This is a genomic window from Paenibacillus sp. Mc5Re-14, assembly GCF_001049835.1.
GTDB lineage: Bacteria > Bacillota > Bacilli > Paenibacillales > Paenibacillaceae > Paenibacillus > Paenibacillus polymyxa_C.
On record NZ_CVPD01000001.1, the window covers coordinates 3,920,172 to 3,975,878 of the forward strand.

General features: G+C 41.2%; 73 protein-coding genes (1 of these 73 cut by a window edge). 63 read left to right on the forward strand and 10 right to left on the reverse strand.

The features are described from left to right. From dnaI to BN1546_RS17895, 5 genes are all read left to right on the forward strand, one after another. Nucleotides 1–33 carry the final stretch of a primosomal protein DnaI gene (gene dnaI, locus BN1546_RS17875; RefSeq protein ID WP_090738449.1) on the forward strand. Its footprint begins 924 nt before the window's first position, so 33 of the gene's 957 nt are visible here — the last part of the coding sequence; its start codon lies beyond the left edge, outside the window; its stop codon occupies nucleotides 31–33. Nucleotides 34–161: 128 nt separating this feature from the next. Then, on the forward strand, nucleotides 162–1,280 hold the full coding sequence (dnaN, locus tag BN1546_RS17880; RefSeq protein WP_090738450.1) for a DNA polymerase III subunit beta: 1,119 nt from the start codon (nucleotides 162–164) through the stop codon (nucleotides 1,278–1,280). 1 nt (nucleotide 1,281) lies between these two features. Next, entirely contained in the window at nucleotides 1,282–1,800 is a 519-nt protein-coding gene (locus BN1546_RS17885; protein ID WP_090738451.1) for a DUF1064 domain-containing protein, read from the forward strand. Continuing rightward, nucleotides 1,769–2,065: a hypothetical protein gene (locus tag BN1546_RS17890; protein WP_090738452.1), complete on the forward strand. Its 297-nt coding sequence runs from the start codon at nucleotides 1,769–1,771 to the stop codon at nucleotides 2,063–2,065. The genes BN1546_RS17885 and BN1546_RS17890 overlap by 32 nt, the downstream gene beginning before the upstream one ends. Beyond that, the gene (locus BN1546_RS17895; RefSeq protein WP_090738453.1) at nucleotides 2,062–2,289 is read left to right on the forward strand and encodes a hypothetical protein; all 228 of its coding nucleotides are present in this window, start codon (nucleotides 2,062–2,064) and stop codon (nucleotides 2,287–2,289) included. The genes BN1546_RS17890 and BN1546_RS17895 overlap by 4 nt, the downstream gene beginning before the upstream one ends. Nucleotides 2,290–2,313: 24 nt before the next feature. On the opposite strand, the gene BN1546_RS17900 is transcribed toward BN1546_RS17895, so the two are convergent. Beyond that, nucleotides 2,314–2,532 carry a helix-turn-helix domain-containing protein gene (locus BN1546_RS17900; RefSeq protein WP_014599948.1) on the reverse strand — a complete coding sequence of 73 codons (219 nt, stop codon included), beginning with the start codon at nucleotides 2,530–2,532 and terminating at the stop codon, nucleotides 2,314–2,316. A gap of 114 nt (nucleotides 2,533–2,646) precedes the next feature. On the opposite strand from BN1546_RS17900, the gene BN1546_RS27350 reads away from it, so the two are divergent. From BN1546_RS27350 to BN1546_RS17995, 20 genes are all read left to right on the forward strand, one after another. Further along, entirely contained in the window at nucleotides 2,647–2,808 is a 162-nt protein-coding gene (locus BN1546_RS27350) for a hypothetical protein (protein ID WP_019687510.1), read from the forward strand. A 120-nt stretch (nucleotides 2,809–2,928) separates the two neighbouring features. After that, on the forward strand, nucleotides 2,929–3,117 hold the full coding sequence (locus BN1546_RS17905) for a hypothetical protein (RefSeq protein WP_090738454.1): 189 nt from the start codon (nucleotides 2,929–2,931) through the stop codon (nucleotides 3,115–3,117). Continuing rightward, entirely contained in the window at nucleotides 3,114–3,296 is a 183-nt protein-coding gene (locus BN1546_RS17910) for a hypothetical protein (protein WP_090738455.1), read from the forward strand. Before BN1546_RS17905 ends, BN1546_RS17910 begins: the two co-directional genes overlap by 4 nt. Nucleotides 3,297–3,368: 72 nt before the next feature. Then, nucleotides 3,369–4,040 (forward strand): HNH endonuclease, encoded by a 672-nt coding sequence (locus BN1546_RS17915; RefSeq protein WP_090738456.1) that lies wholly within the window; start codon nucleotides 3,369–3,371, stop codon nucleotides 4,038–4,040. Between the two features lie 61 nt (nucleotides 4,041–4,101). Further along, nucleotides 4,102–5,007: a phosphoadenosine phosphosulfate reductase domain-containing protein gene (locus tag BN1546_RS17920; RefSeq protein ID WP_090738457.1), complete on the forward strand. Its 906-nt coding sequence runs from the start codon at nucleotides 4,102–4,104 to the stop codon at nucleotides 5,005–5,007. A 38-nt stretch (nucleotides 5,008–5,045) separates the two neighbouring features. Further along, the gene (locus BN1546_RS17925) at nucleotides 5,046–5,846 is read left to right on the forward strand and encodes a DNA adenine methylase (protein WP_090738458.1); all 801 of its coding nucleotides are present in this window, start codon (nucleotides 5,046–5,048) and stop codon (nucleotides 5,844–5,846) included. A 40-nt stretch (nucleotides 5,847–5,886) separates the two neighbouring features. After that, nucleotides 5,887–6,210, forward strand: a complete 324-nt coding sequence (locus tag BN1546_RS17930; RefSeq protein ID WP_014599943.1) for a hypothetical protein — start codon at nucleotides 5,887–5,889, stop codon at nucleotides 6,208–6,210. A gap of 42 nt (nucleotides 6,211–6,252) precedes the next feature. After that, the gene (locus BN1546_RS17935) at nucleotides 6,253–6,630 is read left to right on the forward strand and encodes a hypothetical protein (RefSeq protein ID WP_090738459.1); all 378 of its coding nucleotides are present in this window, start codon (nucleotides 6,253–6,255) and stop codon (nucleotides 6,628–6,630) included. Between the two features lie 181 nt (nucleotides 6,631–6,811). Further along, the gene (locus BN1546_RS17940; RefSeq protein WP_090738460.1) at nucleotides 6,812–7,042 is read left to right on the forward strand and encodes a hypothetical protein; all 231 of its coding nucleotides are present in this window, start codon (nucleotides 6,812–6,814) and stop codon (nucleotides 7,040–7,042) included. A 200-nt stretch (nucleotides 7,043–7,242) separates the two neighbouring features. Further along, nucleotides 7,243–7,854, forward strand: coding sequence for a DUF421 domain-containing protein (locus BN1546_RS17945; protein WP_090739168.1), 612 nt, complete (start codon nucleotides 7,243–7,245; stop codon nucleotides 7,852–7,854). Nucleotides 7,855–8,048: 194 nt separating this feature from the next. Continuing rightward, on the forward strand, nucleotides 8,049–8,678 hold the full coding sequence (locus BN1546_RS17950; protein ID WP_090738461.1) for a hypothetical protein: 630 nt from the start codon (nucleotides 8,049–8,051) through the stop codon (nucleotides 8,676–8,678). A 305-nt stretch (nucleotides 8,679–8,983) separates the two neighbouring features. Next, nucleotides 8,984–9,892: an AAA family ATPase gene (locus BN1546_RS17955; RefSeq protein WP_029515791.1), complete on the forward strand. Its 909-nt coding sequence runs from the start codon at nucleotides 8,984–8,986 to the stop codon at nucleotides 9,890–9,892. 285 nt (nucleotides 9,893–10,177) lie between these two features. Next, nucleotides 10,178–10,432: a hypothetical protein gene (locus BN1546_RS17960; protein WP_090738463.1), complete on the forward strand. Its 255-nt coding sequence runs from the start codon at nucleotides 10,178–10,180 to the stop codon at nucleotides 10,430–10,432. A 318-nt stretch (nucleotides 10,433–10,750) separates the two neighbouring features. Continuing rightward, a complete protein-coding gene (locus tag BN1546_RS17965) occupies nucleotides 10,751–11,128 on the forward strand; it encodes an Acb2/Tad1 domain-containing protein (protein WP_090738464.1) in 378 nt (125 codons plus the stop codon). Nucleotides 11,129–11,252: 124 nt separating this feature from the next. Next, the gene (locus BN1546_RS17970) at nucleotides 11,253–11,726 is read left to right on the forward strand and encodes a hypothetical protein (protein ID WP_090738465.1); all 474 of its coding nucleotides are present in this window, start codon (nucleotides 11,253–11,255) and stop codon (nucleotides 11,724–11,726) included. Between the two features lie 91 nt (nucleotides 11,727–11,817). Next, the gene (locus BN1546_RS17975) at nucleotides 11,818–13,101 is read left to right on the forward strand and encodes a terminase small subunit (RefSeq protein WP_090738466.1); all 1,284 of its coding nucleotides are present in this window, start codon (nucleotides 11,818–11,820) and stop codon (nucleotides 13,099–13,101) included. Further along, nucleotides 13,037–14,494 carry a DEAD/DEAH box helicase family protein gene (locus BN1546_RS17980; RefSeq protein WP_090738467.1) on the forward strand — a complete coding sequence of 486 codons (1,458 nt, stop codon included), beginning with the start codon at nucleotides 13,037–13,039 and terminating at the stop codon, nucleotides 14,492–14,494. Before BN1546_RS17975 ends, BN1546_RS17980 begins: the two co-directional genes overlap by 65 nt. 339 nt (nucleotides 14,495–14,833) lie before the next feature. Next, entirely contained in the window at nucleotides 14,834–15,505 is a 672-nt protein-coding gene (locus BN1546_RS17985; RefSeq protein WP_090738468.1) for a hypothetical protein, read from the forward strand. 12 nt (nucleotides 15,506–15,517) lie between these two features. Next, on the forward strand, nucleotides 15,518–15,772 hold the full coding sequence (locus BN1546_RS17990; RefSeq protein WP_090738469.1) for a hypothetical protein: 255 nt from the start codon (nucleotides 15,518–15,520) through the stop codon (nucleotides 15,770–15,772). A gap of 121 nt (nucleotides 15,773–15,893) precedes the next feature. Continuing rightward, a complete protein-coding gene (locus tag BN1546_RS17995) occupies nucleotides 15,894–16,589 on the forward strand; it encodes a hypothetical protein (RefSeq protein WP_090738470.1) in 696 nt (231 codons plus the stop codon). 269 nt (nucleotides 16,590–16,858) lie between these two features. On the opposite strand, the gene BN1546_RS18000 is transcribed toward BN1546_RS17995, so the two are convergent. Further along, entirely contained in the window at nucleotides 16,859–17,698 is an 840-nt protein-coding gene (locus BN1546_RS18000) for a hypothetical protein (RefSeq protein WP_090738471.1), read from the reverse strand. A gap of 479 nt (nucleotides 17,699–18,177) precedes the next feature. Between BN1546_RS18000 and BN1546_RS18005 the strand changes: the two genes are divergently transcribed. The 28 genes from BN1546_RS18005 to BN1546_RS18135 all read left to right on the forward strand — a co-directional run bounded on the left by BN1546_RS18005 (nucleotide 18,178) and on the right by BN1546_RS18135 (nucleotide 45,338). Further along, nucleotides 18,178–18,381, forward strand: a complete 204-nt coding sequence (locus BN1546_RS18005; RefSeq protein ID WP_090738472.1) for a hypothetical protein — start codon at nucleotides 18,178–18,180, stop codon at nucleotides 18,379–18,381. A 305-nt stretch (nucleotides 18,382–18,686) separates the two neighbouring features. Beyond that, nucleotides 18,687–21,113 (forward strand): S-layer homology domain-containing protein, encoded by a 2,427-nt coding sequence (locus BN1546_RS18010; RefSeq protein ID WP_090738473.1) that lies wholly within the window; start codon nucleotides 18,687–18,689, stop codon nucleotides 21,111–21,113. Between the two features lie 209 nt (nucleotides 21,114–21,322). Further along, nucleotides 21,323–22,783, forward strand: coding sequence for a hypothetical protein (locus BN1546_RS18015; protein WP_255305412.1), 1,461 nt, complete (start codon nucleotides 21,323–21,325; stop codon nucleotides 22,781–22,783). A 5-nt stretch (nucleotides 22,784–22,788) separates the two neighbouring features. Next, the gene (locus tag BN1546_RS18020; RefSeq protein ID WP_090738475.1) at nucleotides 22,789–24,093 is read left to right on the forward strand and encodes a hypothetical protein; all 1,305 of its coding nucleotides are present in this window, start codon (nucleotides 22,789–22,791) and stop codon (nucleotides 24,091–24,093) included. A 2-nt stretch (nucleotides 24,094–24,095) separates the two neighbouring features. Next, the gene (locus BN1546_RS18025; RefSeq protein WP_090738476.1) at nucleotides 24,096–24,476 is read left to right on the forward strand and encodes a head decoration protein; all 381 of its coding nucleotides are present in this window, start codon (nucleotides 24,096–24,098) and stop codon (nucleotides 24,474–24,476) included. Between the two features lie 15 nt (nucleotides 24,477–24,491). Continuing rightward, nucleotides 24,492–25,505, forward strand: a complete 1,014-nt coding sequence (locus BN1546_RS18030) for a major capsid protein (RefSeq protein WP_090738477.1) — start codon at nucleotides 24,492–24,494, stop codon at nucleotides 25,503–25,505. 17 nt (nucleotides 25,506–25,522) lie between these two features. Next, nucleotides 25,523–25,912: a hypothetical protein gene (locus BN1546_RS18035; protein WP_090738478.1), complete on the forward strand. Its 390-nt coding sequence runs from the start codon at nucleotides 25,523–25,525 to the stop codon at nucleotides 25,910–25,912. Then, the gene (locus BN1546_RS18040; protein WP_090738479.1) at nucleotides 25,902–26,336 is read left to right on the forward strand and encodes a hypothetical protein; all 435 of its coding nucleotides are present in this window, start codon (nucleotides 25,902–25,904) and stop codon (nucleotides 26,334–26,336) included. Before BN1546_RS18035 ends, BN1546_RS18040 begins: the two co-directional genes overlap by 11 nt. Beyond that, nucleotides 26,336–26,911, forward strand: coding sequence for a hypothetical protein (locus BN1546_RS18045; protein WP_090738480.1), 576 nt, complete (start codon nucleotides 26,336–26,338; stop codon nucleotides 26,909–26,911). The genes BN1546_RS18040 and BN1546_RS18045 overlap by 1 nt, the downstream gene beginning before the upstream one ends. Next, nucleotides 26,908–27,486, forward strand: coding sequence for a hypothetical protein (locus tag BN1546_RS18050; protein WP_069289715.1), 579 nt, complete (start codon nucleotides 26,908–26,910; stop codon nucleotides 27,484–27,486). Before BN1546_RS18045 ends, BN1546_RS18050 begins: the two co-directional genes overlap by 4 nt. Next, nucleotides 27,483–27,917, forward strand: a complete 435-nt coding sequence (locus tag BN1546_RS18055) for a hypothetical protein (protein WP_090738481.1) — start codon at nucleotides 27,483–27,485, stop codon at nucleotides 27,915–27,917. Before BN1546_RS18050 ends, BN1546_RS18055 begins: the two co-directional genes overlap by 4 nt. A gap of 10 nt (nucleotides 27,918–27,927) precedes the next feature. Next, nucleotides 27,928–28,374, forward strand: a complete 447-nt coding sequence (locus tag BN1546_RS18060; protein ID WP_090738482.1) for a hypothetical protein — start codon at nucleotides 27,928–27,930, stop codon at nucleotides 28,372–28,374. A 45-nt stretch (nucleotides 28,375–28,419) separates the two neighbouring features. After that, a complete protein-coding gene (locus BN1546_RS18065; protein ID WP_090738483.1) occupies nucleotides 28,420–29,208 on the forward strand; it encodes a hypothetical protein in 789 nt (262 codons plus the stop codon). A 64-nt stretch (nucleotides 29,209–29,272) separates the two neighbouring features. Continuing rightward, a complete protein-coding gene (locus BN1546_RS18070) occupies nucleotides 29,273–29,614 on the forward strand; it encodes a hypothetical protein (protein ID WP_014599920.1) in 342 nt (113 codons plus the stop codon). Between the two features lie 142 nt (nucleotides 29,615–29,756). Continuing rightward, nucleotides 29,757–29,900, forward strand: coding sequence for a hypothetical protein (locus BN1546_RS27355; protein WP_167518779.1), 144 nt, complete (start codon nucleotides 29,757–29,759; stop codon nucleotides 29,898–29,900). A gap of 90 nt (nucleotides 29,901–29,990) precedes the next feature. Further along, the gene (locus BN1546_RS18075; protein WP_255305416.1) at nucleotides 29,991–35,405 is read left to right on the forward strand and encodes a phage tail tape measure protein; all 5,415 of its coding nucleotides are present in this window, start codon (nucleotides 29,991–29,993) and stop codon (nucleotides 35,403–35,405) included. Then, nucleotides 35,405–35,959 (forward strand): phage tail domain-containing protein, encoded by a 555-nt coding sequence (locus BN1546_RS18080; protein WP_090738485.1) that lies wholly within the window; start codon nucleotides 35,405–35,407, stop codon nucleotides 35,957–35,959. The genes BN1546_RS18075 and BN1546_RS18080 overlap by 1 nt, the downstream gene beginning before the upstream one ends. Nucleotides 35,960–35,971: 12 nt before the next feature. Then, nucleotides 35,972–36,385, forward strand: a complete 414-nt coding sequence (locus BN1546_RS18085; RefSeq protein WP_090738486.1) for a phage tail fiber protein — start codon at nucleotides 35,972–35,974, stop codon at nucleotides 36,383–36,385. Between the two features lie 9 nt (nucleotides 36,386–36,394). Next, complete coding sequence (locus BN1546_RS27910) at nucleotides 36,395–37,894, forward strand: hypothetical protein (protein ID WP_255305417.1); 1,500 nt, start codon at nucleotides 36,395–36,397, stop codon at nucleotides 37,892–37,894. 12 nt (nucleotides 37,895–37,906) lie between these two features. Further along, nucleotides 37,907–38,530, forward strand: a complete 624-nt coding sequence (locus BN1546_RS18095; RefSeq protein ID WP_090738487.1) for a phage distal tail protein — start codon at nucleotides 37,907–37,909, stop codon at nucleotides 38,528–38,530. Nucleotides 38,531–38,542: 12 nt separating this feature from the next. Further along, nucleotides 38,543–40,693: a phage tail protein gene (locus BN1546_RS18100; RefSeq protein WP_090738488.1), complete on the forward strand. Its 2,151-nt coding sequence runs from the start codon at nucleotides 38,543–38,545 to the stop codon at nucleotides 40,691–40,693. 61 nt (nucleotides 40,694–40,754) lie between these two features. Then, nucleotides 40,755–41,339, forward strand: coding sequence for a 2,' 3'-cyclic nucleotide 2'-phosphodiesterase (locus BN1546_RS18105; RefSeq protein ID WP_090738489.1), 585 nt, complete (start codon nucleotides 40,755–40,757; stop codon nucleotides 41,337–41,339). A gap of 3 nt (nucleotides 41,340–41,342) precedes the next feature. Continuing rightward, on the forward strand, nucleotides 41,343–42,041 hold the full coding sequence (locus BN1546_RS18110) for a hypothetical protein (protein ID WP_090738490.1): 699 nt from the start codon (nucleotides 41,343–41,345) through the stop codon (nucleotides 42,039–42,041). Nucleotides 42,042–42,153: 112 nt separating this feature from the next. Next, nucleotides 42,154–42,375: a hypothetical protein gene (locus BN1546_RS18115; protein WP_090738491.1), complete on the forward strand. Its 222-nt coding sequence runs from the start codon at nucleotides 42,154–42,156 to the stop codon at nucleotides 42,373–42,375. Further along, on the forward strand, nucleotides 42,350–42,850 hold the full coding sequence (locus BN1546_RS18120; RefSeq protein ID WP_090738492.1) for a phage holin family protein: 501 nt from the start codon (nucleotides 42,350–42,352) through the stop codon (nucleotides 42,848–42,850). Before BN1546_RS18115 ends, BN1546_RS18120 begins: the two co-directional genes overlap by 26 nt. Then, entirely contained in the window at nucleotides 42,828–43,778 is a 951-nt protein-coding gene (locus BN1546_RS18125) for a GH25 family lysozyme (RefSeq protein WP_090738493.1), read from the forward strand. Before BN1546_RS18120 ends, BN1546_RS18125 begins: the two co-directional genes overlap by 23 nt. 2 nt (nucleotides 43,779–43,780) lie before the next feature. Then, nucleotides 43,781–44,341, forward strand: coding sequence for a phage holin, LLH family (locus BN1546_RS18130; RefSeq protein WP_090738494.1), 561 nt, complete (start codon nucleotides 43,781–43,783; stop codon nucleotides 44,339–44,341). Nucleotides 44,342–44,501: 160 nt separating this feature from the next. Next, nucleotides 44,502–45,338: a hypothetical protein gene (locus tag BN1546_RS18135; RefSeq protein ID WP_090738495.1), complete on the forward strand. Its 837-nt coding sequence runs from the start codon at nucleotides 44,502–44,504 to the stop codon at nucleotides 45,336–45,338. Nucleotides 45,339–45,582: 244 nt separating this feature from the next. Here BN1546_RS18135 and BN1546_RS18140 read toward each other — a convergent pair whose 3' ends face one another. Both BN1546_RS18140 and BN1546_RS18145 read right to left on the reverse strand, forming a co-directional pair. Continuing rightward, the gene (locus BN1546_RS18140; RefSeq protein ID WP_014599905.1) at nucleotides 45,583–45,840 is read right to left on the reverse strand and encodes a hypothetical protein; all 258 of its coding nucleotides are present in this window, start codon (nucleotides 45,838–45,840) and stop codon (nucleotides 45,583–45,585) included. A gap of 30 nt (nucleotides 45,841–45,870) precedes the next feature. After that, nucleotides 45,871–46,377 (reverse strand): hypothetical protein, encoded by a 507-nt coding sequence (locus BN1546_RS18145; RefSeq protein ID WP_019687471.1) that lies wholly within the window; start codon nucleotides 46,375–46,377, stop codon nucleotides 45,871–45,873. Nucleotides 46,378–46,991: 614 nt separating this feature from the next. Here BN1546_RS18145 and BN1546_RS18150 point away from each other — a divergent pair. Further along, on the forward strand, nucleotides 46,992–47,438 hold the full coding sequence (locus BN1546_RS18150; protein WP_090738496.1) for a NucA/NucB deoxyribonuclease domain-containing protein: 447 nt from the start codon (nucleotides 46,992–46,994) through the stop codon (nucleotides 47,436–47,438). Between the two features lie 137 nt (nucleotides 47,439–47,575). Here BN1546_RS18150 and BN1546_RS27360 read toward each other — a convergent pair whose 3' ends face one another. Together BN1546_RS27360 and BN1546_RS27915 are read right to left on the reverse strand one after the other, a co-directional pair. Further along, nucleotides 47,576–47,740 (reverse strand): hypothetical protein, encoded by a 165-nt coding sequence (locus tag BN1546_RS27360; protein ID WP_016822009.1) that lies wholly within the window; start codon nucleotides 47,738–47,740, stop codon nucleotides 47,576–47,578. 257 nt (nucleotides 47,741–47,997) lie between these two features. Continuing rightward, entirely contained in the window at nucleotides 47,998–48,372 is a 375-nt protein-coding gene (locus BN1546_RS27915) for a hypothetical protein (RefSeq protein WP_255305422.1), read from the reverse strand. Nucleotides 48,373–48,645: 273 nt separating this feature from the next. Between BN1546_RS27915 and BN1546_RS18160 the strand changes: the two genes are divergently transcribed. From BN1546_RS18160 to BN1546_RS18170, 3 genes are all read left to right on the forward strand, one after another. After that, complete coding sequence (locus tag BN1546_RS18160; RefSeq protein WP_090738497.1) at nucleotides 48,646–50,061, forward strand: helix-turn-helix domain-containing protein; 1,416 nt, start codon at nucleotides 48,646–48,648, stop codon at nucleotides 50,059–50,061. Nucleotides 50,062–50,239: 178 nt separating this feature from the next. After that, nucleotides 50,240–50,467: a hypothetical protein gene (locus tag BN1546_RS18165; protein WP_058830686.1), complete on the forward strand. Its 228-nt coding sequence runs from the start codon at nucleotides 50,240–50,242 to the stop codon at nucleotides 50,465–50,467. Nucleotides 50,468–50,574: 107 nt separating this feature from the next. Beyond that, entirely contained in the window at nucleotides 50,575–51,018 is a 444-nt protein-coding gene (locus tag BN1546_RS18170) for a hypothetical protein (RefSeq protein ID WP_058830685.1), read from the forward strand. A gap of 88 nt (nucleotides 51,019–51,106) precedes the next feature. Here BN1546_RS18170 and BN1546_RS18175 read toward each other — a convergent pair whose 3' ends face one another. From BN1546_RS18175 to BN1546_RS18185, 3 genes are all read right to left on the reverse strand, one after another. Beyond that, the gene (locus BN1546_RS18175; protein ID WP_090738498.1) at nucleotides 51,107–51,310 is read right to left on the reverse strand and encodes a hypothetical protein; all 204 of its coding nucleotides are present in this window, start codon (nucleotides 51,308–51,310) and stop codon (nucleotides 51,107–51,109) included. A 148-nt stretch (nucleotides 51,311–51,458) separates the two neighbouring features. After that, nucleotides 51,459–51,827, reverse strand: a complete 369-nt coding sequence (locus BN1546_RS18180) for a type II toxin-antitoxin system HicB family antitoxin (RefSeq protein ID WP_176702341.1) — start codon at nucleotides 51,825–51,827, stop codon at nucleotides 51,459–51,461. Nucleotides 51,828–51,874: 47 nt separating this feature from the next. After that, the gene (locus tag BN1546_RS18185) at nucleotides 51,875–52,099 is read right to left on the reverse strand and encodes a type II toxin-antitoxin system HicA family toxin (protein WP_058830682.1); all 225 of its coding nucleotides are present in this window, start codon (nucleotides 52,097–52,099) and stop codon (nucleotides 51,875–51,877) included. A 134-nt stretch (nucleotides 52,100–52,233) separates the two neighbouring features. Here BN1546_RS18185 and BN1546_RS18190 point away from each other — a divergent pair, with 134 nt between their 5' ends. The 6 genes from BN1546_RS18190 (at nucleotide 52,234) to BN1546_RS18215 (ending at nucleotide 54,771) form a co-directional block, all read left to right on the forward strand. Then, a complete protein-coding gene (locus BN1546_RS18190) occupies nucleotides 52,234–52,506 on the forward strand; it encodes a hypothetical protein (RefSeq protein ID WP_090738500.1) in 273 nt (90 codons plus the stop codon). Between the two features lie 109 nt (nucleotides 52,507–52,615). Beyond that, on the forward strand, nucleotides 52,616–52,948 hold the full coding sequence (locus BN1546_RS18195; protein ID WP_090738501.1) for a YolD-like family protein: 333 nt from the start codon (nucleotides 52,616–52,618) through the stop codon (nucleotides 52,946–52,948). Nucleotides 52,949–53,072: 124 nt separating this feature from the next. Then, nucleotides 53,073–53,705 (forward strand): hypothetical protein, encoded by a 633-nt coding sequence (locus BN1546_RS18200; protein ID WP_176702342.1) that lies wholly within the window; start codon nucleotides 53,073–53,075, stop codon nucleotides 53,703–53,705. Continuing rightward, the gene (locus BN1546_RS18205) at nucleotides 53,683–54,237 is read left to right on the forward strand and encodes an accessory gene regulator ArgB-like protein (RefSeq protein ID WP_090738503.1); all 555 of its coding nucleotides are present in this window, start codon (nucleotides 53,683–53,685) and stop codon (nucleotides 54,235–54,237) included. Before BN1546_RS18200 ends, BN1546_RS18205 begins: the two co-directional genes overlap by 23 nt. Further along, nucleotides 54,215–54,361, forward strand: coding sequence for a cyclic lactone autoinducer peptide (locus BN1546_RS18210; protein WP_016821994.1), 147 nt, complete (start codon nucleotides 54,215–54,217; stop codon nucleotides 54,359–54,361). Before BN1546_RS18205 ends, BN1546_RS18210 begins: the two co-directional genes overlap by 23 nt. A gap of 14 nt (nucleotides 54,362–54,375) precedes the next feature. After that, entirely contained in the window at nucleotides 54,376–54,771 is a 396-nt protein-coding gene (locus tag BN1546_RS18215) for a LytTR family transcriptional regulator DNA-binding domain-containing protein (protein ID WP_090738504.1), read from the forward strand. Between the two features lie 240 nt (nucleotides 54,772–55,011). Here the strand turns inward: BN1546_RS18215 and BN1546_RS18220 are convergent, their stop codons facing one another. Next, on the reverse strand, nucleotides 55,012–55,224 hold the full coding sequence (locus tag BN1546_RS18220; protein ID WP_016821992.1) for a helix-turn-helix domain-containing protein: 213 nt from the start codon (nucleotides 55,222–55,224) through the stop codon (nucleotides 55,012–55,014). Nucleotides 55,225–55,707 lie beyond the last annotated feature (483 nt).

Genomic DNA, 55,707 nt, shown 5'->3' on the forward strand with positions numbered 1-55,707 from the left:
CCGGTGGGTGGTAGAAATAGACGGAGGGATTAACGGTATGTGTAGAGCATGCGAAGACACAAAGGTTGCATACAGTTTCATTGGCTCCATGATGATACTAGGTCCATGCCCAGAATGTAACCCAAATGCCAAGAAGGACACGGTAAAGGAGGACGGACCATATGAATATAGTAGTGGACAGCGCTCTATTAGCTGAGGCTTTAGAAGATGCCAGTAAGGCGATTTCAACAAAAGTAATAATCCCTATATTGAGCTGTTTTTTGATCGAAGCCACGAAGGACAGGCTTACTGTTACTGGTACCGATGACCGAGCAACTATTCAATCCTATGTTGAGGAAAACATAGACATCAAAGAGACTGGTTCGGCTGCTCTGCCCAAAGTTCTATTAGATATTCTCCAGAAGATCAATGGGAAAATAGAACTGCAAGTTAAAAATGGGAATCAAGTCACCATAAAGTCACGGAATAAGGAAATTGAGATTACTGGAATGCCTCCAGAAGAATATCCTGCTCCTCCAGAGATAAATGAAAATGAGTTTGTTGAGATTAAGGGAAAAGACTTAAAAAATTTGATCAAAAAAACAGTTTTCGCGGCTGATATAGACGGAAAATCACACCCTATCATTACAGGGGTAAACGTTATCCTTCAGAGCGGGAAAATTCAAATGGTGGCAACGAACCGACACCGATTGGCCCGTGCTGAGAGAGAATTTGATATTGGAAATATCGGCACGGCTGTTATTGAAGCTAGAGGAATAATTGAGTTACAGAAGATCGTAAATGACAACGATGAAGTAGAATTCGGTTTTTCCAAGTCTTCTGGCGGAGAAGTAATATATGCGTTCGCACGAACAGAAAGATTTATATTTTATTCTCGTGTTCTAGAAGGGATTTACCCTGATACAACCCATGCTATGGCTATTAAAGCAGTTACCGAAATACAAGTGAATCGGAAAGAACTGATTGAATCATTGGAGCTTATTTTTACATTAGCGAAAGAAGAAAAAAACAACGCTGTTACACTCTCAGTTACAGAAAAAGAAATTAACATTCGAGGTAAGGGAAAGGAAACGGGTAAGGCAACAGAAAGCATAACACCAATCAGTTTCAACGGAGAAAATTTCAACCTGACGTTGAATGCAAAATATGTGCTGGATGCATTGAAGGTCTTAGAAAACGATGTAATTACACTCGGGTACACTGGTTCTTTAAAGCCTCTCACTCTTCGGAGTGACGAGTCCAGTTTCTACATTGTTCTTCCTTATAGGGTGGCTGGATAAGATGAGTAAATATAATGCCAAAAAGGTCATTGTCACGGAGGACGGAACGTTATTTGAGGAATGGATCGTAAAAAGGTATGAACTAGATGTGATAGGTACTCTCTTTGATAGCAAAGCAGAGGGAGAGTATTACCAAGAACTCCTTCGTCAGCGCAAGTATGGAGAAATCAAAGACTTCAAGTGCCACCCTGTATTTATACTACAGGAGAAACCAAAAGTGACCTACATTGCTGATTTTCTGGTCACTAATCTGGACGATACTCAGCGAGTAATAGATATCAAGGGTGTAGAGACATCGACATTCCGCGTCAAATTGAAATTATTCCAAGCAAAATATCCGACTTTGCCTATAGATATACTCACTAAAAAACGAGGAGAATTCATTCCGATCAAGCAGTTCAAGAAAGAAAAAGCGGATCGGAAACGAGCTATCAATAAACTTTTAAAACAAGCAGAAGGAGAGAGGAAAAATGTCAGGACTATCCGGAATGCAAGTAAAATTCACCGTATTAAAAAATGAGGATATCAATAAATACCTTGATGAACGTGAGAAAAGTGATCTATCTCGTATTTTGTGGAAGGTTCAGGAGCTGCGGCTTCTGGATGGAAAGCCTCCACTTAATACGTATCTGGTAGTTAACACAGACGAACCATATGCCACTGATATAGTTCGTATCATGCAAACTAATAACCATTGGGGGCCAATAAGTGACTCAAATCAAGCGGAGATGAAATTTGAGGGTAATGCGCTTATTCTTTCGGAAGCGGAGGAGGAGATAAAATGAAACACTCCCAAAATGAAATTGAACGTCCAGAAGTAACACGACGGATCATAGAATTGCTGGACAAACAAAATGAGAAAGGCCTCAAGAAGTATGGAACCACAATAGACCAGGTATCAGATATGGCCTATGACTGGAAGCTTATGGCGCTGGAGGAGGCAATTGATCTTATTCAGTACCAGCAGAAAGAAATCATGCGACTCGAAAGGCTGCTTAACCCAATCTGAGGATAAACAAAAGGAGCACAGAGGTCATACTTCCTCTTGCTCCTCAACAAATAAATCTTCAATGGAAATATTAAGTGCTTTTGAGATCGAGAATAAAATATTTGCTTCGTGACGCTCGTTTTTGTCGAAACGACTGATAGAAGCTTGCGGAACTCCACTAAGTTCAGATAGTTGATTTTGGGTCATATCCCTTTCTTTCAAAATGTTTGTCAAATTGGGACGCACCCTAACAACCTTAGCCATGATATCACCTCAATACAATGCATTATACGATGTTGTATATTTTTTATCAATATCTATTGACTGAATATGCAAACTCGTATATTGTATATTGCATATAAAATGGAGGCGCTGATTATGAGAAAAACATACAAGCAATGGGTATTCTGGCAAGACGGGTTTTGGGAATTCGAGTGGAACTTCATCCTACTTACAATTTGGATCAAAGAATTAAAAACTCGTCTGAGCGAGTATAAACAGGTCATTAAGCTCAGAGCGTTCACCGGGATCATTCGGTGAGGTTGGCACAAGCCAAGATCAGTTAAGGAAACTTTTCCTACGCTGAATGATTCGATTACGCAACACTGTATCCGAACGAGCAACCTTGTATTGGAACCGAAAACATATAGGAGGGCGGATATGACGAAACAAGAGGCTGACGAATTTACCACAGCTTTGTCGGAACGATACGCTCAGATTCAGAAATATAACTCTCATAACAATGAATTGCTGAGTTTGTGGGAAGAAGTTATTGAAACCTTACCATCAAAATTAAAGAGTGTGTTTGAAGAAAAATACGATCACCTTGTAAGGGAGAGTAGTTCGTGAAAAAGCTCGACTTGAACAAGCTTGATGAAGAACCTATTGAAGTACAGCAGGCCGTGGCCTTCTACGCATCCCATACGATAAATAAAGTGCGTGTAACAACGAAAGAAAGATATAATCATTATTCCATTTTAGAGGAAGCTGGCTTGCTTGAACCTCTAAAATCCGTAGTGGAGCCGTAGTGGTTTAGGCTCAAAATATAAGCATAAGCAAAGGAAAAACGAATTTAAATTGTCGGAAAGGTGGCGAGGGGAATGTCCCATCAAACATTTTGGAAGCCGGAGAAAAAGCCAAAGCAAAAGAAGGCTTACAGCAGCCTTGGACAACGGAAAAAGGATAAAAAACCTGTTCCTGAATGGAAGAAAGATATTCTCTCTCACCACCAGTCACGGCCTAATACCAAGGAGCGTGGAGAATTCCCGAAGGATGTAATTGCGGAACTGATTGCTGATTCAAACGGAATATGTGAATGTTGCAAAGCCGCCGAAGCCACGACTACTCATCACGTTTATCCGCGCGGGAGAAACGGACGAGGAGTCAAGACAAACGGCCTGCGGCTCTGCTGGCCTTGCCATGATCGAATACAAATAAATGAAGAACTTCTTCAATTTTGGATATCGGCATTCCGTGATAAATACGGCGATTACTTTTGGTTCGATGAACAGGATTGGGAAGAGCACAACCGTAAACTGGCGGCGCGGCAACGTGTGGAATTCGAGAAAAAAGAACGCTTGGAGAGCATAAAGCCAGTCGTTGAACTGATTACTTCAGCGACAGGGCGAACTTTGAAAGTTAAAGAAGTGCGTTTGCTGGAGTCTATGGATGATAAAGAAATGCTTGTTTTTACAAATATGATATCCGATGCCTTTAACAATTTCAGCAAACCAGCTCCATCTTATGGTTACGGAGAGCGCTTTGAGGATTAAATATATAGCCCCCAAGGGCAGAGAGGACAGGCCCAGGGGATAAGAAGGAGGGAACAGCACATTGGAAGATCCAGTTAATATAATTTCTCTGTCAGGAGGCAAAGACAGCACGGCGCTATGGCTGCTTGCTTGCCAAAGACTTGAACCGCATATTGCAGTCTTCGCAGATACGGGCAATGAGCATCAACAAACCTATGAATATATTGATTATCTGGAAAGAGAGATTGGCCCGATCCGCCGCATCAAGGCAAATTTCAGCGCGCAAATAACCCGTAAGCGAGAATGGGTGCAGACGAAATGGCGCGAAGAGGGGATATCCGAAACAATCATTGAGCAGGCTTTGTCTGTACTGCATCCAACAGGCAATCCGTTCTTGGATATGTGCATTTGGAAAGGAAGGTTCCCCAGCACAAAAGCACGTTTCTGCACTGTGGAGTTGAAGGTAAGACCTTTCTTCGACCAAGTATATTTGCCTCTCCTGGAGCAAGGAAAGCGCATTGTGAACTGGCAAGGTATACGAGCACAGGAAAGTCTTGCGCGATCCCAAATGCCAGAACGGGAGGAAACACCGGAAGGATATGAGATATACCGTCCGCTTATTAATTGGACAGTCGAAGACGTATTTACAATGCACGCCAAACACAACATTGAGCCAAACCCGTTGTACAAGCTGGGAATGGGTCGTGTGGGGTGTATGCCATGTATAAACGCAGGCAAAATGGAGCTGTTTGAAATAGCCCGTCGCTTCCCGGAAGAAGTGGAGCGGATCGCCCAGTGGGAGGAAATCGTAAAGCTGGCTTCCAAGCGACATGGTGCATCATTCTTCGCAAGTTCGGACGGGGAACAAATTTGGGATAAGGTCGAATGGTCGAAGACGGTTCACGGGGGGAAGCAAATAGATTTGTTCAAGACTCTGGCATTCGATGATGTACCTGTTTGCTCCAGCCAGTACGGACTATGTGAATAAGGAGGGAACAGCCCTCCATAAGGGGGATAGACAAAAATATGAAAGCACCACGCATATTACATTATCCAGGTAGCAAGTGGAGCATGGCAGATTGGATTATATCTAATATGCCAGCTCATACAACATACCTTGAGCCTTTCTTTGGTAGCGGGGCGGTGCTTTTCAACAAAGAACGCTCTAAATTGGAAACGGTGAATGACCTGGATGGGGAAGTGTCCAATCTATTTCAAATAATTCGGGACCAACCGGATGAGCTGGCCAGACTCATTCACTGGACTCCATATGCCAGGGCTGAGTATTACAAGGGCTACGATTCCGAGGGTTCAGACGTTGAACGTGCAAGGAGGTTCTTGGTGCGTTGCTGGATGGCACGCGGAGGAAAGACAAGTGACCGGACCGGATGGCGGCATATTATTGACCTGAACGCACCTCACCCGGCAAAGGACTGGCAGTTACTGCCTGACAAGATCATGACTGTAACCGACCGACTGCGTGGAGTGCAAATTGAGTGCCAGCCTGCGGAGAAGTTGCTAGAGCGTTACAAGCGTCCGGAAGTCCTGATTTATGCAGATCCGCCTTACTTACTGTCAACCCGAAGCAAGCGGATGTACAAGTGCGAAATGAATGATGCGGACCATGTTGCCTTACTTGAAACGTTGCTAAAACATCCCGGTCCGGTCCTACTTAGTGGGTATGATCACCCTATGTATGAGGAAGCTTTGAGAGATTGGCGACGGGAGACGAAAACGGTTAAAGCAGAAGCGGGACGGATCCGGACCGAATCACTTTGGATCAATCCTATTGCTGCGGGTCAGGTTGGTCAGATGTCACTATTTTAAGGGGGATACACCCCCTACTACCTATAAAGGAGAGATATACATGTCCAGACAAGTGAACCCGGATTTATATGATCTTTTGAGAGAGCGTGAAACTGGACTGTACACGCAAAACTTTGAAAAAAACCAAACAGTATTCGCATATGTTCATTTAGACTACAGTGACGTTGCTGGTTTTGTAGACTTGATGGGATATGATTTTTTATGTGAAGGCGGCTATGATGCAAAGATTTGCCCGACTTCCGTCTGCATTGAAATTAACGATGTTATAGGGTATTTCGGCAATGAATTGTCGGATTACAAGAATTGTTTCGATGAAGATGACTGGGAACGCTATGAAAGAGAAATTGCAATTATGGAGGCATAACAGCCTCTTACCCTATACCCCTATATAAGGAGCGAACAAGGAATGAAAAATATTAACGAGGTGCTTCATAAGCTGGCAGAGACCAGATTGTCATGTCCAACTTTTATCATAGATGAGCTTGAAAGATTATATTACGAGTCGGACGAAAACGGCATGGCTACCGCTCTATTGGAGGCAGACCTATTAGCTACAAAAAAAGAGCTAGCAGAGAAGGACCGGACAATAGCCAAACTGACCAAAGATAACGATGTTGTGTTAGAGCAGTCCATGCGGGAGTTAGCAGCAGCGGAAAAGAACTGGCGCGAGAAGGGCGATGAAAATCGCAGGCTTCGTAAGGCGTTGGAGGATATAGCTGACACTAAAAGAGACTGGTCGGGAGTATATTGCCGAGTTGCAGCCCGTCAGGCATTAGGAGAGTAACCACCAATACAATACGCTCCTGGGGATTGACAAAAGCTTATTGCAACTATCTCACTAAAAAAACGTGTATTTTGCAACCGTGACATGCAATTGCAACCAATCTGCAATTTAGTATTGATTTTTGCAACCAAAAGATATTCAGGGTGTAGGACCTACACCCACTAAGGGAGGATATATAGATATGGCAAGAGTTTGCTACAACTGCAAAACAGACCTGCCGCCAGAAACGGCACATTATGAAATTAATGATGAAGTATACTGCACGGATTGCGTCACTGCACATCCATACACATCGTACAGCTATTACATTAACGACGAGTATGTAGGCGGTTCGGAAGATGATCATACACGGTATGTAGAGTCTTTGGATGATGAATATGAAGGTGATGAGGATGGGGAAGAACAACAATGACAGATAAACTACCACAGAAGTATCCGAAAATGACTTATGAGCAACTTGAGAACTCTCATAAATGAGTGGAAGAAAACAGCTATGGACAATTACGATTGGGCTAAATTGTGTATGTTTAAAGCCAAACTGAGGATATTTTTTCTCCATTTCGGTAAAGATAAATCTGGAAACATGATTTTATGAAAAAGGAGTCTTCAGGTTTGGAATACGAATGGATATGGCAGACAATTTTAATCTTTATTGTAGGCGTTCTTCTCTTACGTATAACTGGACGCAGGTCCATTTCACAAATGTCAATACCAGTAACTGTAATGATGATTGCAATTGGAACATTACTCATTCAGCCTGTAACTGGGAAAGGTCTCTGGGTAACGTTTGGAGCAGCTGCATTATTAACTTTGCTATTAATCGTGACAGAGTATATGCAAATTAAATTTGATGCTTTTGAAACACTAGTTACTGGTAAAGCGGTAGCAGTAATTCAAGACGGACAGTTAATACTGGAAAATATGAAGAAAGTTAAATTATCAGTTGATAAATTGGAGCAAAGACTTAGACAAGCTGGTATAGCCAATATCACAGATGTAGAGTGGGCGACACTAGAAGTTAGTGGACAGCTTGGGTATCAACTGAATGCAGAAAAACAGCCAGCGACTAAAGCAGATATTCAGAAACTTATCAATCTTATCGAAACAAAGTGGGAGCACGGTGATGGTGTTATAGAGAAAGGTCAGAAGGAAAACACTAATAATCTGTTTACCGAAGTAATTAAAGGAGGGCATGATTCTCGCCCACCTGAGGAATTACAGTAAAACTTTACAGCCTCCTCCAAACAAGAAGAAAATCATAACGGTTTACGTCTGTGCCGCGTCCGCACGGTGCCTGTCCAGTCTTACAGTAGAGAACATAGAGAATAATGTCCCGGGTGTCCCTGCTGAATGAAGCAATAAATTATATTGGTTAAAATTTTTTTATTGTTTTTATATCCTATTGGAGTGATTTTGTGATGATACGTAATGAAATACTACAAACAAAAGGTGAAATTGAGGACAATCTTAAAATTATTCAGGTGAATTTTTTTGACGATATCGAACAGGATGATATTAGAAAAACAAAGTGGTTGCTAAACAAATATACTGACTTAATTGATGTAATAAAAAACTACGAATATTCCCTCCAACAGATGGAAAATGGTATGGCTGCGTACGATTTGCTTTCGGCAGAAGGATCGGTTGCGAAGCGAGTTTCTGGTGAAGAACTGGCAGCAGATGTGACAGCGAATGCTGTTCTACTAAAAGACCAGCGCCATGTAAATTATAAATTTTATCAATTCCTTACGAATAACATTAAGTTTGCAATAAATAATATGCGTGATAAGCACGAGGGATTGATAGCAAAGCTGTTATTTATGGATGGTATGAAATATCTCAAAGCTCAACAATATTTGGAAAAAGGTTATCGCAAGGACATTCCACCTATCTCAGCAACTACATTTGCAGATAAACGGCGTAGGGTTATTGTTAATATAGCAAACAGCCTAAAAACAAACCGTACATTGGATTTTGTCACCATCGACTATGGTCGGGGGCGAAACAAAGAGGGTGAAATTGGACTTAGAATGCCAGAAGTAAACTAGACCGTAAGGGCTTAAGCCTTTGCGGTCTTAATTTTAGGTGTCTAAAGTTCTAGACTGAAAATAAAGTAATAGTCTTGAGGGTGCTTCATTAAGCTAACGGGCAGATTAGCACAACCAAGATAAGATAAGTAGATTTCGTCTGCTATAATACCTACATCGACTATGAATGGAAGGGGATTGAGCAATCAATGCTTTTAGAAGAGGAAGCTCCCACATTATTGAGGGAGGTTTACTAGTTGAAAACTTCAAATTGAAACGGAAGAGAAAACATAAGAGCAGGTTAGATGAATTACGGAGGAATGAAAATGTATTTAGATAAATTCATATTGCCTATAGATGAAGAATCCTCATTGATAGAACAAAGAATGGCATACAATGGCGGTAGGTTTGGATATGTCGACGAAACTTACCCATGTGGCATTTTCTCAAAAAATCGGTTTTCCGAATTGAGCTTTTCAAAAATCACAATTTTATATGGAGGAAACGGCTCGGGGAAAAGCACACTTCTAAATCTCATAGCGAATAAATTGGAACTAAATCGAATTGCACCATTCAATTCAAGTGAATTGTTCAGTTCATATGTTGAACATTGTAAATTTGAACTTGGACTTGACGACGAGGGATTTAAACATCGAATTCCAAATGGAAGCAGGATAATCACAAGTGACGATATTTTTGATTATATGCTTACAGTCCGCACAAACAACGATGAAATCGTGGATAGCACAGAAGATATAAGATCGGAATGGGGAAATCTGAAATTCGGCAATACAGTGAAAATGAATAGCATGGATGATTATGAAGCATTGAGGTTACAGGTGCTCTCAAGAAAAAAATCAATTTCACGCAGGGAGTTTATTCGCAGAGTCGCCGGCACCGAAATTAAACTGAACAGCAATGGGGAGACAGCCCTGAGTTATTTTAATTCCAAATTTAAAAATGACACATTATATTGTTTGGATGAACCGGAGAACAGTCTATCTCCTAAAATGCAGCTTGAACTTGTCAAAATGATAGAGGAAATGGCTCACTATTGCGGATGTCAATTTATCATTGCAACGCACTCACCGTTTTTACTGGCGATGGAGTTTACAAAAATATATGATTTAGAAGCTAATCCAGTCGACATAAAGCAATGGTGGGAATTAGAAAACCCAAAAGTGTACTTTGATTTTTTCAATAAGCATAAAGGGCTGTTTCTACACAATAAGTAGAGAAACAAGATTTGAACAAAAATATATCCGCCGCGTATATAAAAAAAAATTTGAGCTTATTTATTTATCGCTGATTACGCTAACGGGAAACGTTAGTTCAATGGAACAGCGACAGTCTAGGACTTTTTTTCGTCCGTGGTTGTCGCTGTTTTCAATTTCTAGGCTCAGTCTACCACTTTATTTTCTGCTGATAGTAGGAACTAGCAAATCCGTAGTAGGTACGGAGTAGAAAGGATTTACACTTTATTCAGGAACAAATTAAATCCATTCTAGGAGGCAATAAACATGGCACATAGTTACGCTTACTTGGACAACACAGGTATTTTACATCTTCATCCGTTGGAAAGCGAAGCAGCCAAGCATGGCAAGTATGTAGGCACAAATCTGGATTACGACGAAAGCGGCTTCCCAATTATTGGCGGTGAAGGTGTAGTTTACTATGTAGACAAAGACACAGCTTATGTAAACGGCAATGAACATGATGGTAAACAAATTGCTGTACCAAGTGGGCTTAAAGCGCTAGCTGGTCAACTTTTGTAATCGTTAAGATTTAAATGTGGTGGCGGAATAGACGCAAGGCCGTGATACATGCCTCGCCCACATCGAAACTAACTACAACTAATTCGAACAGCCGTAAAGAGGGTCATAATACCCCATCAATAAGGGCGGCAGATTGTTCCGCACGTAATGCGGACTATAGCGATTGACGGTAATCGCTGTGAAATAATTCCCGTTGGGAACCATACCGCGTGTATAAGGGAGCGGCAGTGGCAAGCGCATGACGGAGGGTTAGGGCGCAATTAATATGAGTGAGAGAGCGATGGGAAACCACCGCTTTTTTACGTTCAGGAGGTTTGTATGGAGCTGGTAAAGATATCAAATGGACTTCTTACCGAAAAATATACTACTGTCCATCACGAAAAGGATTATCAATTCAACGCACCACACTATTTTGAGGTTCATGATCATAGCGGTAACGTCCTGGGCAGTGTTCATTTCCAAGAAGGACCGATCCAAGAAGCTGGAGTAAATGGAGTGACCAACGAAGATTTAATTGCTATGGTTATTGCTCGTCTGGAAGGATTCCAAAACAGTGAGTTCCGTAATCGGGATAATGCAGTTGCAATCACAAAGTTGGAAGAAGCGCTTCTGTGGCTTAGAAAACGGACATTAGAACGCGAAGCCCGAGGCGTGGAAGGAACACATACCAAAAGGTCGGGTTCATTATGCACCTGAGCTTATTTGACACATACAGGATTATAGCTGTTTGATTCCGCTGTGTGTCTTAATAGATGTTTACGATTATAAGAAACGTGCTGTAAAATGTCCGTTAAACACACCTTAGAGGATGGTACAGCCGATGATAATGGATCGTGAACAATTTAGAATGCGTTTGAAAGAGGGTAATCGCAAAGACTTGCCTCTTATAAAAATAATCGCATTCAAAGCAAAATACGCTAAAATGGAAGAAATGAACTTCAAGACACGGTTCGATAATCTCATGAGCGTACGTCTTAGTAACGCCCTGGCAAAAGAGTTTCAAGGAAAATCATTTCGAGAATTTGCTAACTATAAACCGTCTTATTATTCAGGTATAAGTAACATGGGCAAGCTGACGTTTGCTGAATTTCTGGACGTGCTGTACGACATGGCGGTTCCAATACAGTTAGACTACAAAAGCAGTGATTACTATACTGTTGCTCAGCTATCTAAAATACTGGTGGCTAAAGAAGAGGAGATAATAAGACAGTTAGAATCAGGCCGTTACAAAGATGCATTCATTAATGAAAAAGGCGAATGGCTGAAGCCGAAGCCGCCTGAAACTGAAATTTAACTTAGTAGTCGCCATTAGGCGGCTTCTTTTGTATGTCAGGAAACTTTTCCTTAGCTTCAGATACATTATCAAAAGGGGTGAATAACAAGGCATGGGACGAAAGAGAGATCCGAAACGGGACGAAGCATTTGATTTATACAAAGCCAGTTCCGGCAACATACGTCTCACAGATATAGCCTCTCAACTTAGTGTATCTGAAGGTACGGTAAGAGGATGGAAGGCTAAAGATAAGTGGGAGAGTTTGATTGGAGAAGCGAAACATACGGAACGTTCCGATGAAGATGAAACTGATAAAAAAAATGAACCTGCAAAGAAAGATGAAGATACAACATCATATCCAGACGATCTTTTTCTAAAAGCTGTCCAAATTGTAGCCGAGGCCAAACAAGCCTCGGTTTCTTTATTACAGAGAAGAATGAGGATAGGTTATAGCAGAGCGGCCCGACTGATTGATGAAATGGAGCGGCGCAAATTCATTGGTACATATCAAGGTGATAAGCCGAGGGAAGTATATGCTACTCTGCTTACTGTTGATGCACTATCAAAAGAACTGGGGGAAGCTCCAAAAATACGGAACGCTCCGAAAAAAGTACAGGAACGCTCCGGTAATATGGAACGTTCCAAAAAAGTACAGAGCGTTCCAGCGATTGTTGAAGAACCTGAACCTGAAATTCCCGATGAGGATGGTTTAACGCCTAAGCAAAGGATGTTCACTTATGAATACCTTCGAGACTTCAACGCTACCAGGTCAGCGATTGCGGCGGGATACAGTAAGAAAACTGCCTATCAGATTGGTTTCGCTCTGTTGAAGAAAGTTGAAATACAAAACATCATTCGACAGCATAAGGAAACAATGATCGACGAGGTAGGTTTAAATGCTCAGCGCGTTCTAATGGAGTACATGAAGATTGCTTTTGCAGACATAACGGACTACGTAGAATTCGGTCAAAAGGAAGAGGATGTTCTTGGCTTGGAAGGAGACCCCGTGTTTGATCCTGACACTGGAGAAACGAAGAAGTATAGGTACAATTATGTCTCTTTTAAAAACAGTGATGAAATTGATGGAACTCTGGTTTCAGAAGTCAAGCAGGGTAAGGATGGAGTGAGTGTAAAGCTACACGACAAAACCAAGGCATTGGACGTGCTGACTAAATATATGGATTTGTTGCCAGATAAGCATAAACGAATGGTTGAAGACGAAAAACTTAAGATGCAGCGTGAGAAACTTGAGCTTGAAAGGGCAAAAGTCACAGGAGAAGGCAATACAGAAGACGATCTAATTGACGATTGGGTAGAGGCGGTGGTAGGTGATGAAACAGAAGGATTCACCGGAGACGAAACGGAGGCTTCAAGCATTCAAGAAACGAATTCCTGAGTATCGCAAGAATCCCATATTGTTCTGTCAAGAAATGCTTAAGTTCTATCCTGATGATTGGCAGGCAAGCACTCTAATGGATTTAGCTAATAATCCTCGTGTTTCAGTACGTTCAGGTCAAGGCGTAGGAAAAACAGGATTAGAAGCGGCAACAGCTCTATGGTTCTTGTCGTGTTTCCCATATCCAAAGGTAATTTGTACAGCTCCTACAAGACAGCAGCTACATGACGTGTTATGGGCTGAGATAAATAAATGGCAGTCCAAAAGCCCAGTGCTGAAAAGAATCCTTAAATGGACTAAAACCAAAATCTACATGAAGAACTACGAGGAACGCTGGTTCGCTACAGCTCGTACAGCTACCAAGCCTGAGAATATGCAAGGCTTTCACGAGGACTACATGCTATTTATTGTGGATGAGGCATCGGGTGTTGCTGATCCAATCATGGAAGCCATTTTAGGTACTCTGTCGGGTGAGTTCAATAAAATATTGATGTGCGGCAACCCGACAAAAACGTCGGGTGTTTTTTATGATTCGCACAATAAGGACAGAGCGGATTATAAGACACGCAAGGTTTCATGCTTGGACAGTCCAAGAACAAGCAAGGATAATATCGCTATGCTCAAGCGTAAGTATGGTGAAGGCAGTGATGTATGGAGAGTCCGGGTTGAAGGTGAATTCCCCCGTGGAGAATCGGATACATTTATTTCGTTGGAAGTGGCTGAATTTGCAGCTAAAGAAGTGAAGCTGGACCCCAGCGGAGATACGCTAACCATAGGCGTTGACGTTGCACGATTTGGTGATGATGAAACCTCAATGTTTGCTGGTATAGGGCCAAGAGTTGTAGGAGAACACCATCATTTCAAGAAAGACACAATGGTTACTGCTGGTTGGGTAATCAGCCTGGCTAAAGAGCTACATAAAGCTCATCCATATTTAAATCGAATCAGAATAAGAGTAGATGATAGCGGTGTAGGTGGAGGAGTAACGGATCGACTAAATGAAATCGTAGCTGAAGAAGGGCTACCATATGAGATCATTCCAATTAACAATGGCTCTTCTTCTTTAGATGAGCACTATGGGAACCTGGTTACTGAAATGTGGGCATCCATAAAGGAACAATTAGAACAGAATATGAGCAATTTTATAAATGGAGATGTGAGCGTTCTGCAATTGCCTGATGATGATGTTCTTATAACCCAACTTACAGCACGTAAATGGAACATGACCAGTAAAGGGAAAATACTGCTTGAAAGTAAGAAAGATATGAAAAGGCGTGGGCTTAAGTCTCCAGACAGAGCTGACGCTTTTGTTTTGACATTCGGAGAATATTTAATGGAACCAGATACACATATTATGCTTCCTTCAATAGGTAGTGTTGCAGTAAGAAGGTAACTTGCTAAGTAAGGAGATTCAATCAAAGTATCTGAATAATGAGAGTGAGTTTGATTACAACAGTTGTGGGAAGATATCGAAAGTTCCTTCAGACGAATTAAGCCTTATGTAGTCAAAATTGGCGGCTTTTTTATAGCGATTGTATTCCAAAAAAAATAGTGTGACAATTGAGGTTGACATTACCCAACTTCAATTGTAATTATTTGTCGAATTAAAGGTGCTCAAGGCACTTGTATTAATTTGGGAAATGGAATATGTAAAATGTGATATATAGGCTATGTGAATATAAATCCCAAAATGTTAATATTTAATGGAAATATATAAATAAGGAGTGAGAGAATGAGTTTTAAAAAAATTTTATCTTTATCAGTTGCATTTGCCTTAACCTTAGGTTTGGCAGGACCCCAAGTATTTGCTGAGAATGATATAAGCAGTTCTCAGAATAAAAATGATATCGTTGTTGAAAACAATGAATTGAATGTTCAATCGGTAACAACGACGACTTACGGCGAAATTCAGTACATACCTGATAAGTATTTTCCTAAAAAGCAAACACCTGGGGAAATTCAGCCGATGTTTATACCAGCGGCAGCAGGAATATATTTTATCCCTGGTGTTGGTGAAGTAGCTTTGGTAGCAACTGGAGCAGTGGTTGTTGGAGGAGTAGCTTATTATGCTGGTTCTGCTGTATATGAAAAAGTTAGAGTTTACTTTGCTGAAAAAGACGCAGCAGAAAAAGAAGCAGCAGAAGAAAAAAGTTATCAAGATGCTAAACAAAGAGGCGTTCCAGCGGGCACACACTCTGAAAAGTATCCCCCCTTTAACAAGTTGGGCGTAAATGGAAAGCCTCGTTCTTCAGAAGATTTGTATGATAGTAAAGGCTTGAAACAAAGAAGATATTATGATAAAAATGGTAATGCAGATGAGGATATAGATTATGATCATTCGAATGCAGATGGATCACACACCTTTCCACATCGCCACAAATGGGTAAACGGACGAAGAATGTAGGTGAGATATAAAATGAGCGAGAATGAAATTACTCATCAAGAAATCACAGAATTTTTTCAACAGCACAGGGAAATAGAGTTTTATTATCGCGATAAGTTGTATGCTTTTCTTTCTTACAATGGAGGTTTTGTGCTTGTTTGTGAAAATAAAGCGATAACTCCTACTTTCGAAACGTATGAAGAGATGGTAGAGAAAGGTTTGATTGACGGAAAGAAATTTTTGGAGAGATTCAAAAATAATGAATTAATAATTGCTGCTGTACTTTAACATTTTAGAGGGTGCCTATTAAGGCGCCCTCTTTTTTAATAGTGTGCAGATCTGTATAATGTCGGTCTACTTTTATTTGCGGAAAATTCCGATATATAACAAAAAAAGGAGGAATACTATCTTGAAGAAATACACAGAATATTCGAGCACAAGGGAATACTTAAAGGACAAGTTTGAATTAAAGCGGAAATGGCCGAGATTCAAAAAAACAATTACGCTAGAGAAACTTGAATTTATTAAAACAACTTTAAAAAAAGAACATTCTCTAATTGAACTTGGTACTATAAAATCTGATATTGAAGGCGAGTTTGAACAACACAAATCAGTTGCCTCTATAGCGCCTATGATAGCGATAGTAATAACAATTTTGGGGATTATTCTTAGCAATAATAATAATGCTAGAAATAGAATTTCTGATCAGACCAGCAGACTGATAGAAAAGGTCAGAGATGTAAAATTGGAAACACTACCACATGATCAAAAGTTATCAGAAACTGCAAAATACGCAAAAGACGATTTAGACACTTTATTAACACCATTTTTATTAACATATTCTTATTCATATATCTTCTACATTTTAGGTTTTACTGTGTTAGTGCTTGCCTATTACTTCTATAGTTCAACTAAAACTATAGCTTCGCTTAATACAATAATAGCTCAAAGTTATGAGGAGAAGAAAGCAGAGGAAGAGGAGAATAAAGACCGCCAAGATAAGCAGGAGCAATCAGAAAAGGCACTTAAGGAAAAGGAATTAAAAGATGCAAGAGCTATTTTTGAAAGGAAAAGAATTAGACGTCCTAATAATCTAAAGAAATAATGACCGTTATTTGAACGAGAAAAGACTGCTTTATGTCCTGCCACTGGACTTTTGATGCGGTAAATTTATATCATGGAAAATCAAATGAGGAACGCACCGCAGCTTTCGAGCCATGGTAAATCAGGTCGGCCAATGTGTTGGTCTTTTTACATGGCCCGCGCAGGCGACAAGGTAACGTTACAGTGGAGATATTAACAGTCTGGTCGGACCCCCTTGGGCGGTTCAATTCCGCAACAAAAACAAGCCGCTCTCAGGCGGCTTGTAAAAAATTATTTAGATGATTCTCCTTCTGGAATAAGCGGTTCAATAGTGTCAATAAAGTCATCGAACTTATTAATAAGCTCTATATGTTGCTGATTATCAAGTTCAATTTGCGCTTTTTGGTCTTCCGAGATCTGGCGCCAAATTCTTATTTCTTCTTGTTGAAGTGTAATCTGTTCTTGTTGTAATTGAATTTGTTGTTGTTGTATTTTTTTATTTTCAGCGTCTTGGATTCCAGATTGATATTCTTGATAAATAGGAAACACCAACGCTGCCCAAATATCTAAAGTAAATTGGGCTATACGAGCCCAAGTCCACTTATTTTCTTGAGCATGTGGAGTATCCTGTTGTGGGGTTCTGACCTCTAGAGTCGCTTCTAGATCCGAATTCCCTTCTTTTGGAAGGGTATCTTCAAGAATTTCGGATAGAGACTCTAATTTTGGATAGAGTGAGTCCGGGATTGAAACTGGATGAAGAGGGATTGAAGATAATTTATTGAAAGCATGTTGCCACTGTGCGATATTCTTAGAAATCAAATTTATTGCTTCTAGATGTTTGTTAAAATTATTTTGAAAAATTGAAGGATCGAACAGCTCCATTGCTCTAGATGCTGCCGTTATACTTGAGGAAAGCCGTTCAATTGAATTTAATGAATTTGTGGCATTAATTCCGGCATAATGTTTAGTTATTGCAATTGCTTGTTCTTGAGCTTTTATAAATTGATTTAAACTTTCTGATCTTTCTAATCTTTCAAGCTGCACTTGATATTGTAGAATAGGCTGGTACATCTGGTTAATAGATTCCTGAAATCTTCTGATTTTTTCAAAAGAATCATTAAAATTTGCCAAGGTTCATCCTCCTAGTTAATTTCTGTGTATCACATGTTTAATACTACACATAACAGCTGATTGTGAAAAGTTATTTATGCCAATTAAATTTGAAGATATGATGTATCCGATGTTTTCCCTATTATAATGTTATATTTAAAAAAGAGAGGCATCTGGAGCCTGAAGGGACTTAATTGGTTATTTTTCGGGTTATAAATAAGCGTCTGTGTTACTTTGGTGCTGTAAATACATAAGATACAAGTCACTCATTTGGGTGGCTTTTTTATTGCCTTGAAAGGTTTAATGATTTGAAGAAGAAGCAGAGAAAGGAGTTTTGCTCCCGTTGAAAGGACTACCAATACAGCCGAAGAAATACAAAGGTTGTGTATGGGGGAGATGGGGCGGGGTTAAACAGTTTTGTTTACGCCCATGTGTTAAAGAGGAAAAACCTTCCTGAATGTCGAATTTTGGAATTAGACAAAAGCTAGGGAGGAATCTTTTTGAATGTTTTTGAAGGAGCAAATGTAGATATGTGGGGTGCTGTAGGAGGAAACAAGCTATTAATATTTATTTTAGCCTCAGTCTTTTGGTGTGTAGTATGCATTCCCATTAAAAAAATACTTGGAAAAAGATTAACTGGAATCCTAGCAAGTGTAGGTATTCTGGTTATTTTATATTATTGGGCTAAGCTGTTTCTCAATTAGGAGCAACCTTCGGGGGCTCTTTTTTTTATTTTGTAGGATTGAATGTATGTCTTAAGCTTTACTTCTGTTTATGAACGAAATGCTGTAAGGAGTTCAGGGAAGGCATGTACGCGTTTGTGATCATGTTGACTGGTATATGAATATGCGTCTTGCTTTTGATATTTATTCAAGAGAAATCCTCTTATGGATTAAAAAGTAGTGACATCATCGATTAATCTTGTAATAATAGGTAAGTGATTCTATATACCTAAAATATTAGGTACATAGTCTTGATTTAACACTACATAAATGAGAGGACAAAAAAGATGAAGAAGTGGGTTAATGTTTTCACGGCCGGAATTTTAGCGACCTCTGTATGGGCTAGCCCCATATTCGCAGCCGATAGTTCACACCAAGTAACAAAGGAAGAAAGCTCTACTGTATCTCAACCTTATGGGGATATGGCGAACCATTGGGCAACGGATAGCGTTACAAAATGGAGCTACCGAGGTGTGGTTTCGGGTGTAGAAAACGCTCGTTTTGAGCCGAATCGTCCGATTACGAGAAGTGAGTGGGCTGCTTTACTAAATCGTGCATTTCAAATTCAGCCAGGACAAGCAGCATCTTTTACCGATGTAAATAAAGATGATTGGTTTGCTCCAACCGTTACGGATGCAGTTTATGCTGGATATATGAAAGGATTCGAAGATGGTAGCTTTCGTCCTGCGCAAGTATTAAGTAGAGAAGAAGCAGCAGTGACCATAAACCAATTACTTAAAATCCCTTCTTCCGATACCAATAAAACCTTTAAAGATAGCGCATCTCTGCACAAATGGTCCCAAAAGGCCGTTAATACTGTAGTGGCAGCGGGTATTATTGAAGGTTACCAGAATGGTACATTTCAGCCTCAAAAATCATTGACTCGTGCTGAGGCGGTTACGATCCTGGATCGTGCTGTGAATCATTTTGGTGCTTGGTATGGAGAATCAGGAACATATGGGCCTTCGACTGGACTTGCCAAGCAGGCAGGCAATGTAGTCATCAACACAACGGGGGTAACGCTCCAGAATACGGAAATCGCAGGAGACTTAATTATTGGTAGAGCTGTTGGGAACGGCGATGTATTTTTGAAAAATGTTAAAGTTCACGGTCAAACTTACGTTTACGGGGGCGGAGACCATAGTGTTCATCTGAACAATTCTGTGCTGTTTAGCATCATTGTAAACAAAGTGGATGGAACTGTTCGTTTGGTTGCAGAAGGTGCAACGTCCATCAGTGAAATAAAAATCAAGACGGGTGCAGCCCTCGATGTCTCACAAGGAGCAAGTGTTGATCGGGTTACTCTAACAAATGAGCTCCCCGCAAAATCCAATGTGAGCCTTACAGGTTATTTTCACACTGTGAATGTAGAAGCATTCGCTATTAATGTAAATATCCCAAATGGACAGATTGATACGTTAAACGTAGCTGACAACGCTACGAATACAACTATAGATACAGCAAAAGAGTCTTCTATTCTCTCGGTAGTTCTTAATGCTGCTGCCAAAGTAATAGGATTAGGTTCTGTTGATAAAGCTATAGTTAATGCTGAAAATGTTTCTTTTCAAACAAAACCTAAATCTGTGACAAATGGCGACAAGGTAGGTAGTAATGTTAAAGTCACAATAGGGAATTCATCAAATACTTTGGGTTCACAAGGGACAACAACATCAGGTGGCGGTGGGGGTTCTTCTAGTAACTCTAATGAATCCGATAATTCCAAAAAAGATGATCATAAAAAAAGTGACGACAAGAAAGATGATACACCTCAAGTACCGGAGCATAATGGGGACGCTAACATTTCTGTTCCTAAAAAAATAGTGACGGTCGGAGAGTCCGTTTATTTTACTAGCTCTTATGATGGCACTGCTTACTTTTCAAGTGATTTCATAGATTACCGTAATCTGCAATCCCTTGAGTTGGGTATCAAAAGCGGCGAAGTGTTGAAAATTGAGGTTCCGGCGAATAAAACCGTCAGTTTCGCGACATATGATATTAATCATTGGAATTTTCCCAATAACTATGAATTTGATCTGACGGTTTATGACAAAAATAGTAACTTTCATAGCAAGGAAGTAACGGTTTTGGATGAGAATGAGCCTTTGGATCAGTCACCGATATTTGTGCAATATCCTGAAAGAAAGGATAGACTTGATCAATTCTCTGTTGATTATAATCGTTTATTGCATCTTGCAGATGGGAAGACAACGGAAGATATAGTTCAGTGGTCTGTTGGCGATGGTTCTTTTACGCCCTTCACAAAGGAAGATGGGGCCGTAAGAGTTGAGGACAATAAAGTCTTTATATTGCCTAAACATTTGGAGGATCGGTTGGTTTATAAATTCCGTTTAATCACAGACTCCGTGGTTACATCAAATGGTGAATTCAATAAAGAATTTCAGACCTGGGGAGATAGAAAAACGGTCAGAATTACAATGATTCAATCTACCGGGGATATATTAAAGGTTAAAAAAGGAGGCGACATTACATTCTCTCTTTCAGATGTTTCAGAAGTGTATCTGCTAAATACATTTGTTTGGGGAGGCCAAGGTAACTACGACGATTTGGTCGCAGAAAACTGGGGTAAAAAGATAATTGTTACGGATGATGAAGTAAATAAACCAGTTACTATTTCTACAGGCGCGTTGCCGCCCGGGAAGTATAAACTTGATGTTTGGGATGGACAATACTTGGATCTGGAAATTGTAGAGTAAAACGTAATGCCGTAGGTACGTGGACTAAGCATTACGATATTATAAGTGGTCAGGAAACTTTTCCTGACCACTTTTTTGTTCCAATATTCCGCCTTAAAAGAAGATATATGTAAGCATAATGCCTATCCTCTCGAAAATCAGTAGTAAATCCGAATAAAACTGATGTTATCCTTTATTCATAGAAGTTTGCAATGAAAGGCGGTGAAATCTTGGAATGGTATCATAGAGCTGTATATTCATTTGCTAATGCTGTTCTTCCGGCAACGGTAAAACGGCAGATGATGGGCGTGGGCAGGACGACAGTCCCGAAAAACTCTAACCCATGGGGAATATTTAACTGGTTGCCTAAAAAACATCAGCAGGCTCACAATATAGACCTAACCAAGCTGCAAAGCTATACGGCGGAGGAGTTGCTTGAGCTTCTGATATCTGTTCATCCAGACGTATCCTATGCTTTGTACACATACTTACGTATGGGAGATACCGATTTAACATTTACAGCTAAGAAGCCAAACGGGAATGTAGATAAGGGCGGACAACGGGTACTGGATGAACTCAAATCTCTGCTAAACACACCGCTACCTTCGCCAGGATATCAGCATGGACGGTCGTTGAATAAACTGGACACGATCCAACGGATGATGATTATGGTCCGTGGTGCGTGTGCTGGAGAGGTAGTCTTGAATGAACAGTGCAATGATGTGATTGATATTGTTCCAGTTGATCCGGCTTTAATTTGGTTTCGTAGGGAGCCGGAGACTAATCGCCTTACACCGTGGCAATACGTGAAAAACCCGCGAAGGAATGCAAATGAAGAATGGTTCGGTAATTACAAGAAGATCGACACACCAACATTCATTTATGAAGAGTTTGATCCTATGGTTGATGATCCTTATGGACGAACGCCTATGCTTCCGGTACTGCAAGTAGTATTCTTTCATCTTCAAGTGCTGGCTGACCTAAAAGCAGTCGTGCATAACCAAGGATATCCACGGCTTGATATCTCCATGCTGGAAGAAATCATGCTGAAGAATATGCCGAACAACTTGAAAAGTAATCCCGATGGTCAACAGAAATGGCTCAAAGAGCGAATGGAAGAGATGATAAACCACTTCAACTCACTTAATCCAGACGATGCCCTTGTCCACTGGGATAGTGTAAAGGTCGAGTATCTAAAAGGCGGTAATTCGGGGCCGATGATTGATATCAAGAAGCTGATTGATATCATTGATACCCAAATGGCTACTTCACTCAAAACATTGCTGACCATTCTTTCAAGGCATCAAGGCTCAACCGAAACATACAGCTCTATTGATACTCAAATATATATCAAAAATGTAGAGTCCGCGCGGAGCGTAACCAAACGTTTCTGGCAGCGGGCTTTTTCGTTGTCCGCAAGAGTAAAAGGGACTCAAACAAAAGTTGAAGCTGACTACCTCCCCATTGATCTACGCTCTGAAAATGAGATTGAACGTGACCGCCGTTCAAAGATCGATAACTACATCATAGCGGAGAAGAATTTCTACATCACACCGTTGGAAGCTGCTGAAGAAATACGTTGGACACTTGGTATTAATGCCAAAATTCCTGCTGAATTACTTCCTTTGCTTGTAAAGAAGCATGAATCTGATTCGAATGAAGAAAATACTCCATCGGAGGGAGGTGAATAAACAATATGGCTAAACCTACACCCGAACAATTGGCGAAGATCAATCAAAAAGCATTGGTCCCTTTAACCGATGAACAAACTCATGTGTTTCAAGCGAGAATCATTGGAACCAAGTGTATTGATAAGTACAAAATGAAGATTACTCCAAACTTCCTACGCAAAATGGCAGATCAAGTTAAAGAGGGAGTTGCCTTGCTGGTTGACCATCCGTGGCAGAAGTGGGAAGCCTTATCTTTCCCGTATGGCAGAACTTTTGACAGCCGGATTATCGAAGAGGGAGGGGAACTGGAACTTTACGGTGATCATTACATGGCAAAAGGGCTAGAGGCTGATGGAATCTCAACAGATCAACTGGCTACCGGCATTGATTCAGGAACTATCTTTGATACCTCCGCAGGGTTTGTTACTACAAAGCATACGTGTAGCATTTGTGGCGGCGATTATTATGGTTCCTCAGCATGTTCGCACATTCGTGGGCAAACGTACGATGACAAAGAATGTCTTGTTCTCGCGGATGATGGATATATCATGGAAAACTCTATCGTGTTTGATGGCGGTTACGAAGGCGCTGGAATTACACGTGAATCTCTCTCAATGAAACAACATGGTGAATCTGAACAGCCGAAACAAACTGAATACGAACCGTTACCTTTAGATGCGAAGTCGCTTGATGGCGATGGACGCGTCTTTTATTTTTTCAGCAACAAAGGCGGTATGTCTGCTTTTGTATCTAAACAGCATCAAACAAAAGAACAGGCCGAGACACTGGCCCAAGGAGATGACACTATGAATGAAGAACAAAAAGCTGCTTTGGCAGCAGCGCAAACCCAAGCAACTGCACTGGCAGTGGCTAATGGCATGCTTGGACAAGTACGGACTGCATTGGGCGTTGAGAGTGACGCAGAAATCCCAGCGAAGCTTACAGCGCTGAGTGTTCAAGCTACTGATGGAGCAATGTACAAGGTGAAGGTCACTGAACAAGCATGCGGAGCTGGCGTACGTGCTCTTGGTGAAGCCTTTAATGTAGAGGCGATGAAAACAGCACTGTCTCATCTCCCGGTATCTGAAATTGAAAAGATCGGCGCAACGTATGAGGCGCAGGCACAAGCTGCTTTGGGTGGTGGTGGTCGCCATACACAAGGTGACGATGTAAACCTTCCTGAGGGAGCACTAAATGGAACACCACCAACTAACTCACAAAATGATGGTGGCGAGAAAACTCCAGAACAACTTAAAGCATTAGCTCGTGAAGAAGCTCGGGCGGCACTTAAGAACACAGGCAGAGGTAATCTGCTGAAGGAGGATAAATAATTATGATGCAATCTCAGTATAATGGCGCTCCTGGTCCCGGTCAGGTTATTACTCAAGAGTTTACAGAGGTTCTTGCATCTACCGATCTTCAGGCAAAGCTTCCCGGAGGTATTTTGCTGAAACAAGGACAAGGAATCCTGAAAAAAGGGACAGTTATCGGCAAAATAACAGCGGCTGGGGCGGATAAGGATAAAGCGGTGGCGTATAGCGCATCGGCAACCAATGGTTCCGAAGTAGCCTTGTGCATTTTGGATAACGACCATGATACAACAATCTCAGATGTTGGCGCTTCGGCGTGGATCGCTGGCATTTTCCATGAATCTAAATTGACAGGCATTGATGCAGCGGCTAAGACAGCGCTGAAGCTTTGCTACTTTGTATAAGGGGGATAAACACACATGGCAAACGTACTTGATCCATATTTCCTTACGGAAGTCGTCCAGAACATTCGGACGGATATTAACAGTTTTCGCGGGGCTCAACTACTGACAAATGGCGTTGACTTCAAACCTGAACTTGGACTCACCATCGAATATGACGTTACTTATGACGACACGGGGATGACACCTGCTACTGGGCTGAATGATCCTTCACCAATTCATACGTCTCCTGTGGTGAAACATATGAACTTCACGAACCAGGAATGGAGAGAAAAGTCCATTATTGATCGTGAAAAGATTGTCACTTTGAGAAAGCCAGGTAATAACTTGCAGCAACAGTGGGCAGAGGAGTATATGGTAGATCAACTGGTCAACTTGAATATGCGGCTTGAGACACGTTTTGAGTGGATGCGTTGGCAGTCCCTGACCGGTAACCTTATCGTTCCAGCAACAGCAAACAAACCTGCCAGAACGATTGATTACGGCGTCCCTGCCACTAACAAGCCAACGGCAGATGTGCTCTGGAGCAATACGGCAACCGCTGATCCGCTGAAAAACTTGGATGAGTGGCTCCTTCTATTCCGGGGAAGTGGTGCAAGAGGAGTTAAGATTCTGGCCAATAAAAAGGTAGACAGCTACATGAAGCAAAATGAGAAAATTCGCGAATTGATTAGATACACATATGGCAAGGATGTTGTAACTGATGGCTCACTTTCTGAAATTGTCAGCCAAAATTTGAGCGGGCTTCAGTATGAAGTTTACGATGGTGGCTACATTGATGATACCGGGACGTTCTACCCGTTTATTCCTGACAATGCCGTAATTATCATCGGTCAAGGCATGACAGGCTCCATTATGGATCTTGTTACAAGTCCAAATAACTATGAGGATATTTTTACAGGCCATACTGGGAAATTTGCTCTCACCAAACTGATTCAAGGTGACCCTGATCAATGGCAAGTCATCAATGGTGCGACTGTGCTGCCGCGGCTGAAATACGTCAACTGGCATATCTTCGCTACAGTGGCGTAAGGGGGAGAACTCAATTTATGACAACTGTAAAAGTATTGGTTGATGCTGTTGGACAATACAATGCCGGAGACATCGTAACAGATGCCCCTGACGGTCTTGTAGATATCGCAAAGAAAGAAATTCGTAATGCGGCAACCGGACAATTGCTTGCGGAAATTGTAGATGGTAACGGGGCTGTTGATGGTTCTCCTTCAGAACGGGAGTTGCAACTTCAGGCCGAATTAGAACAGTCTAAAGCGCGAGAAGCGGAATTACTTGAGCAAATTGATATTCTTCAGTCTGATGGTGAGTTGAAAGAATTGAAAGCCTCAGCTAAGGAATTAAAAATACCCGGATACACCAAAATGAGTATTGAACAATTGAAACAGGCTATCAGTGCTGCTGGCGGTGCAGCAGATGGCAAATAAGATACTCATTACAGAAACATATCATGAAGAAATTAGAGGGCGTCTAGGCGTTGGTGAGGATGTAATATCCGATGCTGACATAGACGCTCTTTCTGTTTTGCCCATTGGAGAATCGAGGATTGTAAAAGCCGTTCCTGATTATGCTGAGTTAACTGGTGATGATCAAACTTATGTGTATGCAGCAGCCGTTTGTATGGTTGCTGCCATACTGGCCCCTTCCATGACAGCGAGAATCAAGAAGTCTAAAAAGGACTTTGACTTCTCTTTTGAAAATCAGGTTGTTGATTGGAAAAAGTACGCTGTTCAGCTTGTTGATGAAGCCTATGATTTTATCGAGTCCATATCAACAGTACAGCAAGGGACAGATGTTCCGGTATTCGGTGTAGCTGGGCCGACCCGGGTGAGAGAAAGGCGGCGTCACTAATGTTTAAAGACTTCGCTCATAGGCATTCACCTTGTACTGTCAATGGTGAGCCCGATGTCGTTATATTGTCTAGGGAAACGAAAGCCACAACGGTTATCGGAAAAGAGTATATGTACAATGGTTTGTTTTCTTCGAAATCATCTGTAAAGCCGGGAGATATAGTTCAGAACGAATCGTCTTATTTGGTACAGACTCTACGTACAACAACTGAGAAGGACAAGTACTGCTCTCTGATTAAAACGAATGCTTTAATCGAGGTGCAAAGATACCAGCAAGCTTATGATGCCAACGATAACCCTATAGGTGGTCCTGACTTTGTATCTGTTGCTGCTGATGTTGTTTGTTCTGCACAGTATGTCACAGCACAATTGCGACAACAGGAGCCGGGCTTGCTGCCGAGTACCGTGTTTACCTTGCAGTTACAGACGACAGTCGATGTAAGAGACCCTCAAGACTCAAGTCTATCCGCGCCTGACCGGATTGTAATGGGCGGGAAGACATACCAGGTAGATGTGGTAGATAAGATCAAGTACCCTAATCTGCTATACGTTCAGCTTTCGGAGGACCGTCGATGATTACGGGCTATGATGCAGCGCGGGCCGCAAAGGATCTGGAGAATAAATTGGCTGTTGAGATTACCGGATTAACAAAGTTGGTCATGCTTACGGCTAAAAGCGGCATACGGTATTATCCGGCAGTTCGGGACCACTTGGAAATGCACATGTTTGTGCTAGCGAATCAGATGATTTCAGGCGACATTACAGCGCATTACTGGCAAGTATGGCTTGAGCAATTCGGTAAAGGCTCCAAGATGGCAGACAGTAGCCAAAATCCCGGCTTAATAACCTACATGAACAGCGAAGCATGGAACCGACTGAGATCCAAAGGTGATCGTATCATTGTTGGTCGCTCAAGAGGGAAGTACCGGGCGATTGACGGAACCATGAAGGAATCAGGTGGGGGATATGCTGGAGTAGATTTGGAGGAGCTTGCGGAGCGCGGTGATATTGATCCTTCATTTAGGGCCACACCACCAACCTACTTCCTGCGTATTGCAATTCAGTCTAACCGGAAACGTATTTTGGATGGCATTAGCCGTGTAATAACTGAGTTTCCGTATCACAGATACTTCAAGGAGGTACGGGAGTGAGCCTACAACTTATTGATGCTGTTCAAAATGCTTTGAAAGAAGATTCGGAATTTATGAGCATGCTGAAGCTTACTCCTTCATCATCCTCTGCTGATGTCGTAAAGCGATTTACGAAAGGCATGGAGCCTGAGATAACGGTTTCTAAGGATACAGTTCCACATATCTGCCAATATGTCATGCCGGGACGATATGCCACTAATCCACTGGTGTTCGAAGGTAAGTTCTGTATCGACTTTTATGGTAAGACAGCATATGAAGCAAAGCTTCTATTTGAAAGAGCATTCAAAACCTTGCACGAAAAAAGGTTGTTTGCACAGGGGTTTATGTCCTATCTTTGTGTGCTATCCTATGACTCGGATTTTGCTACTGGTATCCAAGGGGCTAAGGGGTACAAAGCAATTTTCGATGTTGATTACTTGAGAATGAATTGAGGTGAGCAGAATGGCAGATGCAGCTGTATGGAAAGCAACCGGGAGATCCGGTGATCACAATGGTGTTAACCACGTTGAATATGAGCTGCTGGATTCAGCACAAAAGCGAGTTTCTTTGGCTAAAACCAACGTATCCAGTATTGAAAAAGATGGGGTTAAAATTGAACCGGATGATCAGGAAACTCTATGGTTTAGTGAAGCAAATGCAACCAAGAAGTACAAATTTAATGTTGTTACTCTTGCTGGTACAACTTATGAAGCCGAATTGAATTGGACTCAACCTAATCCTCCTAAACCAGAACCTACCGAGTGGGAAACGCTGATTGCTGAAAAAATCGCGCTTGCTAAAGGATTGGGTATCATGGGGATCTGGAATCCAAAACAGGGTTACAAGCTAACCAAAGAGTACAGTCGCATTGCAGAAATTGATAAGCGTCTATGGGAACTGGTCAAATAAGCTGACCAGTTTTTTTGTGTTCACATATAAGGAGGATGAAACTATATGCAACCTTTAGTATTTGATGGCGTGGGGTCAGCGCAGGTTTATGAAGAAGGCGGAAGGCTTAAGTTTCTTGATGATAAAATCACTAAAGTAACTTTGCAATTGCAGTTTGATTGGGACAAAGTAATGGGTGGCGATAGTGGATATGCATTCCACTATACTGCTAAGGATTTAGGGGATAAAGCCTCTATGGAGATTCCTCGTTACTCTGATATTTTGGCTGAGTTGTCTCAAGGGGCTGAATCAGAAAAAGGCACAGTTCAATTTGATGAGGTAGAGCAAGGATTTTTGACCGCTACTGATGGCTATAAATTAAAGGCTCCGACAAAGTATAATGGAACCTTTGTTGATAAGAGTGACCGCGTTTACTTAAAAGACACTGTCACAGGAGAACTTACTGAACTGACTCGTGTTGCTTCCACTCCAACAGCAGAACAGTACGTAATTACAGCTGATGGAAAAATTACTTCTGATGTTGCAAATGAAGGGAAGTTAATTACCGTTACGTTCAAATGGTCTAAAGAGAATGCTACAAGAAGTAGCTTAAGCGGTAAACGCCGTCCGAAACCATTTAAGCTGGTACACCGTTTTTCCTTAACCGATGATCGGAACGGTAAAGAAGTCCCTTGCCAGCTCACTATTTGGAAGGCCCTCGGGGGCGGAACTTTGGACGTGTCCCAAGAACGCAAAAAGCCAACCACTAACACATTGGCGCTGGAGATTATGGAACCGGATATCACGCCGGAAAACCCTAACGGATATGCAGTGGAAATCATTTTCGGTATCTAATTAATCACTAACCCAACCCCCTACCAGAGCGATAGGGGGTTACATACATTGAGGAGGAAATTTAATGAGTACAGACAAACAGTTGGATAAAACTCTTAATATAGGTTCAGAAATTCGGTTGGCAGAGGGCATCAAAAAGCATGTGAAGATCGGGACTATTGCATTGATCCGTCAGGTTCGTGAAGAAATGGATGGTGTAGTACACAAGTTTTCCTTTTCGATAGGCCGGAAAAAATGGGAGGCTACCGAAGACCGGGAAGCAGTTGACTGGCCTAAAGTGGAGGAAATGTACAAAAAGGTGTTTAATCTCGTGCTGGTTGAGGAAATAACGGAAAAAGAGTATGAACTGATTGACCAGGACGGTATTGCAGTACTGGATGATTTGTTAGACCGATTTCTATTCTGAGTCGTTTCCTCCAGATGAAGAGTCAGATGAGGAAGATGAACAGGAGGAGTCTAACCCTGTCGAGGATGAGCATGAAACGGACTGGTTAGAACTTTGGGCTTTATGTGTGAGCAATGGTATTTCTGATTCGGAGTGGCCTAATATGACTATTCCAAAAATTAGAGCGCTCATGAAGGCTAAGAACAGAAACCGGGAATTTGAAATCATTCTTCACGGTGGCAATGTTGAAAACAAAAAGCCGAAGAAGGTTAAGACATTATCTGATCTTGGTTTCTTCGCCAAGTAAATTAAGAGGCATCCGCAATCATGCAGGATGCCTCTTTTTCTGTATTCAGGGCAGGAAAAGTTTCCTGAACCCTATGAAGAGGTGAGCAAAGTGGCGGATTTAAGTAAAGATGTAGTAGGTGCGCGGATAAACTTGGATACAACCAAGATACTACCCGCTTTCAAGGTGATCGACAACGGAGCAAGGGCGAATGCTGAATCTTTTAAGGTTTTAAATTTGGAACTCGGACTAAGTGAGAAGAATTTCAAATCTCTTGCCAGTAGCGCAGACAAGTTTGCTCTTTCAGCAGATGACAGACGGAAGAAGATCCTTGCTGAATCCGAAGCTCTTGTTAAGCAACGCACTGCACAGGCAGAATTAAATGCTGCACGAAAGAACCAACTAGACCAAGCTAACAAAATTACAGATGAGAAGCTAAGGGCACAACAGGCCATTGTAAAAAAGCGTGAGGATGCAATTGAACAGCAGGAACGAGAGCATCTAAAACGGATGGAAGCCCTTCAAAATAAGGCGACATCAACCGGGCAGAGAGCTGCTAAAGTTTCAGGGGCAGGAACAGATGATAAGACGCGTGAACGTGTTCTTATGCAAGAACAGGCTATCCGCATAAAGCTGCAACAAATGGCGGATAAGGAAGCGCAGCAGGCGAGGAAAAACGCACAGGATTATGAAAAGTTCTGGCTAAGTGCTCTGCGCGCTAGAGAGCAGAAAGAAGCACAGGTTCGCGAAAAGGTACTTCAAGAAGAACAGAAGATCCGTCGTTCACTGAGCCAAACTGAATCGCAAATGAAGCAGACTTTTAGTACAACTCCTAATTGGATTAGTCGTGTAGGAGATATGGCTACACATGCTCTGGTATTTAATACAGCATACGCAGCTATGCATAAAACGCAGGAGGCACTTAAAGAGGGATTAGTTGGCATTGAGTCCAACATGGCGGGTTATATCCAAACCAATGAGCACTATTTTTTGGAGTACAATGAAGGCACCAAAGAAATGGTGATGAACACCGAAAAACTTCATGACCAGACGACCAAATTTATTCGAACGGCGCATGACCTTGGTTCGGAAATTATGGACGTTACCGAATCAGCACGTCTTTGGGGCCGGATGTATAAGGACGCAGGCGTAGTTCAGGAAATGGTGCGTAAGTCTACGATGCTTTCGACTGTCGATTTGGTTTCTCTTGAAGGCGCGACTAAATCAATGGAGTCCACATTTGCTCAATATGGCGTGCAGATTAAAGACAGCAACGATGCCATGGTGCTTGGTGGTCGCGTGTTGGATTCCTGGTCCAAGGTTGCCCATGACACGATGGCACCAGCGAGAGACTTGGGAGCTGCCTTCGAACGGACAGGTAAGATAGCGGCAGAAACAGGCGTTTCATTTGATTTTATGAACGGCTTGATTTCAGCAGGTGTTCGTAACACGGCTCTCAGCGGGGAAAACTTGGGGAACATGTGGAAGACAGTCCTGGGTACAATCCGTACAGATAAAGCCGTAGCAGAGATTGAACGATTGGGAGTTGCAACAAAGGAAGTCGTTAACGGACAGGAACAGTGGAGACGAGCAGAAGATATCTTGCTGGACTTATCCACCAAAGTAATCGACAAAAACTATGATCTTACGAAATCATACGCTGATATTTCACGTGGTGTATATCAATATGCTAAATTAGCCGCTTCTCTAAATGCTGGAGACATTCTACTTGGTACAGCAGCCTCTATTGGTTCAACGGGATCTACAATGGAGTACCTCAAAGTCCAGATGGATACCATTCAGCGCAAAGCTGCTCAAACTAAGGCTTCTTTGCTTGAGATATTTAATAATGCAGGCGACGATGGTTTGAGAAGAACAATCAAGGATGTATTGGATGCAATTGACCAACTACTTATTGGACTTACAAAAGTTCCTTCCGGCGTGTTTGAGGGGACGGCAGCAATCGGTGGTCTACTACTTGCCTATAAAGCTCTGAGCGGACCAGTCATGAATGTAATTGCTGCTGTAAAAGTATTGACGGCTGCAAAGGCTGCGGAAACTGCCGCTATTGGTGCTAATACTGTAGCTAATAATGTTAATATCGTTTCTTCACAAGGAGCAACTCTTTCAACAGTTCAGAGAGTTGCCGCTACCGAAGGAGCTACAGTAGCACAAGGAGCTTTAACGGTAGCAACCGAGGGAGCTACAGTTGCTACAAAATCATTGTCTGTTGCTCAAGCCACAGCGACTGTGACAACAGCAGCCGCCACAGCGGGATTGAGCTTACTTGTTGGTGCAATTGCTCTGGTTGCGATGAATAGTGGTAAAGAGGAGAAGGCTACTCGCGATAGAATTCAGAATTTAAAAGATGAGGACTCGGCATCGCAGCAAATGGTTAGCCAATATCAAAGACAGATTGAATTATTGCCTAAACTGACAAATGCTCATCGCTCACTTGAACAATCAATGAAAGCCGGAAGCATTTCAGCAGAGAAGGAAACACAGGTAAAAAAACAACTTGAAGAGATTTCTAAGGCGCTGGTTATTACTCTTGGAAAAGAAGGGGCCAAGCAGCTTGAAGCTGCTGGTTATACGGATGAGGCTGTACAGGTGCAAGTTGATGCGTTAAACAAACTCATCGAGAAGCAGAATGAAGCCCGAAAAAATGTATTGAAAGATCAGCAAGCGCAATTAATCGAACAACAAAAACAAAAAATAAATGAAATCACAGAAGCTACAAAAGAACTGGAACGAGTAAAAAAGATCATCGCTAATCCAATTGGAAATTTTTTAGGGACAGGCGAATTTAAGGAAGATGCTGCGAAGTTAGAAGAAAAAATAAAAACGTTAGAACAAGAGAATAACAAACTCACTTTATCTGTAACAGAAGTAGGAGTAGCTTTAGGCCAAGCAGCTATTGAAACTGACCAATTTGCTGGGAAAGCTGGAACAGCAACCGAAAGTGTTAAATCACAGGAGGAAGCTCTTGCCGATTTAAGAGAACAGATTCAGGGTAATGGTAAGGCAATTTCTGAGATGAACACTGTTTTAAATGATCTTGCCAATAAACAGTCCATGAACGCAGAAGCTGCGGCTGAATTAATTCTTAAATACCCTCAATTAGCTTCGGAGATTTACAAAACATCTGAGGGATGGGCTTTCGAAAAGAATGCTCTCGAAGTTGTTCGTAAAGCTAAAATACAAAAGGCTATAGATGATCTAAAGTCAGAAAAAGCGTCCAGTTTAAGTACAAAACTTGAGTCTGATGATCGTATCGCAGTCTACATTAAAGAGGCTGGAGCGATTAAGAGTCTTGCTGAGTTAAAAGCTAGATTGAATGGAGTTATGGCTCAAAGTTCACTAGATGTTTTTAATAAACAAAAAGAATTAAACAACATGACTGGAGTGAAATCTTTTCTAAGTGCTCCTTTTCAGAACCAGTTAAACCAAGATAAGAAAAACATGGAGCAAAGTAAAAAAGATATAGGCGAAATATATAGTGGATACGAGAAAGATATGAAGCAGTATGACACTCAGATTAATGCTTTAACCAAGCTATATAATGATCCTAAATTTGGCGTGAGTTCTTCTGGTTCGAAAAAATCGAAGGGAAGCGGGGGCAAAAAAGGCAAGAGCGATGCGGAACGTGCAGCTGAAAAAGCAGCTAAGGACGCATCTGCGGCACGTAAAGATAGTTATGATGACGATCTTGATAACTTTAAGTACATCGCTGAACGAAATGAATGGTCTATAAACCAGCAGATTGCAGGATACAAACGACTGGCTCAACGACATAAGCAGTACCTATCGGAAGATAAGGATGCAATGAAGCAATGGAGCCGCGATGTTCAGAAACTGAATGATTCAAGATTTCAGGAAGACGTGGAGAATCTTGAGCGAAGAACCGAGCGTATGCGGCAGGTCAACAAACAAGAAATTGAGATGGTAAAAACCAGCCTGGATTTCTATAAGAAGGAGCAAAGTAAAAATTATCTGCTTCCTGCTAACCGTAGAGAGATTGCCAAACAAATCTATGATTTAACCGTCAAATACAATGAGCTTCGCTATCAAAACAGTGAGAAGTGGATTGATAAAGAGACTTCCAAAATGGAGATGGCAGGGCAAACCCAAATTGCTATCCTCAAAATGGAATATGACGCTTATATGCGTATGAGTAAGGCAAAGGATCGTACTGCCGAACAAAGTTTTGAGTTGCAACAGAAGATTTATGAGAAACGTAAAGCTCTGGAAGATGAGTTCCTGTCCGACTTCCAAAAACGAATCAATTACCAAAAGAGTATGGAAGCCGTATCTGTTTCCGATCAGCTCAATTTATGGACAAAAATGCAGGCTCTTTATAAAGAAGGATCAGAACAACGGATGGAAATTGATGTACAGGTCCATGATTTGAAGAAGCAACTTTTGGAGGATCAGAAGAAGGCTGCTACCGAAGCTGCCAAGAAGGAAAAGGAAGCACTTGAAAAGACTCGGGATGAGGAAGTAAAGCGGATTGAGGCGGAACGGGATGCTTTTATCGAGGCTCAGGACGCTAAAATTAAGGCCATAGACGACTTGCTTGCCAAAATGCAGACAGCTAATGAAGACGAGGATTATGAACGCGCAATGGCGGAGAAACAAGCGCGCCTTGCCCTGCTACAGTCTGCTGTCGGTCCGGAAGGTATTGCTGAACGAAAACAGACTGAAAAAGATATTGAAGATATGCAGCGGGAACATAACCGAACGCTGGCTAAGCGTGGATTGGAGGATCAGAAGAAGAAGCTCCAAGACGAGAAGACTGAGCGGGAAAAGGATTACAATGACCAGATTGAAGCTGCCAAACAACATTATGATCAGCTAGCCGAGAAATATAATGAGTATTCAGATGGTGTTGAATCTAAAGCTGAAGATTTGAAAAATACCCAAATCTCAAAAGAAACCGAGAAGAACGCGGAGATTTTGCGTCAGTTGGATCAGTTTATTGCTGACTATCAGGCTAAAATGGCTGAAATCAATTCCACCTCATTGTCTGCATCCTTTGATACAGGTTCCTCAATATCAGAAAAGGACAGCGATTTGGCGAGATACAATTCTAATATTGATAAATGGTATTCAGCAGGTGCTGCTGAGAAGACCAAACTGCACGAGGAAAATGCCGCTCTGCGGAATAAGTATGGCATTAAGAAGGATACAGGGAAACTTCAAAAATTCCATTCTGGCGGGATCGTTCAAGGCCAGAAGGGAGCAGAGGTACCCGTCATTGCCCGTGAAGGGGAAATGTATTTGAATGGTCAACAACAGAGCAACTTGTGGAAAATTATCAATTTTAAGATGCCGAAACTTAATTTCTCTATGCCTGATTTTTCAATGCCAATGGCTTCGGGCAGTTCAAATCCGCAGCAAATCAGCAACCAGTTCGTAATAAAATCAGGTGATACTTATATTGAAGACGAATCCGCAGCAAAGGTGTTTTGGAGCGAAAGGGACAACTTTGTACGGAGGTTGCAAACGAGGGGAGGCAAGTCTTAATGATAGACGCTACGGTGGATGGGAAATCCTTTAAATCCATTGGATTAGGGCTTAAAACTCACAATATACCTGTGTTACCACCAACAAAAGACCATAGCCTTGAGATAGCTGAGAGGGATGGAGAGTTGGATTTTGGCAGCACGTATGGAGCGCGGTTAATCAATCTCGAATGCGTCCTAATGGCTGATGATACTACCCTTGATTACCATAGGAGAGTCGCCCAAGTGGCGGCTCTTTTTAATGCCAAAAAAGGGGATATCGTATTCACATTTTCTGATTTGCCGGGAAGACGGTATATAGGACGGTACGCTGGAACATTGGACATTGAAAAGATACTTTGGGATGGGGAACTGACTATCCCGATTAAGATGGGTGAGCATCCGTTTCCAGAGTCAGAGGAGAACATAAAAGAGGTAATTATCACACAGTCTCCGCAAACAGTTTCAGTTATTTCTACAGGGGATGAACGGGCGAGTCCTGTTATTGTTCTAACCAACATCGGCAATAACGAGATTCGGAATTTCAGGATAGCAAATGAATACCAAGTAGAATAGGAGGTTTTATGATTGGCAGATGAAATATTGCTATCGAAGTCAAATTATTGGAAAAGGGCTTGTCTGAATGCGGCCCTGCGTGGTGTACCATTTACAGCACCATCCAAGGTGTATATCGCACTATATACGAGTAATCCTACAGATGCAGATACAGGCCAGGAAGTCACCGGTGGTGGCTATGCGCGCAGCGAAGTAAGTTTTAGCGAACCGACATTTGCGGACCGTTGGGGATCTGCACGGAGTTCTGCTGATGTGTATATGCCTATCGCCACCAAAGATTGGGGCCTTATCACGTACATCGGCATTAGGGATGCAATGACTGGTGGTAACTTACTATATCACGGAGCGATTACCAAACCGCGTACTATCTTGGAGGACGATCATATCCGTTTTGCAGCCGGGAAGCTAGTAATTGATGAGGGGTAGGTGTTAAGCATGGAAAAAATGTATCCACCAGTTGTCAATAGTCCGAAAACGGAGCTTGCAGAACTGGTAACGGACACGCAAACAGAAATTACGGTGTTAAATGCGTCTGTGTTGCTTCAAGGGGAGGGTATAGCCGTTTTAGGGAACGGTGATGTAGCAGAAACCATTACGTATACATCGGTAGAGGGTAACGTGCTTAAAGGGTGTGTACGTGGGTTTGAAGGCGTTACGCGTGCGTGGCCTGTTGGTACACGAATCGCACGTAATTTTACTGCTGCGGACTGGAAAGCGGCCCAAAACAATATTAATGAGCTTGATGCAACTAATAAACGCATTGATGATTCGTTTAAACTGATTTCACCAGAAATAATAACCTTCCCTGCACACGCTCCTTTTCGGGCATGGCAGGGTGTTTGTACTGATGGGAAGTATATTTATCTCGCTACTGATAATCCCGAAAGCGGCATTCAGGACGATGAAAACATTATAAGTGTTTATGATATGTATGGTAACTTTGTGGACGAGAAAAGAAATGCGTTTACAGGTAAGGACTCAGGCGGTTTATTCATGTCTTTTGGTGATATAAGCTTCATTGACGGACGTTTGTATGTAACAGCCTATAATATAAATTCTGGAGGTTCGACACCCTATGAATCTAGAATTGTTCAGTATAAAACTTACGATGATGGATTCAATCAGATTAGCGTAACAGATATTGGGGTTGGAGCAGCGGAGTGCATCATTGACCATGACGAATTTTTGTGGGTTAGTTATCATGACCAACAAATAATCAAGAAGTTCAGTAAAACATTATCGCTTGTAGCAAGCTACCCATTGCCAACGACTGCCAAAGCTTATGGGGGATACCAAGGGATTTTATGGGAGGATGGAGCATTATACGCAAATATGCACGGGCCTAATGCCAAGGGGGGCGAGTTCGCAGGTGGAATTGATAAATTCACTTTTAAGAATAATACTTTTTCCTATGTTGAAACAATTGTTCCGCCTACTTTTGGTTCTACACAAGGCATGTGCAAGTATAACGGGGTTTATTTATTCAATGATCGAGCTGAGAATAAAGTGATAATCGTCAAAAATATAAGAGTCGGTGATCTTGAATTATTGGCGCGCTCCAGTTTGAATAACATTCTTGTGAAGCCGGAATTGAGTAACCATTGGGAGATATTTGATGCTAGTTACGATAGACCGCCAAAATATTATAAAGGTAATGACGGAAGAGTATACCTTTCTGGTATATGTAAAAATACCACTTTCGAGGATATTGCAAAATATATATTTCAATTGAAAAAAGGATACAGACCTAAGCACAGCCTTAATTTTGTTGTGTGGGGAGAAAATGGCCCATTACGGTTGGGGATCGTCGGGAATAAAAGTACATCTACCGCAGATATGGCTGGACAAGTTATACCTACTCCTTCTGGGGTTGGATGGGTTTCCCTTGATGGTGTCAGTTTTCTAGCTGATCCAGACGATATAACCATCGTGTAATAGGAGGGCGCTATGTTTGGTGGAGGATTCAATAGTTTAGGGTTTAATCAGCCAGCAGCAGAGGGGAATATTATTGACCTCTCTGCTCACATGGCCGGACAAGGAAAAATGTACTCAAGGAAGATCGAAACAGGCAATGACAGCGATCAGGCGTTTAACCTGATGTCCTTTAATACAACCAGCCCGGCAACGTCCGTGGAATATGTGCTAGATTTCGCGGTACATATGACCTTATCTGCACAGTTGTCTGGACAGGCTCAATTTAGTACTGAGTTCATCCGATCATTCGACCTGGAAGCCGAGCCGATGTCCGGTCAAGGACGTATGCAGGCTGAGTATATCCGTGAAATTGAGATGATAGCAGAGCGTATGTCTGGAGTAGGTAGCTTACATGCAGATGCTGACAGGTATCATACGGACTTTATCGAGTTTACAGATGTATTCCGACCTGGGGAAGTAATTGTTATCGATTCCGGCAAATTCAAAATTACAAGGAATGGACAGAATGTTTCACATCTTTACAATGGAGATTTCTTTGACTTGAATCTCGGTAATAACAACCTGACCTGGACGGACCCTGAGACAGGGCGGACAGTTTTGTTCCGTATTACACACCGAGATAAATTCTTATACTAAATGAGGTGGATTATGCCTACTCCAACTATGCAAGTCTTTGATAAAAATATGAGGCGCGTTGGTACGCTGGTGGACTCTTATGATATTCAACGGCGGAGGAGAATTAACAGCGACTATGAATTAACCTTTATGGTCCCAATGACCTCAGATGACTATCGTGAGAAAATAGCAATCAAGGGCCACGTTCGAGATGAGCGTGGCCAATTTTATGTCATACAGTCTCGAAGCCGGTCACGGGAAGGACGAAAGCTGACTGCAAATATCTATTGCAATCACATCATGTTTAAGCTTAACGATTACAAATTTCCATATGCCTCATACATCGCAGAAGCATATGGTATCCATATCAATCAACTCACAGACCTGATTACGGCAGCTACAGGCGGGAGATTCAAATTTGTTATCCATGACACATTCGATTTGCATGATATAAAAGACTTTGGGCGCGGGACGTGTTTGGAAGCTCTCAATAAGATCGTGCAAATGTATGAGTGTGAAGTGGGGCCAGATAATTTTGTGATCAATTTGAGAAAAAAGATCGGGGCTGATAATGGGCTACAATACAGACTCAAAAAGAATATCGTTTCTAGCTCCTTCAAAGATAAAGGGGAATCCCTTGTAACCCGCATGTTTTCGCAGATGAAGGATGGACGCACCTTTATTGGAATGGATGCATCTAAATTGACGGACGAGGAGCGGAGTTTGCTTTCCGGTGTGCCGGGAACTATTGTAAACGGGAAGCTGGCAGTTAACTACTTAATTTCTCCTTATGCTCAATATTGGACCAGTGATTCCGTACCATTTTATGATGGTGAAATCATAGAGCAGGATATTGAAGAACCTGAAGAGCTGCTTAAGGCTACTCGAAAGGCTCTCAGGGAGCAAGAAAACGTAACACTAGAAGTTACCGTATCAACGGCTGACCTATTTAAAATTGACAATACAGAACCAGAACCGCATTTAGGTGACACGGTAATGTGTATTGATCCGGCTATGGATATGAACAAACTCAAAGCCCGAATAACAGAGCTTACAGAGTATCCGTATAGCCGAGACAAACACAGTGAGCCTACCATATCAAATGTCAATTTACGGGACTATGCAGATATCATTTCTGACCTGGAGCGGAACAAGAATATTATCAATAATCTGTTCAGTAACGGGAAGATCCGAACGGAAGTATTTGAGTCCTTTGCCAAGCAAGCCGTGATCGACATTGATAATTCCAAAACGGAAATCAAGTACGATCAACGTGGCATAATCCTACAGGACAAGACCAATGCTCAGAACCAAGTTATTATGACTTCAAACGGGGTTGTTTTAACAACGGACGGAGGTAAAACAGCAAGAACAGCAATTACAGCACGTGGCGTTGTTGCTGAACAGATTGTCGGGCAGCTCGGAAACTTTGTATCCTTGGTTATTGGTAGTGGCAATAACGTAACCAAAATTAATACGAACGGAATCAGTGCAGGGAATGACGACTATACCATTGCGCCATTCCGGGTAGACATGCAGGGGAATGTTGTTGCCAGGTCAATCAAGCTTACGGGCCAAATTGATAACTCAGAAATGAATGCTTCAGATATTAGAGCAAGTACAGTTAATGCAAGTACAATACGTGGCAGTAAACTGATCGGCAATGAAATAGAAGGCGGTATTATTACAGGGGCCTTATTCCGTACAGCCAAAGAGGGTAGGCGCATAGAAATAAATTCTAATGGTCTTACTGCTTATAATTCTCGTGGCGGAGAAGCTGTCTCATTAGGTCAGTATAATGATGGAGGCGGCTTATTGTTTATGGATGATGGCTCGCCGAGAGGAAGTGTCTACGGAGATAGAGAAGGATTTCATATGGGGAACATGGGACCTATTATCATAAGATCAGTTGACGATGCTACGTACTTAAAAGGACCTGTAGATTTCTCTGAGGCATTCGTGAGTGGTCTTGATCTTAAGCCGGGGAGTATCGAAGGACTTGAGGATACAATCAGCAGTTTCCGTAATGAAATAGCCGAGATTCGTGGCGATTTGTTTAATGGATTAATTGTTAATGCGACATTTGATCCAAGTTCCAGGAATCTAAAACTGTTCAGTCGTGGTAGAACGGTTGCAACAGTCAATATACCTGCTGGCGGAAGTACAAGTAGCTTGACAACATAATGTTTACTGCACCTTCTATGGATGGTAATATTAGGACATATATACTACATAGGAGGTTCTAATGATGAAAAAATGGTCATATTTGCTCATTGGTCTGTTGATCGGTGTGGTTTTTGCTACGACTGGAAACGCATTTGCGGATCAAATTAAATCTATGGTTGGGCAGACAGTGGCAGGAGAGTATAGTGTAAAGGTTAATGGTAATTCCCTGTCTGAAAACGCGATAGTCGTTGATGGAAAAGCACATGTTCCGCTTCGCGCTGTCACCGACTCTTTAGGGGCGAGTTTAAAAGTGGATGGTAAAACAATTCAAATTGAATCGTCGGAAAATTCTTCTTCAAAACAAACTGATAATATGGCACAGTCTGTTTCGAATAAATACCAAGGGTGGCCTATTTCTAAGTTAGAAGATAGAAAATCAGAGCTTGAAAAATTTGTGACTGATAGCGAAAAGGATAAAGAGAGCATGCTAAAATCTCTCGAAAAATATAGTAAATTTAAGACTGAATATTCAGGAAATGAAAAACTGATGGAAAAGCTAGATTCCGAAACAAAAGATACTGAAGAACGCATAAAGGCAGCAGAAAACAATATAGCTAAATACAAATCTGACTTAGCCGAAGTAAATGCTGCCCTCACGAAGTAATTCATGAACAAAAAGATAAAACAGGCATGGATTATTTTGACGGTTGTTGTTGGGCTTTTTATTGTAGTATGCGTTTCATCTTTTCTATCGGAGAACAAGGAACTGGATGAAGCATCTGTACCTGTAATTAATAATCATTGGTACTACGAATTTACAGATGATCAAATACAAGCGGCAATAAATAAAGGGCTAGAGAGTGATCGTAGTGATATGTTTCAAGAGGAATCTAGCAGGATAATCAAGGTTCATGAAAACAATTTGTTAGAAATGAAAGAAAATCCACCATTAGTATATTTCTACACACCAACATATCAAATCATAAGAAGAGCATATAAGGACTCTCAAAAGATGGATATGCCTTCAGTCAGTGATGTAAGACGAGATAACATAAACGAAAATTTCTTGTACTTCTCTATTGATGTAGGTATGAATAGGGAAGACGCTTACCAGAATTTCCATGCTGTCTTAAGACAGGGAGATGTCACATTACAGCCTGTAGGTGGTAAATTAGCCAGATTAGACAGTCCATCTACAAAGATTTTTTCTCCTGGTGAGGGCCAAACGAAATACACTAAGGAAGTTATTGCTCCTTTTATGATTGACGATAAGATTAATCTAAAAGAGCCGTTATATTTAACATTCATCTATTCAGGTAAGAATGATACTGCAACTTATGAAATAATCCCTTCACAACAAAGATGAAGAAAACGGTTAATCCGTAGTAAATAAGTAATCAAATACAAATACAATACAAGTATGAAAGCCTCTGATAAATCAGGGGCTTATTTTGCGTCTTGAGGGGGTGACGAAACCCATGGCAAAAATAAAATCTACATTGGATATACAACTGGATCTAACCAGACCTGTTGAGGATTTGACCGAGGTCATTTCTGCTGTTATTGCTTCGCAACCAGCGCGCCGGAAGGAAATACTTAAAGGTTTGGATATGGCAGTAGGAAATGCATTAGCAGAGATACAGGCCCAAGAAGAAAAGGAACAGAAAGTAGACGATGATAGCTCAGGAAAAGTTTCCTGAACGGAGAGACGGGGGAAGCAAGGTGGATAAGTGGGAGGTTTTTAAGTTCAGCACTGCTTTAGGAAGTAGCGCTGTGACGTATTTTTACGGTGGGTGGTCGGGAGTATTGGGGGTGTTACTTGCACTGGTCATTATTGATTATGTGACCGGATTATTTGCGGCTGGCGCAGAAGGTAAGAAGGGTACCGGACCTGGTTTAAAAAGTAAGATCGGTCTTATTGGTATCGCTCGAAAGGTATTTATTTTTACGATGGTAGCAGTATCCCATCTAATTGATGGAGTCTTAGGCGATTCGCACTTATTCCGGGATGCGGTCGCCTATTTTTATATGGCAAATGAGCTTTTGTCCATTTTGGAGAATGGCGGCAGACTCGGCGTACCTATCCCGCCAGTGATCCGACAGGCCGTAGAAGTTTTGAAAAGTAAGAGTGGTAAGGAAGGAGAGAAAGAAGATGCAACGACGAAACAGCCGTAATGCAAGAGGGATCGACGTATCCAGATATCAAGGAAAGATTGATTGGAAGGCGGTTAAGGCTGATGGTATTTCATTTGCCTTCGTTAAAGCAAGTCAGGGACAACGTTATGTTGATCCGACATTCATTACAAATGCCAAAAGGGCCAAGGAAGCAGGTGTATTACTGGGAGCATACCATTTCCTAGATGCAACCAACGTTGACGCAGCAAAAGTAGAAGCAAAGCATTTTGCTGATGTGTTGGACCAGGTTGGAGGCGCTAAAACGTTGGACCTTCCTCCGGTGATGGACTATGAAAACAATCCCGGCAACTTGTCCAAAACACTTATTAGTGCTGTAGCTTTGGCCTTCCTGCTTGAGCTGGAGAGACTTACAGGACGCAAGCCCATTATCTATACAGGCAATGCATTCGCAGCTAATTTTAACGCCTCATTGGGCGGTTACCCACTATGGATAGCCCGGTATAGTGATACTCGCGTCCCAAGCGATACAGTGACGTGGAAACGTTGGGATATTTGGCAATATAGCGATAGCGGCAAGGTAGCAGGGATAAAAGGGAACGTGGATATGAATGAGTATGATGGTACGGCGGACGAGCTGCGTGAACGTTTCACAAAGCGCCCTGAGCAGCCGGAGACAGTCACGTCCGGTACGTTCATCGTAAATGGCAAACAGGTAGGGAAGACGCTGCTCTTTAGTGGCAGGACGTATGTTCCGCTGCGTGTGCTTGCTACTGTGTTGGGCTTATCGTGTCATTGGGACACCAGTCTCAAGGTCGCTTATTTAAATGGAGCCAAGCTGCATTTTATCCAACTGGTCGAAGGAGTGGCATACGTGCAGCTCAGACCCGTTGCGGAGGCATACGGCGCTGTAGTGTCCTGGGATTCAAAAAATAAAATCGCATCGTTGAAAACGAAAGGGGATAAATAATCATGCAAACCATTATCGAAACTGTACAGCCTTATGTAAATACCATTGTCACAGCCGCTGCGGGTGTACTTACAGCGTTTGTTTTAGGAGGTCTGAACAAACTCAAGACTAAGGTTAACGTATGGTTAGAGGCGCGTACAACGGCAGCACAGAGGGAAGTAATTCATAAGATCGCTGGGGAAGGATTTGCTTTTGCTCAGACAGCTTTTAAGCAAGCTGGAGGCGAGCGCAAGCTTCAAGAGGCTTTACAGTATGCTACACTCCGTTTGGCAGAACAAGGTATTACAGTGTCAGTTGTGGAGCTTCAAGCCGCGATTGAGAAAGCATACCTGGAGTATAAGGCTAAGACAAAAGCGGTACTCGCTACTGAAGCACAGCCGAACGAGGAGACAGCACAGACCGCAGCTAAGGAAGCTGTATCGGATCTGGCTGCAAAGCTTAATGATTTCTTGGCACAGGCTACAGCTGAGATAGCGACCATTGCTCCTGCTCAGGTTCAACCTGAACCAGAGCCTATTCCCGCACCAGTAGAATCGGAACAAACACCTGTTACTGCGGATTAAGGCCAATGCAGCTACAGTTACAAAGTAATTCATCAAAAAAGTACCCTGCTGGTTTGTGCTGGCAGGGTATTGAAAATGTGTTAATTAGAAAAATTGAATTATTTGCATATTATTTTATCTTTTTATCATTGTTAATTGAAGTTACAAAGGTGGATTTATATTGTTTCATATACTAAGAATTATAGTAATTACCTTAGGGTTATTTTGTTCTCCGACAGGCATGTATAGTTTAACGAGTACGAGTGGTGATTTCCACCAAGAAGTGAAAGTGTTAAAGGTTGACAAGAATTATAGGGCATGGCAAGGTGTCGCTTCTGACGGAACAAATATTTACATTACATCTGACCGTGATGAAAATTTCAAGCTTTCCAATACGATATCTACATACACAATTGACGGTAGTTTTGTAACTGAGAAAACGAATGCTTATACAGAAACAGATCAGAAAGGGCTTTTTATGTCTTTCGGGGATTGTTACATTACAGATGGGTACCTTTACGCAACGGTATATAATTTTAATTCGGGGCCATCAACAGAGGAACGAATAAGTAGAATTGTAAAGTATAGCCTTCCTGATTTGAAACAGGTAGATGAGTTCGACATAGGGTATGGCACAGCAGAGTCTTTAGCAGAATATAATAATACGTACTGGGTAGTTTACCATGACTTAAATGAGATTAGACAATTTGATAAAGATTTTAATCTAATAAAGTCATACCCCTTATCAGAGAACTTTGGAAATGATGGTGGTTATCAAGGTATCTTTTTTGATGAGGATGAGTTATACGCTAACCTACATGGCGCCAATAAATATGGAGAAAATTATGCGCAAGGACTGGATCATTACCATTTTAATGGTAGGGAGTTTAGATTTATTGAGCGTATAAAACCCCCTACATATGGAGCAGGTCAAGGTGTTGAAAAAGTTGGAAAATTATATCTATGGGCTGATCGTCCTGGAAATAGCATAATAGTTACCGAAAAAATTAAGAATTAATTCTGTTTCCGTTTGCTAAGATGAATTTAGATGGAAAATTAATGATATACAAAAAATTACTAAGCATTGTATAATCATAACAACACATTCGGAAGCACCGTTGTGCAATCCGAAAGCATCGGTGATACCCTGCTGGCATACGCTGGTGGGGTGTTTTTCTGTTTTATAGGGGGTGCTATTGCTAAAAACAAATAAAGTATTTTCTTAGTGCTTAGGCTAAGAAAATACTTTATTTAATGTCTGTTTAATCTTCAGGTTTCAAAAAAACTTTATAGGTTATATCATGAGCTACCGAGCTTTGAGTGCTTGGGCTAGCATCAAAATTATAGTCGTACGGGTTTGTATCAAAACTATACATAACATCTAGCACACGATAAAGTTTATTATTCCATAAAATCATTTCTCCTTTTCTTGGGACAAAAGGCAGGGCAACCAGGTCGAAATTTTCAGCGTAGTAGCCCTCTTTATCATTTAATACAATTGCTAATTCGATAACTTTCAATTCCTCACCTCTCAAATGTAGAAATACTCTTTAATTAATAACTACTACTCTTGGAGGCGAAAAGCAAGATGCAGGTCCTTTATCTGTATAAAGTTGAGCAACTCCGCCGACTGTGTAAGTCCCTGGTTGACTGTATTCCCATGTTTGACTGAGAGTTACTCCCCCAGTATTCGGCCCTTTAAAACTGGTAGCTTCCGTCCAACCGGCTCCCGTTTTAAAAGAAGCATTGACTTCTCTTATAATTGAGTCCGTTGCAATACCCCACTCCACCGTTACTGTTCTTCCATTCTTAGTTACATTAAACGATTTGGTTACCCACACAGGCGCTATTATTGATTGGATACTTTCATTGGAATTTGAGGAATCAGGAGCTAATTGTGAAGAAGATGGTTCGACTGATAAGGGCTGAGCTTGAATAGAATTTTCGACTGATGAGGACTGATCTTGAGTAGGGGTGACGCTTTGGGCAGATACCGGGACAACTAATATCACTGAAATTAGAAAGGATAAAAATAGAGACGACAGTTTTTTACTCATTTTTATACGCACCTCTTCCAAATTATTTTTATACTAAATCCTTAAATATAAGGATGAAGTAAACCATTGATGGAACATATAGGTTATATTTTCCATATCATTGTAACCTCATCTTTCTATTAAATAGAGTTGTAGATTTTTGTCAACAACGCCTATGTGACGCCAGTGGGCGCTATAGCGCTGCGTGGATCTCGTTCGGATCGGAGAGAGCTGCCGCGTTCCGGATGCTTGGGCTTCAGCTCGGAGTCGCATCCACATTTTTAGCAGCATTCATTCAGCCCCCGTGCTAAATAGCTCAATTCAATTGGAGCTTGAGCCTTGAAGGTGGCTATATCCACCCTAATAAAGTATCCAAAGGATCAAGAGTAATTGAAACGCACCAGATCGAAAACAGAAAAGGGCAGGAGGAATAGAACTCTAACTGCTCTTTTTTTGCCTTGGACAACGAACACTTGTTTACATATAATATTTGCAGAGGCTTTCAGTATGAACCATACATATTGCATTTACAAAATCACCCAAAACAATTATACTTATCTTATAATCCGAAAGTATCGGTAGCACTCTGCTGGCTCAAGCCGGTGGGGTGTTTTTACGTTTAGGGAGGTTTACAAATGTTAAAATGGATATTTACCGTGTTGATAACAGTCCTATTAGCTGGATGCAGTGTACAACAAGACGTTGTAAAGACCACTAAGAGTGACTCTGTAGCCGTTCCGGTAACGCAGATATCTGCCGATACGGTTAAGCTGGAATTCCCGTCAGCCAAGTACCCGGAAACGGCCCAGCACATCAAGGAGGCCATTGCAGCAGGTAAGTCACCAGTATGCACCATAGATCGCGAAGGAGCCGATCATAACCGCGACCTGTCCCTAAAGGGTGTGCCCACCAAGAAGGGCAAAGATCGAGATGAATGGCCTATGGCGATGTGTGCGGAAGGTGGAGAGGGTGCAGACATTAAGTACATAAGTCCAAAGGATAATCGTGGAGCTGGATCGTGGGTAGGTCACAAGCTGGATAACTATGCTGACGGAACAAAAGTTGAATTTATCGTGAAATAGAAACTCTCCGCTAACCTTAATCGGTCGGCGGGGAGTCTTTTTCTCATTGCTCATATAGGATGTACCCATAAGATTTGGTATGTAATATAAAAGCCCTCCATTAAAGGAAGGCTATAAAAAATCATAAAATTGTTTGATTATAAATATGAACTAACCAAAGCGATTGCTAAAATAACAAGAATAACCATAAAAAATATTTTATAACCAGGTTGCCCGTGTGTATTTTTTTTCTTCTTAATGTAGTAGACAGCCATATAACTTATTCCCCAAATAATCACTAAAACAGCTAAAATACTGGTCATAGAGTCTCCTTACTGTGTCGTATTACAAAGGTTCAACATCAAACACTGCCGCCCATGAAACAGAAACATAAACTCCGTTACCATTGTTATTAGCGCTCATACGAGCTGCAAACAATGCAAAGTATCCTGCGACTGATCCTGAAATACCTGAAACAGGAGGATACCAAGCAGTTGCCCCTGAAACGAGTGCGCCGCCACCTGCCACACTATTATAGTAATCTATCGCTTGTTTAGTTTGAGAGTCAGTGAATTTCCGATCATATCCCCACCAAATGGTAGGTCCAGGATCCGTATTCTGCATTAAGCGAGATGGTATTGTCCTTTATGCTTAAATCGCTATTAACAGTAATTTTACCTGATTTTGATAACTCATTTAATTCATCAAAATGCTTTTGTAAATCCGATAAATTATACTGGTTATAAATACTTTCAGGAACGTCTTTTAGGGACAATACCCCATCCTTAACTTGTACATAGGGTTTTACTGCCTCAACTGCACTCTTTTGAGTTACACTTGAACTTGAATTTTGTGTGATTTGTTCTGTGGATGATTCAGCAGATGCTGCAATTGGAGCGACTGCTGTAAGAGCCAATACACCTGAAAGAATGATTGCTGTGTTCTTTAACTTCATCCAGAACCGTCCTCTCGAAATGGTATTATTTTGAACTACCAATCCAGTGTACCACAAAATAAGGAATAATTTGTGTGTTTTAAATAATTAAATGGAAAATGACCCTATAGAACTATTTGTCTTACAGTAGTCGACAATATTCAAAAAATATAATTTAGTCGAATATCGAATGACAAAAATTTCAAAACTTATTGACAACTGTTAAATTATCGACAACAATAGATTGCAATAATATAAAAGTTTTGGAATTTCTGTATGAAGGGTGGATATGACATGAAGCATACACCTACGATTCGAGCAGAATTAGATAGTTATCTAGAACAAAAGGGTTTGAGCTTAGCGCAATTTGGACAACTTGCAGGCATGAATAGGGGAATAATAAGTGCTATTGTGTCAGGGAATAAGTCTATGTCAGTTAACCAACTTGACTTAATCACTGAGGCTATGGGTTTACCAGAGGGAGAGTTTTACGATCTGTTTATAGAAAACTACATTATTGATCATCCTCCAAATATGAGGCGAATCGAGCCGTTTTTGTTTCGCTGTGCGGAGTTGGGCAAGTTGGATGCAATCCGTCGAGTACTGGGAGCCATCATGGATAATCTGCTATATTCGCCCAAGCTATTTGAAATCGCAGAAGAATTATTGTCGCAGGGACGAAATGAGGCTGCTTTGCTGCTTTATGAGGGTGTAGCTGAAACAGAGAGATATCAACATTCTGAACGCTTGGCAGTCTGCCAATATCGTATATTCACGATTCAAGTTGGAGACGACCAAAGCCGCAACCACAAGGCAGCTATACTATTTGAGCCTTATGTCGAGCGCCTAGATGAAATAGACCAGCTTGACGCATTGAAGGACTTAGCTAATGTATACAGGTCTTTGCGTAAATGGGACAAGGTAGACGAAATGGCAAGACAAATGAGAGCTAAAGCGGAAATCCAGTATAGTTTAAAACACCAAGAAAAACGTGAGTTACGAGATATTGAAAAGAGAACAAGAGGTCCGCTATTTGGATACATTGCTTATGCTGACCTATTGTGTGCAAGTGTTTGCGAAGCCCGGGGCGATTATCAGCAAGCTCTACAATATACATACGCCTATGCGGATTTAGACTGGGTTAAAGAGACCGACGAGGACACAAGACACTGGGTAAATTTGTTCAGTCAGTGGGCAGAAGGTAATGCTTACGTATATAAATTGTTGTCAGGAGAAACAAATCTACTGAATGAATATGTTGAATATATTGCTGTAACATCAGCCGCTAATGAGAATGAAAAGCTCTCAAAACTGTTGAATGTTATAATCGCAGCAAACCAGTTCAGCATAAATGTAGACGATATACTCAAACGATTTGAAAAACTAATCGGGACTTTTTCACAGCAACCATCATCAGATGATATGTATACCCGACAAGTGATACCGGATTATATCGCGTGGTTTGGTTACGAGTTAGGTTTTTATTATTTACATCGAGGAAAGTACAGTGATGGCTTTAAATATTTAATGAATGCAATGGTAAAGTCACATATAATAAATAATGAAACTTACTTTATAAACTGTATGGGGTTATTTGTTCGTTTTCAAGCCCATGCGGTTCCTGAAACTAAAGCTGAGTATTTCAATCTTATTGAAAGGGTGTGGGAAAACAATGTTCAAAAAAATGGTGCTTTTAATCATTGCGGCTAGCTTTTTGTTGATTGTTACTGTGCCGGATCAAGCCTTTAACCACCACCATAGTATTCAGCCTAACGTTACCATTGGAGGATTTTAAAGCTAAAGCTCTGCCAACCTTATGGTTGGTAGGGCTTTCTTTAGTGCAGGAATTACCACACATACGGCAGAATAACTATCTGAGGTGATCAGCATGAACCATACATATAAAGTGTTAAAGTCAGATATAGAACTATTTGCAGCTGCATTAAGCCAGGTAAAGGTGTACGTTGTTCAGTCGTTAGGCGAGGATTTTATATCGGTTGTAGACTATGGTGGCACTATAGAAAAGTTTTCGCCTGAATCGGTCAAGATTGCCGGAGCTTATTACATACGGAATCAATTTGAATTTAGAGTAGATGTAAAAGACTCTACTGGGTAACTAGAGAGTCTTTTTTTTGTTTTGTTACAACATGCGAGATACTTCGACATTACTAATAAAGTAATATGAAGGTGAATGTAATCCATATTACTAGGAGGTTTTATACTATGAAGAAATTCTGTGTTTTATGTTCAACATTCTTTGTTCTCGCATGCGCACTGGTATTGTTTTTACCTCAATCAAGTTTTGCAAAGACTAGTGATAATTTTCAATATGCTGTTTGGGATAGTGATTATGCAGAAACGTCAAGCGGAAAGACATTCAAAGTTACATTCAACAAACCCGTCAAAAATGTCCACTTTGGAGTTGTCTTGGATGATACTACGAACGTGGACTTTCCATGTGATGTGAAAATTCGACTTGAACAAGACGGTCAAGTCTTCACTTGGAAAAAATTAAATTTCGATTCTGAAGGAGATAAGGATTATTCAAACAAATATAGCCAAACAATTGATCCAGGAACCTATAAAGTATACATAGAAGTTTCTAATGGTTCTGGTTCTCATTATATTAAGGGTAACGGTTATATTTATTACGATTATGCTAATTGAAATATATGACTTTAAAATAGTCCATGCTACAGCAGCTGGTCACACATTAAAAAGCTCTGCTAACCTTAATTGGTCGGCAGAGCTTTTATTATTTGAACAATTTTGAAAGCAGCTTGAATATATCAAACGTTGACCGATTGTACACCTTATTGTATGCCGCCTTACGTGGGTTTTTTAGCCATCCCCAACCCCGTGGCATCTTAATGCCTGCACGGTGTACAATCTGCCGTTTGAGGCTGGTACGAGCTGCTATGCGTTTGTTTAGGCTGGGTTTACGTAGGCCGTATTTCATAGTTATTCCTCTCTTTTACGGATCAATTTAACCACTACTGTTATCAACCCTGCTAACGCAGCAGCACTAACCAACATGGTAATAATCACAAACCAAATTGCCTTTACCATAATTTTACCTCCTAATATAGAGGAGCCTCAGACTTGCGTCACTTACTCAGTTTATATAGGCAATATTGGTTGAAGGATATGCCTTCTGCTGCTGCACGCTCCATCAAATGCTTATGCAGGGACTTTGGAGCACGTTGAAGCCACTTGCCGCTATATTGTTCCTCATTTACTGGTTCCGGTATCTCATCACCAAACTCAAGTTTTACCTCAAGGTAACCCTCCATAGCTTCTCTAACCATTTTAAGGGCTTCTTCTGGTGTGTCACCATGGCTCTTGCAGCCTTCCAACTCCGCGACTGTAGCTAAGTGGTAGCTTCCGCTTTCGTCGTTCATATGCTTAATCTGAATTGTATACGGGAGCGCCATGTAATACGCTATGTCTTTTTGGATCGGTTTTTCATTTGCCATATTAATGTAGGCTAGGATAAAATGACTTTGAGAACAAAGGGGAGGTACTACTCCCCGATGATCTCCAGTACGTCTTTGACGTACGCCGCCTTGACGGGTGTTTCAAAAGGTATCGGGAGCGTGTCTCCTGACTCATTTCGGAATATGTGATGCGAACCCTTAATTCGTACCACTATGTAACCCAGATGATTCAGGACTTTTGCTATCTCCGCGAACCTAATCCCGTTAGGGCGGTTTTTCATTTTCTCGATGATTTTATCGACCCTAGCCATGTCTCACCTCCTAAATACATGATATCACATATGATATCATTATACAAGGTTGTGAAGTGTTTTTTTTGGAATAATATTCTTAATTTTATAAGAACTCATGTTTGTATATAATAGTAACAAAGGAGTGGATCGCTTTGTTACCAGACATCGAGCGTAAGTTACTGCATATTCTTTACAACTTTTTTGCACAGAAACGACGAATGCCAACTATGAATGAGTTGGAGATCAAGACAGGTAGGAGTGTAACGGATATAAAGGCAGGACTGCTGGCCTTGGAGAAGGATAACTATATTACTTGGGAAGACAAGTCAAACACGCAGCACATTGTAGTTCTGGAGGGCTGGGAGCGGGGGCAGATCAGACCTATGTCGGCAGGAGATGCCAGTAGATATTTTACGGAATATTAAACCTCGGATAATCTGAGGTTTATTTTTTTACGTACTGGAAATGATATCCCTTGAAAGGAACAAGTGTTCGGAATATAATTTCTACATAACACATCAGGAGGCTACATAAATGGGAAAGAAACTTGAAGGTAATGGTTTATGGGAGAGTTCACGCATCATTTTGCCCGAGCATAAAGAAGGATACTTAAAACTTATGAAGGATCGCCAGCGGCGCGGTAAACCGGAGTTGGATGATCAGGAAGTACAACTGATTGAGCAAGCTCTAATAGACTCTTACAACTCACGCAACGCCGTCACGGTGACCGTATTTAGCCCGTTCGATGATACGGACATGACTGGTGTAGTTACGTCTATTAACACCGCCCGTAGGGAGGTAAAACTGTTCCGGGGTGAAGATGATTTTAGTTGGATTAAGCTGGAGGATATTATATCAGCAGGCTGAAAATAATTACCTCACATAATACATAAATACTTCCATTTAACATGGTAATTGGATTGCCTCTAACAAGTAACAAATATAGAATTAAAGCATATTTGTTACCAATTATGTGAAGGGGTTATGTGTTATGTGGGAGCCTATTAGGTTCTTGCTTTTCTCAACTGTAGAAACATTTGCGGCGTTCGTTTTAATGTTAACTATTTTCAGAGTTAGAGCTTTAGACTATGTATGGCCTGCATTGTTTATTGGATTGATAATGAACTTGCAAAGTTTCATTTTAAGGGAAGAAACTTCTTTGGCTTTTTTTGCTCCAACCATAAACATTATATTGTTCACATTATTGATAACCACTGTTGTTAGGATGCCGATTATCTGGGCAGCCATCATATCCATTACAGGCACATTTTTGTATACATTATTCCAAGCGGCGATTATATTAATGCTTTTTGGTACCTTGACAACAGAAATGCAGACCTCAGCAGAAGGATCGTTAGCACAAGCGGTAACCAGTGCATGGGTGTTAGCTATTTCGTGGTTCCTGTATAAATTTAAAATAGGCTTTACAGCAGATTATGAAAATCTACGTTTTAAGTGGGAGTATGTACTCGTTATTATCTTAATAATAGGAGTATTGGCAGCTTGTGCATTTATGTTTTACGTCAATAATTTCTTTTTGAGTATTCTATTTATTGCCTTAGCATCTGCTATGTTTTTGTATTATGCATTAAAAACGGAGCGTGATTACTATAAAAAGTCTTGACACCATCGCTCTTAATATTGCGACTCACATCAAAACAGTTGTACCTGATCATCCTTCATCTATAGATGTTCTAAAACACGGGATAGCCGTTGCGATCAATACATTTTCAATTATTTTACTGACTATCGGTATCTCATTTTTTACGGACAGAATGCAGGAAGCTTTGCTAGCGATGATATCTTTTTCAATGTTGCGCCAAATTGTAGGAGGAATACATTTAAAGAGCAATATAGTGTGTATTATTGTATCTACAGTTCTACTTACTGCTTTATCTTTCGCAAGTTTTAATTACAATTGGATCGTTATTACGTCGATAATAAGTATTGTGCTTATCTTGATTTATGCGCCGTCGAGGATAGAGGGGAGGACGCGTATATCAAAGCGGCACTATCCGTTGCTAAAGTTTATGGGAGTTGCAATTGTTGCTCTAAATCTGTGGTTGGCTTATCCGGTAGTAGCTGCCAGTTTTTTCGTTCAGAGTTTAACACTAATAGAAGGAGGTGTGAAAAATGAAGAAAACCAAACCGAGTAAAGTAAAGGCTAGTATGTATTACAATATTGCTGCAATGTTGACAACACTTGCGGTTGCTTCAGTAAGCACGGCAAGTTTGTCATGGATTCACAGTCCCGAACCACCGAAAGAATTGTTAAAGTAAGCGGGGAATGTTAAATGCTAAGTTTAACCGTATCGGCAGATCCTGGAGGTATAGAAAAGGGAGAGAATGTTTTAGTAGACAAAGTCCTTTTCATCTCTAAGGGGAGAAAGCGAGACCAGATACTGGTTCACACATTTGATAAAACATACTATATGGTAGGAACTTTGAGGCATTGGGAGAATTTTTTGAATAGTAACGGATATCGTTTTTTGAATGTGGATAGAAGTAACACTCTTAATGTAGAAAAAGTAAAGATTGTTAATGGTATCTTCAAAGATGCTTACTTTGAAGATGATATAACAAAAACATCAAAAAGGTGTCCCATCGCTTATCACCGATTTGATGAGGTTGTTGAAGAAATGGGTTTCATAAATTCCAAAATAATCTTCACAGGAGTTGCTACGAAATAGCGACTCTTTTTTTGTCGAAAATAAGTGTCTTATAATGTCGAATATTAAGAGACGTTCAGCGCCCGAATTTTTGTTGCCAAGACCCTAATATTGGGATTTAATAGTAGTATAGTTATGTCAAAAATAGATATGTTCGATTATAGACATAATTGACTTGGGAGATAAAAAAGGGAGGGGAGTAGAGTTATCTGTAAAAAGTATGGTTCAACCATACTTTTATCCGAGGGAGAGCCAACGGGCTCACTCAAAGATCAGTTCGTATAAGTCTTCCATTTTACAATCGAGGGCATAGGCTACGTTAATCATAACATCAGCAGACATTTTATCCTGATTGTTGGCCCAATTGGAAATCAAATGTCTGCTGTAGCCGGTGCGTCTAGCAAGATCGATTTGTTTTATACGACGTTCTTCGAGTAGTTCCTTTAATCGGCATCTCCCACGGGAGATTTTCAATCAGAGATCCTCCAGTAGGTATCTATTCGTTGCAAATTATATCACTGAGAGGCACTCCAGTAAATACGACAAAGGGCGTGCAACAATGCAGGAATATCGGGTAGAGATAAAACAAAACTTAAGCCGGAAAGCAGCAGCATCTCTCGCAGAAATCATTATGATCGTACACGATATAAAAGCACCTGTTACAGTAAAAGTCGTCTCACCTTTACAAGAACACAAATTATTATTGGACAATATTATCAACTGTAGTACGGGCGACTGAATGAAAAATGAGCAGGAGGGGTAAAACCTCACTGCTCATTTAGCTTTATATCGTTAAAAAATATCCCGCAAGTTACCCGCAAAAGTGCTTGTAGATTGTTATTTTTTCTTGTAGATATAACTCACTCAAAAATCGTAAAAACCCTTTACCCTTGCGGCTTTAACTCGCTTCCTGTATGCTTGTGTAGATAACGACTTATATATGTTCTACATTTGAGG

Coding starts and splice junctions, on each gene's coding strand:
- dnaN (WP_090738450.1), top strand. CDS start 162: ATGAATATAGTAGTGGACAGCGCTCTATTAGCTGAGGCTTTAGAAGAT.
- BN1546_RS17885 (WP_090738451.1), top strand. CDS start 1,282: ATGAGTAAATATAATGCCAAAAAGGTCATTGTCACGGAGGACGGAACG.
- BN1546_RS17890 (WP_090738452.1), top strand. CDS start 1,769: ATGCAAGTAAAATTCACCGTATTAAAAAATGAGGATATCAATAAATAC.
- BN1546_RS17895 (WP_090738453.1), top strand. CDS start 2,062: ATGAAACACTCCCAAAATGAAATTGAACGTCCAGAAGTAACACGACGG.
- BN1546_RS17900 (WP_014599948.1), bottom strand. CDS start 2,532: ATGGCTAAGGTTGTTAGGGTGCGTCCCAATTTGACAAACATTTTGAAA.
- BN1546_RS27350 (WP_019687510.1), top strand. CDS start 2,647: ATGAGAAAAACATACAAGCAATGGGTATTCTGGCAAGACGGGTTTTGG.
- BN1546_RS17905 (WP_090738454.1), top strand. CDS start 2,929: ATGACGAAACAAGAGGCTGACGAATTTACCACAGCTTTGTCGGAACGA.
- BN1546_RS17915 (WP_090738456.1), top strand. CDS start 3,369: ATGTCCCATCAAACATTTTGGAAGCCGGAGAAAAAGCCAAAGCAAAAG.
- BN1546_RS17925 (WP_090738458.1), top strand. CDS start 5,046: ATGAAAGCACCACGCATATTACATTATCCAGGTAGCAAGTGGAGCATG.
- BN1546_RS17930 (WP_014599943.1), top strand. CDS start 5,887: ATGTCCAGACAAGTGAACCCGGATTTATATGATCTTTTGAGAGAGCGT.
- BN1546_RS17935 (WP_090738459.1), top strand. CDS start 6,253: ATGAAAAATATTAACGAGGTGCTTCATAAGCTGGCAGAGACCAGATTG.
- BN1546_RS17940 (WP_090738460.1), top strand. CDS start 6,812: ATGGCAAGAGTTTGCTACAACTGCAAAACAGACCTGCCGCCAGAAACG.
- BN1546_RS17950 (WP_090738461.1), top strand. CDS start 8,049: ATGATACGTAATGAAATACTACAAACAAAAGGTGAAATTGAGGACAAT.
- BN1546_RS17955 (WP_029515791.1), top strand. CDS start 8,984: ATGTATTTAGATAAATTCATATTGCCTATAGATGAAGAATCCTCATTG.
- BN1546_RS17960 (WP_090738463.1), top strand. CDS start 10,178: ATGGCACATAGTTACGCTTACTTGGACAACACAGGTATTTTACATCTT.
- BN1546_RS17965 (WP_090738464.1), top strand. CDS start 10,751: ATGGAGCTGGTAAAGATATCAAATGGACTTCTTACCGAAAAATATACT.
- BN1546_RS17970 (WP_090738465.1), top strand. CDS start 11,253: ATGATAATGGATCGTGAACAATTTAGAATGCGTTTGAAAGAGGGTAAT.
- BN1546_RS17975 (WP_090738466.1), top strand. CDS start 11,818: ATGGGACGAAAGAGAGATCCGAAACGGGACGAAGCATTTGATTTATAC.
- BN1546_RS17980 (WP_090738467.1), top strand. CDS start 13,037: ATGAAACAGAAGGATTCACCGGAGACGAAACGGAGGCTTCAAGCATTC.
- BN1546_RS17985 (WP_090738468.1), top strand. CDS start 14,834: ATGAGTTTTAAAAAAATTTTATCTTTATCAGTTGCATTTGCCTTAACC.
- BN1546_RS17990 (WP_090738469.1), top strand. CDS start 15,518: ATGAGCGAGAATGAAATTACTCATCAAGAAATCACAGAATTTTTTCAA.
- BN1546_RS18010 (WP_090738473.1), top strand. CDS start 18,687: ATGAAGAAGTGGGTTAATGTTTTCACGGCCGGAATTTTAGCGACCTCT.
- BN1546_RS18020 (WP_090738475.1), top strand. CDS start 22,789: ATGGCTAAACCTACACCCGAACAATTGGCGAAGATCAATCAAAAAGCA.
- BN1546_RS18025 (WP_090738476.1), top strand. CDS start 24,096: ATGATGCAATCTCAGTATAATGGCGCTCCTGGTCCCGGTCAGGTTATT.
- BN1546_RS18030 (WP_090738477.1), top strand. CDS start 24,492: ATGGCAAACGTACTTGATCCATATTTCCTTACGGAAGTCGTCCAGAAC.
- BN1546_RS18035 (WP_090738478.1), top strand. CDS start 25,523: ATGACAACTGTAAAAGTATTGGTTGATGCTGTTGGACAATACAATGCC.
- BN1546_RS18040 (WP_090738479.1), top strand. CDS start 25,902: ATGGCAAATAAGATACTCATTACAGAAACATATCATGAAGAAATTAGA.
- BN1546_RS18045 (WP_090738480.1), top strand. CDS start 26,336: ATGTTTAAAGACTTCGCTCATAGGCATTCACCTTGTACTGTCAATGGT.
- BN1546_RS18050 (WP_069289715.1), top strand. CDS start 26,908: ATGATTACGGGCTATGATGCAGCGCGGGCCGCAAAGGATCTGGAGAAT.
- BN1546_RS18060 (WP_090738482.1), top strand. CDS start 27,928: ATGGCAGATGCAGCTGTATGGAAAGCAACCGGGAGATCCGGTGATCAC.
- BN1546_RS18065 (WP_090738483.1), top strand. CDS start 28,420: ATGCAACCTTTAGTATTTGATGGCGTGGGGTCAGCGCAGGTTTATGAA.
- BN1546_RS18070 (WP_014599920.1), top strand. CDS start 29,273: ATGAGTACAGACAAACAGTTGGATAAAACTCTTAATATAGGTTCAGAA.
- BN1546_RS27355 (WP_167518779.1), top strand. CDS start 29,757: ATGACTATTCCAAAAATTAGAGCGCTCATGAAGGCTAAGAACAGAAAC.
- BN1546_RS18080 (WP_090738485.1), top strand. CDS start 35,405: ATGATAGACGCTACGGTGGATGGGAAATCCTTTAAATCCATTGGATTA.
- BN1546_RS27910 (WP_255305417.1), top strand. CDS start 36,395: ATGGAAAAAATGTATCCACCAGTTGTCAATAGTCCGAAAACGGAGCTT.
- BN1546_RS18095 (WP_090738487.1), top strand. CDS start 37,907: ATGTTTGGTGGAGGATTCAATAGTTTAGGGTTTAATCAGCCAGCAGCA.
- BN1546_RS18100 (WP_090738488.1), top strand. CDS start 38,543: ATGCCTACTCCAACTATGCAAGTCTTTGATAAAAATATGAGGCGCGTT.
- BN1546_RS18105 (WP_090738489.1), top strand. CDS start 40,755: ATGATGAAAAAATGGTCATATTTGCTCATTGGTCTGTTGATCGGTGTG.
- BN1546_RS18110 (WP_090738490.1), top strand. CDS start 41,343: ATGAACAAAAAGATAAAACAGGCATGGATTATTTTGACGGTTGTTGTT.
- BN1546_RS18115 (WP_090738491.1), top strand. CDS start 42,154: ATGGCAAAAATAAAATCTACATTGGATATACAACTGGATCTAACCAGA.
- BN1546_RS18120 (WP_090738492.1), top strand. CDS start 42,350: ATGATAGCTCAGGAAAAGTTTCCTGAACGGAGAGACGGGGGAAGCAAG.
- BN1546_RS18125 (WP_090738493.1), top strand. CDS start 42,828: ATGCAACGACGAAACAGCCGTAATGCAAGAGGGATCGACGTATCCAGA.
- BN1546_RS18130 (WP_090738494.1), top strand. CDS start 43,781: ATGCAAACCATTATCGAAACTGTACAGCCTTATGTAAATACCATTGTC.
- BN1546_RS18145 (WP_019687471.1), bottom strand. CDS start 46,377: ATGAGTAAAAAACTGTCGTCTCTATTTTTATCCTTTCTAATTTCAGTG.
- BN1546_RS18150 (WP_090738496.1), top strand. CDS start 46,992: ATGTTAAAATGGATATTTACCGTGTTGATAACAGTCCTATTAGCTGGA.
- BN1546_RS27360 (WP_016822009.1), bottom strand. CDS start 47,740: ATGACCAGTATTTTAGCTGTTTTAGTGATTATTTGGGGAATAAGTTAT.
- BN1546_RS27915 (WP_255305422.1), bottom strand. CDS start 48,372: ATGAAGTTAAAGAACACAGCAATCATTCTTTCAGGTGTATTGGCTCTT.
- BN1546_RS18160 (WP_090738497.1), top strand. CDS start 48,646: ATGAAGCATACACCTACGATTCGAGCAGAATTAGATAGTTATCTAGAA.
- BN1546_RS18165 (WP_058830686.1), top strand. CDS start 50,240: ATGAACCATACATATAAAGTGTTAAAGTCAGATATAGAACTATTTGCA.
- BN1546_RS18170 (WP_058830685.1), top strand. CDS start 50,575: ATGAAGAAATTCTGTGTTTTATGTTCAACATTCTTTGTTCTCGCATGC.
- BN1546_RS18175 (WP_090738498.1), bottom strand. CDS start 51,310: ATGAAATACGGCCTACGTAAACCCAGCCTAAACAAACGCATAGCAGCT.
- BN1546_RS18180 (WP_176702341.1), bottom strand. CDS start 51,827: ATGGCAAATGAAAAACCGATCCAAAAAGACATAGCGTATTACATGGCG.
- BN1546_RS18185 (WP_058830682.1), bottom strand. CDS start 52,099: ATGGCTAGGGTCGATAAAATCATCGAGAAAATGAAAAACCGCCCTAAC.
- BN1546_RS18195 (WP_090738501.1), top strand. CDS start 52,616: ATGGGAAAGAAACTTGAAGGTAATGGTTTATGGGAGAGTTCACGCATC.
- BN1546_RS18200 (WP_176702342.1), top strand. CDS start 53,073: ATGTGGGAGCCTATTAGGTTCTTGCTTTTCTCAACTGTAGAAACATTT.
- BN1546_RS18210 (WP_016821994.1), top strand. CDS start 54,215: ATGAAGAAAACCAAACCGAGTAAAGTAAAGGCTAGTATGTATTACAAT.
- BN1546_RS18215 (WP_090738504.1), top strand. CDS start 54,376: ATGCTAAGTTTAACCGTATCGGCAGATCCTGGAGGTATAGAAAAGGGA.